The sequence below is a fragment of the Bacillus cereus genome, from assembly GCF_002561295.1.
Taxonomy (GTDB): Bacteria; Bacillota; Bacilli; order Bacillales; family Bacillaceae_G; genus Bacillus_A; species Bacillus_A cereus_S.
The window spans coordinates 233,562-291,232 of record NZ_NTUG01000005.1; the positions used below are offsets into that span (position 1 = coordinate 233,562).

Genomic DNA, 57,671 nt, shown 5'->3' on the forward strand with positions numbered 1-57,671 from the left:
GTAATGGATTTGTGTCCAGTTTATTTCTATTAACGTGCATTTCAATTTTTAATATATAGTATTACATATCCATTCGACAAATGCACATACTGACCCTGTAAGCTCTTCTAAAGTATTTATAGATAGAGATTTATTAAATAGAAAATAACCCGCCTCTGAACAGATAAGAGGCGGGTTATTTTACTTGTTCTTATTATTTTACAATGTGAATTGGCATTCCAAGAGCAACTTCTGCTGCTTCCATTGTGATTTCACCTAATGTTGGGTGAGCGTGGATTGTTTGAGCGATATCTTCTGCTGTCATTCCAGCTTCGATAGCTAAACCAATCTCAGAGATAATATCAGAAGCACCCGCACCTGCAACTTGTGCACCTACAAGAAGACCGTCTTCTTTACGTGTTACAAGTTGTAAGAAACCGTCTGTGCTGTTTAATGATAACGCACGACCGTTTGCAGCGAATGGGAACTTAGATACAGCTACTGTCATTCCTGCTTCTTCTGCTTGTTTCTTAGTATAACCAACAGATGCTAATTCTGGATCAGTGAAGCATACTGCAGGAATTCCGATGTAATCGATCGCTGATGCATGGCCACTAATTGCTTCAACAGCTACTTTACCTTCGTAAGAAGCTTTGTGAGCTAATGGTGGTCCAGGAACGATATCACCGATTGCATAGATGTTTGATACGTTTGTACGGCATTGCTCATCGATTTCGATGATGCCGCGGTCAGTCATTTTAACTCCAACTTGCTCAAGACCGATTTCTTGCGTGTTTGGACGACGACCTACAGTTACTAGTACATAATCAGCTTCCACAGTTTGTACTTCGCCTTTAACTTCGAAGCTAACTGTTACGCCGTTTTCTGTTTCTTCAACGCCTTTAGCCATAGCTTTTGTATGGATGTTTACGTTGCCTTTTTTCTGAAGAGCACGTTTAACAACAGAGCTCATTGCTTTTTCGAAACCAGCTAAGATTTCATCGCCAGCTTCTACTACAGTAACTTCTGTACCGAAGTTAGCGTATGCAGTTCCTAATTCCATACCGATATAACCGCCGCCGATTACAACAAGTTTTTTAGGAATTTCAGGTAAGCTTAATGCACCTGTAGAGTTGATAACGCGTTTAGAGTATTTGAATCCAGGAATTTCGATTGGTGTAGAACCAGTTGCAAGAACAGCATTTTTAAACGTATAAGTTTGTGCTGCATCTTCAGTCATTACACGTAATGTGTTAGCATCTACGAAGTAAGCTTCACCGCGAATGATTTCAACTTTGTTACCTTTAAGAAGGCCTTCAACACCGCCAGTTAATTTCTTAACTACGCCGTTTTTCCATTCTTGAACTTTTGTAAAGTCAACTTTTACGTTCTCTGCAGTGATACCCATGTCATCAGAATGCATTGCATTCTCATAACGATGACCTGCATTGATTAACGCTTTTGAAGGAATACATCCAACGTTTAAGCATACGCCACCAAGGTTAGCTTTTTCAATAATTGCTACCTTTTGACCTAATTGTGCTGCACGAATTGCCGCAACGTATCCACCAGGACCTGCACCAACAACGACTGTATCTAATTCAATTGGGAAATCTCCTACTACCATTGTTATTACGCCTCCATTACTAATAATTGTGGGTCATTCAATAGACGTTTAATTTGGTTTAATGCTTTTTGAGCAGTTGCGCCGTCAATTAAACGATGGTCAAAGCTTAGAGATAATGCTAATACTGGAGCTGCAACGATCTCACCATTTTTCACAACTGGCTTCTCAGCGATACGGCCGATACCAAGAATTGCTACTTCTGGGTGATTGATAACTGGAGTGAACCATTGTCCACCTGCAGAACCAATGTTTGTGATTGTGCAAGAAGCACCTTTCATTTCTGCTGGAGCTAGACGACCGTCACGTGCTTTACCAGCAAGCTCATTAATCTCGTTAGAAATTGTGAAGATAGATTTACGATCTGTATCTTTAACAACTGGTACTAATAGACCTTTGTCTGTATCAGCTGCGATACCGATGTTGAAGTAATGTTTATGAACGATTTCAGAAGATGCATCATCTAAAGCCGTATTCAACATTGGGAATTCACGTAATGCAGATGTTAAAGCTTTTACAACGTATGGAAGGTAAGTTAATTTAATACCTTTGTCAGCTGCAACTGCTTTGAACTTCTTACGGTGAGCAACAAGTTCTGTTACATCTACTTCGTCCATTAATGTTACGTGAGGAGCTGTATGCTTAGAGTTAACCATTGCTTTCGCAATAGCTTTACGGATACCACTCATTTTCTCACGAGTTTCTGGGTATTCACCAGCTGGAATTGGTTGTGCTTTTGGTGCTTCTTCTTTCGCTGCTGCTGGAGTAGCTTCTACTGCTGCTGGAGCCTCAGTTGCTACTACTGCTTGTCCGCCATTTGCAAATGCATCGATATCAGCTTTTACAACGCGGCCATTTTTACCAGAGCCAGCTACTTTATGAATGTCTACACCTTTTTCACGAGCGTATTTACGTACAGATGGCATAGCGATTACGCGCTCATTTACCACTTCTTCAGTTGCTGCTGGAGTTGCTGCCGCTGCTGGAGCTTCTTCTTTCACTTCTTCAGCTTTTGGAGCATCGTCATGGTCGTCACCTTTAAATTTAAGGTTTTCGTATCCAGGAGCATCAAACTTAATTAAAGTATCTCCTACTACTGCAACTGTACCTTCTTCTACAAGTACTTCAAGTACTTTACCTTTAACAGGTGAAGGGATTTCTACAACTGCTTTATCATTTTGTACTTCAAGAAGTACATCGTCTTCGTTTACTTCATCGCCTGGTTTAATAAACCATTTAACGATTTCACCTTCGTGGATACCTTCGCCGATATCTGGTAGTTTAAATTCAAATGCCACGGAATTCAGCCCCCTGATTCATATCATTATTATGGAATAAGCACAAAAGAAATCAGCATGTGCTGATTTCTTTTGCACATGAAAAACTAAAATTAGAAGTTCATTACTTTGTTAACAGCTTCAACAATATCTTTATGGTTTGGTAACCATACGCTCTCAGCTTGAGAGAATGGGAATACTGTATCAGCAGCTGCAACACGTACAACTGGAGCTTCTAAGTTTAAGATTGCACGGTCATTAATTTCCGCTACAACGTTAGCTGCAATACCAGCTTGTTTTTGAGCTTCTTGAACTACAACTACGCGGCCTGTTTTTTCAACAGAAGCGATGATTGTTTCGATATCTAATGGTTGAACTGTACGTAAGTCAACAACCTCTAAAGAGATACCTTCTTTTTCAAGTTCTTCAGCAGCTTTTAATGCAGCATGAACCATAGCACCATAAGCGATAACAGATACATCTGTACCTTCACGTTTGATATCAGCTTTACCTAAATCAATTGTGTATTCGCCTTCTGGTACATCTTGACGGAATGAACGGTACAATTTCATATGCTCTAAGTAGATAACTGGATCGTTGTCACGAATCGCAGAGATTAAAAGACCTTTTGCGTCGTATGGAGTAGATGGAATAACTACTTTTAGACCAGGTTGTTGAGCCACTAATCCTTCTAAGCTATCAGCATGTAGTTCAGGAGTATGAACGCCACCACCGAATGGAGAACGAACTGTTACTGGAGCAGTCCAACGTCCACCAGAACGATAACGCATACGAGCTAATTGACCAGAAATTGAATCCATTACTTCATAAACGAAACCGAAGAATTGGATTTCTGGAACTGGACGGAATCCTTCAAGTGCAAGTCCAACTGCAAGTCCACCAATACCAGACTCTGCAAGTGGAGTATCCATTACACGGTCTTCACCGAATTCAGCTTGTAAACCTTCAGTAGCACGGAATACTCCGCCGTTTACACCAACGTCTTCACCAAATACAAGTACGTTGGGATCATTTTTCATTTCAACACGTAAAGCATCAGTGATTGCTTGAATCATTGTCATTTGAGCCATGGCTTACTTCGACTCCTTTTCTTTATAAATTTCATATTGTTCAGCTAAGTTGTAAGGCATTTTTTCGTACATGATTTCCATTAAATCAGTTACTTTTTGTTTTGGAGCTTGGTCAGCCTTAGCAATTGCTTGTTTGATATCTTCTTTTGCTTCTTCGATTACTTTCTCTTCTACTTCTTGAGACCATAGGCCTTTGTTTTCTAAGAATGCACGGAAGCGTACGATTGGATCTTTTTGTTCCCATTCGTTTTCGATATCTTTTGTACGGTAACGAGTTGGGTCATCACCAGCCATTGTATGTGGACCATAACGGAATGTTAAAGTCTCGATTAAAGTAGGACCTTCACCGTTTACTGCGCGCTCACGAGCAAAAGCAGTTGCTGCGTATACAGCTAATGGATCCATACCGTCTACTTGAATTCCGTAAATACCTGCTGCTACTGCTTTTTGTGCTACAGTTTTAGCTGCAGATTGCTTTTCTACTGGAGTAGAGATTGCATAACGGTTGTTTTGAACAACGAAGATTGCTGGAGCTTTGAATGCACCCGCAAAGTTCATACCTTCGTAGAAGTCACCTTGAGAAGCACCACCGTCACCAGTGTAAGTAATTGCAACAGATTTTTTACCACGTAATTTCATACCTAACGCAACACCAGCAGTTTGGATGATTTGCGCACCGATGATGATTTGTGGAGCAAGTGCATTTACATTTTCAGGCATTTGGTTACCCATGAAGTGTCCACGAGAGAATAAGAATGCTTGGTATAATGGTAAACCATGCCATACTAATTGTGGAACGTCACGATATCCTGGTAAGATGAAGTCTTCTGCTTCAAGTGCGAAATGACTTGCTAATTGAGAAGCCTCTTGTCCTGCTGTTGGTGCGTAGAAACCTAAACGTCCTTGACGGTTTAAAGAAATAGAACGTTGATCTAGTACGCGAGTATACACCATACGGCGCATTAATTCTTTTAATTGATCATCAGTTAATTCAGGCATTGCTGCTTCATTCACAACTTCGCCTTTTTCATTTAAAATTTGTAATGTTTCAAATTGAGCTGCGATAGCTTTCATTTGCTCATCAACATTAAATAGGGTCTTTTTTGTTTTAGTACCCATTCCGTTCACCTCTTCCTCTCTTGAACCATATTCTGAAACGCTTTCACTAGCAATCGGCTAGAAAGAAAACGCAACCATGTAAACCGACAGGAAACCTTGCCGGTTGAGAATAATTTTGTGTACCTAACAATCTGTACTAATGTTTTTTCAGAAACATATTAATACAATCTTGATCACGTTTTTTAGTTTACAACTATTCTAATCACGATGTCAATTACTTTGGTTACGTTTTTTTTTATGACTAACATTGAGGTTTCCACTATACGTAGTTGTTTTCATTTTTACATCTGTATTAGTAAGCGATAACCTACTGTTATATTATTCCCTTTTCACCCCTCTTTTCATCATAGAATAATATGTAAACGATTCATTCTCCTTAGTTTTTCTCTCTTTGTAACAAAAATATGCAATCACTTCTTCCTTTTCTAGGAAAATGCCTACACACTCCCCATCACTTTTCCATACATTATAATAACCGCAGTATTAGCGGGAAATGATAAAGGAGGTCATCTCATGTACGGATACACATATTGCTATCCAACTTGTTCATATCCTTCCTATGGCTATGGAGGTTCTTGCGGAGGATCCGGACGCGGCTTTGCCTTAATCGTTGTATTGTTTATCCTTTTAATTATCGTTGGTGCTGCTTGCATTCGTTAATGTAAAACAAAACAACTATTGAAAGAAATAGGCGGCTCTGCCGCCTTTTCTTTTTCAATCCTTTAATAAGAAGGATTGATTAAAGCTCCCATACATATACACGATTTTCTTTACCATGACTTTTTCGATGTCCTTTGGTAGACTAAAGGAGAAAGGAGAGATCACATATGCTTACAATGAACGATGTAATTCGTGAAGGAAATCCCATTCTAAGAGCAGTAGCAGAAGAAGTACCTCTGCCAGCAAGTGAAGCGGATTTACGTACTCTTAAAGAAATGATTCAATTTGTAATAAACAGTCAAAACCCTGAAATGGTTGAAAAATATAACTTACGTCCAGGAATCGGGATTGCAGCGCCACAAATTGGTATTTCAAAAAGAATGATTGCTGTTCATGTTACGGACGCAAATGAGACACTATATAGTTATGCTTTATTCAACCCCAAAATTATTAGTCACTCCGTTGAACGTACATATTTATCAGGAGGCGAAGGTTGTCTATCGGTAGATCGTGAAGTACCTGGCTACGTGCCGCGTTATACACGAATTACAGTTAAAGCAACTACTATCGATGGTGAAGAGGTAAAATTACGTTTAAAAGGCTTACCAGCGATTGTATTTCAACATGAAATTGATCATTTAAACGGCGTCATGTTCTATGACCACATTAATCAAGAAAATCCTTTCGCATCCCCTGATGATGCAAAACCATTCGAAAGATAAAAAAGCAGAAGCTACGGCTTCTGCTTTTTTATCTGAAATGGTTCTCATGATCTTTTTTACAATAAACGCGCCCACTGTAACCCGTGAAGAATTCCATCTTCACTCACATCTTTCGTCACATAATTAGCAAGTGTTTTCAAATCTTCATGGCCATTTCCCATTACAATCCCCGTTCCGACTGCTTCAATCATTTCTAAATCATTTAATCCATCCCCAAAAGCATAGACTTGTTCGCGCTTAAATCCTAATTTCTCAATAAATTTTTCAATCCCCTTCGCTTTTGAACCACCATTAGGGATAATATCCATAGAATACGCATGCCAACGAATAAAATGAAAATCTGGATAATCATGAATAAACTTTTCTTCCTCGCCCACTTGGCAGAAAAGAAGTGTTTGATAAATATCACGATTTTCATAAAAGCTTGGCTCATATAAAGGATGCTCAAATTGCAGACTCCCAAAACTTTCTTTCACATAATCATGATATTCCACTGTCGCTTTCATATCCTCATGATCTAAATAAACGAGCGGATACCCCTCTTGCTCCGCAAATGTTGTAAATGTATGTAATGTATTAGGTTGTAGTGGATTTTTAAATATAACCTCATCTTCGAATACAACATATTGGCCATTAAAACTAACATAATTATGAATATTAAGCTCATTACGAATATCTTCAAACATGAAAGGTGCACGCCCTGTCGCAATTGCCACATGTACTCCTTTTTCCTGCAACATACGTACAGCTTCCCTTGTAGAGTGCGGAATTTTTTTATCATGGTCTAGTAATGTTCCATCAATATCAAAAAAGACGATTTTATCATTCATTTTCAAAATCCTTTCTAGCCTATCTCTGTTCCTATCTTGACTATTTCTTTTCAAATCCTAAAAAAAAGTATAACATATTAAACATCTGTGAAGAAAGCGTTCACTTCCTAACCTTATTCGTACAATATGCATATACTATCAAAAGAATATTGCTATTTGTTTCAATGCATTTTCTTTTCTAATCTATCTCATACTATATTCATAACTGAGGAAACACTGTCTGTGAGAGAAAGAGCGTAACACAAGATTACGCCTGCGTCAGCCAATAGAATTACTGAACACCTGGCAGCAAAAGCCCCTCACTTATCTTCTATGATTCCCTGTATATAGAGATAGAGTTCCTACTACACGAACCAAAAATAGATGTGCATATTTGAAATAAAGAAAGGAAGGAGTAATCATGCTAAAGAAGCTGAAGAAAAAGCTAAAACGGTATTTAAACGATTTAGTCTGTAAAAAGACTCCAGCTTAAATCGTGCCCATTTCGGGCTTTTTCTTCATTCTCATTCGAAAAAACATGAAAATCATTACTATTTGCTTTATAATAGGTAACAGATAATGCAAAACATAGACAAGGAGAGGTTTTACCAATGATTTTTAAAGTATTCTATCAAGAAAAAATGACTGAGGTTCCAGTACGTGAAAATACAAAAGTTCTATATTTAGAAGCTGAGTCCGAGAAAGATGTTCGTACAAAATTACAAAAGTTCGCATATAATATTGAGTTTGTCCAATCTGTTACTGGCGCTCATCTTGAATACGAAAAGCAAAATGCTGATTTAACACTAACGGAGATCGTATAATTTATGAAATTCCTAAAAAATGATCAGGCAGCTGTTTTCGCGCTTGGCGGACTTGGTGAAATCGGCAAAAATACATATGCTGTTCAATTTCAAGATGAAATTATTATAATTGATGCTGGAATTAAGTTTCCAGAAGACGAACTTCTCGGAATCGACTATGTGATTCCTGATTACACTTATTTTGTACGAAACGAAGATAAAATTAAGGGTTTATTCATTACACATGGTCATGAGGATCATATTGGTGGTATCCCTTATCTATTACGTCAAGTGAACATCCCAATTTATGGCGGGAAATTAGCCATTGCTTTAATTAAAAACAAATTAGAAGAGCACGGATTACTTCGAAAAGCGAAACTTTACGAAATTCAAGAAGACGATGTGATCAAATTTAAAAAAACATCGGTATCGTTCTTCCGCACAACACACAGTATCCCGGATTCATACGGTGTTGTAGTGAAAACACCACAAGGACAAATTGTTCATACGGGAGACTTTAAATTTGACTTCACACCAGTAGGTGAACCAGCAGACTTAACAAAAATGGCTGAAATCGGTAAAGATGGTGTGCTTTGCCTCCTATCTGATAGTACGAATAGTGAAGTGCCTAATTTTACGATGTCTGAACGCCGCGTTGGCGATAGTATTCAAGACATTTTCCGCAAAGTAGAAGGTCGTATTATCTTTGCAACCTTTGCATCAAATATCCATCGCTTGCAACAGGTTGTTGAAGCTGCTGTTGAAAATAATCGTAAAGTAGCTGTATTTGGCCGAAGCATGGAAGCGGCAATTGAAATTGGTCATGATCTTGGTTATATTCGTTGTCCAAAAGACACATTTATTGAAGCATCACAAATCAATCGACTTCCAGCTAACAAAGTCGTTATTTTATGCACAGGTAGTCAAGGTGAACCAATGGCAGCACTTTCTCGTATTGCAAATGGTACACACCGTCAAATTCAAATTATTCCTGGTGATACTGTTGTCTTTTCTTCTTCGCCAATCCCAGGGAATACAGTTAGCGTAAGTCGTACAATTAATATGTTGTACCGTGCTGGTGCTGATGTTATTCATGGTAAGCTTTCAAACATCCACACAAGTGGACATGGTGGACAAGAAGAACAAAAGTTAATGCTACGTCTTATTAAACCTAAGTACTTTATGCCAATTCACGGTGAATTCCGTATGCAACGTATGCATATGAAATTAGCAAATGATTGTGGTATTCCGGAAGAAAATTGCTTCATTATGGATAATGGTGATGTACTTGCCTTACGTTCTGATGAGGCGAATGTTGCTGGGAAAATACCATCTGGTTCTGTTTATATTGATGGAAACGGTATTGGTGATATTGGTAATATCGTACTTCGTGACCGCCGTATTCTTTCTGAAGAAGGACTTGTTATCGTAGTTGTTAGCATTGATATGAAAGAATTCAAAGTTGCAGCAGGACCTGATATTATCTCTCGTGGGTTCGTTTATATGCGTGAGAGTAGCGATTTAATCAATGATGCTCAAACGTTAATTACAACGCACCTGGAAAAAGTAATGGAGCGAAAAACAACACAATGGTCTGAAATTAAAAATGAAATTACAGATACATTAGCACCATTCTTATATGAAAAAACAAAACGTCGTCCAATGATTTTACCAATCATTATGGAAATATAAGAAAAAGGACAATGCCTTCCGAGCATTGTCCTTTTCTATTTTATTCTATCTTAAATAATGTTTAAATCGATCCACTTCATCATCATGACCAATTACAATTAAAATATCTCCCGCCTGGATATTTTCTGTAGCACGAGGAGAAACGATAACTTCCTTCCCACGCTTAATTGCAACAATGTTCAATCCAAACTTCGCACGAATGTCCAGTTCAATTAAAGAGTGCCCATCAATCTTTTTATTGGCAATAATCTCTACAATACTATGCTCATCTGAAAGCTCTAAGTAGTCTAACACATTACTTGAAGCGATATTGTTCGCAATTCGTTTTCCCATATCCCTCTCTGGATGAACAATATGGTCAGCTCCAATCTTACTTAGCACTTTTTCATGATAATCATTTTGCGCCTTCACAGTAATATTTTTCACGCCTAATTCCTTTAAAATAAGCGTCGTTAAAATACTTGCATTTAAATTGTCTCCAATTGCAACAACAACATGGTCAAAGTTGCGAATGCCGAGACTTTTTAACACCATCTCATCTGTTGAATCTGCAATTACAGCGTGTGAAGCAATATTTGCAAATTCATTAATCTTATCTTCATCTAAATCAATAGCCATTACTTCCATACCTAATTGAGCCAATTCACGACAAATACTGCCTCCGAAACGTCCAAGTCCAATGACAGCAAATTCTTTTTCTTTCTCACTCACATGAATTCCTCCAATAATCAAGTCCTACTTATTTTTATTGTAGCATACTTTGTATTCGCCACAAAGACTAGTAATCAACGCATATTTATTTTTGCTTTTGTATGTAGAAATACTGCTGTAAGTAAAATGCAATAATGCAAATTAACATTCCAAATACAAAAATATTTCCAAACGAACTAAACGTTTGAAACACAAATAATAATGTTTCTTGACCAAAAAAAGCAAATAAGAGCTGTATAAAAGCAAATAAGAGTGCCCATTTATAATGCTGTTGATGAAATAAATAATGAGTTGCCCCTAAAAACGCACAAAATGAAATAACAAAAATCCACCATGTTTCTAAAAACGCTTTCCACCCTGTAAAGTTATATCCATTTACAACAAGTGCAATGATTCCAATGACTAGCATTGTAGGGACGCTCCAAAATAACGCTCGATTTCGAAAGAATTGGCGACCGTGAGAATCTCCTTTTTCATTTGCACAATATGTTAAAAATACTGTACTTATATACAAGACAGAAAAGATTGTTAATACGATAATTAACCAAAAATGCAATTGGTTATATTCATGTTCAATATTCGTAACAATAGCTGCTAACATGCTTGGAATCAGCATACCAGTCCATCCGTCGATTTTTCTTTCATTCCAAAACACAGTATTACCTATTCGAATACCTAAAAGCATGAAAATAATGACGCCAATTACAAATAGCGTTGTCTTGTTTGCAACTAAGCTTGTTGAAAAAGCAATTAAACCAATAAATAAAAAAAGTACAAATCCATTCATAATCTCTATTACTGGTGATAAGTAACCTTTCACCCATTTATATGTTTCTTTATATTCCTGTTTATTCGTTAAACGATATGCATAAAAGCTTATCCCGAAATAAACCGCCGCAATAATTACATATGCATATAAAAAGAAACATAAGATTGCACTACCAATCTGCACCTAATTCCCCACCCTTTTTCTATATATCACATTGATTTTACACATTTTTCATATGAAAAGTAAACCAAAACATACTGTTCCATTGATTATACTTTCTCAAATGAAAAAGAACAGGTTTAATCCCTGTTCCCTTTCCAACTTATATATTGCTTTAAAAAGGCAATGGTCTTTTCGAGCGCTTCTTCTTTCGGCTGTAATTTCGCATGATGTAGGCCATATTCAGATTCGACACCAAGCCAAAACATAAACCCTGGAATTTCACGAAGCATATATCCGAAATCTTCTCCTGTCATTGCCTCTGTACATGTAATAACATTCATATCAGTCTGTTCTGATGCAAATTCCATAAACTCTCGCGTTAACGCCCCGTGATTATATACTTGATGATACATGGCTCCGTAATCAATAACCGCTGCACATTGAAACGCTGCTTCAATCCCTGCAACAATTGCTTCAATTCTACTTTTCACTCGTTTCATTGATTCGACAGATAACGTTCGAATTGTTCCTTCTAAGCGAGATTTTTCTGCAATAATGTTTTGAACTGTACCGCCTGTGATTTTACCAATTGTAATAACTGCACTATCAAGTGGATTTACATTACGACTAACAACCGATTGTAACTGTGTAACAAGGTGACTTGCCGCAACAATCATATCATTTGCAGTATGTGGATACGCTGCATGTCCCCCTTTTCCTTTTAAATCGATGTATAGTTCTGATGTATTTGCAAATAGCAACCCTTCTTTTGTTGCGATTGTTCCTACTGGATACTCAGGTGCGATATGAAGACCAAGAATCATATCCGGTTTCCATTCTTTTAACTCTTCACTTTCTAACATAGGAAGGGCTCCACCTGGGCCCTCTTCAGCTGGTTGGAATAGAAACACAAGATCATCGTCTATTCTTTCATTTACAATAGCTGTTAGAAGCCCCAAACCAATTGTAGTATGAAAATCATGACCACATGCATGCATCATTCCTTCATGAACAGAAGAAAATTCATATCCTGTTTCCTCTGGAATTAGCAGACCATCAATATCTGCACGATAACCAATTGTTTTTTCTGGTTTCTTTCCCTTTACTTTAACGATCACACCTGTTTTCCACGTTTTCACTTCAAGATATTCACTAGGAAGGGTACCAATATAATTTAAAATATATTGTTGTGTTTTCCACTCTTGAAATCCTAATTCAGGAATTTTATGTAAATCCCTACGAATTTGTATAAATTTACTGACTGTCATGTCTCCACCACCATTTATAAAAAGCGTAAGAGCTTATTTGCCCTTACGCTTTCGTTCTTTATTTTTCTGGGTTTAATTGACGAAGTTCTTGTTTAATTTCTGTTTTTGCTTTTGTCTTCTCGTCAATTTCTTTAATAACACGCGCTGGTGTACCTGCAACTACTGTATATGGTGGTACATCTTCTGTTACAATCGCACCTGCTGCAACTACTGCACCTTTACCAACTGTTACACCTTCTAATACAACTACGTTTGCACCAATTACAACATCATCTTCAACAATAACTGGTTTTGCAGAAGGTGGCTCAATAACACCTGCAAGTACAGCACCAGCACCAACGTGACAGTTTTTACCTACTGTAGCACGTCCACCAAGCACTGCATTCATATCGATCATTGAACCTTCACCGATTACCGCACCGATATTAATTGTTGCATTCATCATAATAACTGCATTATCGCCAATTTCAACATGATCACGAATAATTGCACCTGGCTCGATACGAGCTTTAATGCCTTTTAAATCAAGCATTGGAATTGCAGAATTACGACGATCATTTTCGACAACGTAGTCTACAACATTCTTTTTATTTTCTTCAAGAACTGCCTTAATTTCAGACCATTCTCCAAATAAAACACCAGTTTTCTTATTTACAAAAGCTTGCACAGTTTCAGGGAATGTTACTTCTTTTAAATCCCCTTTTATGTATACCTTTACAGGAGTTTTCTTCTCACTTTTTTGAATAAACGAAATAATTTCGTTTGCATCCATCATTTTCATGCTTGTTGCCTCCTAAATCCATTTATAATGTTACTCTACCAAACGACAGAGCTACTAGCAAGACAATAATCTTATTTTTCCATTTGAATTTCTTCTATAATATCCAAAAATGCCTGTACTTGTTTCAATTGCCTTGCAGAATCACTCGTCAATAACCATGTTTCTCGTGTCAACTGAACAGGCGTTTTATACGTCTTTTCTCTTACTTCTTTTAAAACAGTAGATGGCAGCAATGCATAACCAATTCCATTTAAAACAAGTTGCTTACATGTCTCAATTTGATCAACTACAATTGTTCGTTTCGGGGGATTAGAAAATAAACCATACCACCAATTCTGAATTTGTCCATAATATGTCGAATCACTTTTAAATTGAATAAAGGGCCTATTTGTATCCTTCAACATTGAAATGTCTTTAATTTCCGTGTCAACTAAATATAACTCATCTTCAAACAATTGCTCTTTATGCCCTTTATATTCTTGTTTTCCACGTAATATAGCTACATGAACATCTCCTTCATAAAAATGCTTCTGTACTTCACTACTCCATCCTGTAAAAAGAGAAATCTTAACAAATGGGTATTTTTGCACAAATCTTTTTAAAACAGGTGGTAACCAATATTGCCCAATGACAGACGCAACAGCTATCTTTAATGTTCCGTATGTTTCTGTACGATAAACAGCTAGTTCGCTTTTAATTGCCTCTTCTCTTTGCAACATATCCTTTGCATAATTGGCAACTTTTTCCCCTTCTGGTGTAATTGTCAAACCTTTTTGAGAACGAATAAAAAATTTCATTCCCCATTGTTTTTCCATTGATTGTAAGCGTTGACTAAGTGCAGGCTGTGAAACAAATAAACGCTCTGCCGCTTTTCTCATATTGGATTCTTGTGCTAAAACAACCATCATTTGAAAATCATCAATTTGCAACTTTCTCCCTCTTTCCTTATGTTACATGTAACCATCTAACTTCAATATATACGCTGCACCATTCTCTAACATACGATATTTAATTTTTATTTTCGAGAAGCTTGGACGAATTGTTTTGTATCTAAGCTTACTTTTTTATACCAATTTATATAAAGTGAAACTTTAATCAACAGAAATTTTTTATGTTCTCACCCATTGCTATTTCTTACAAATCGGACTTTTAATAGCCGTCTCCTACCTGTCTTTCTCATTTTCCTCTTATTCTTGAGGTAGGAAGAGCTAACTGCAAATAGTAGAATAAAACGAAAAAAGATGCATGATAAAAAAGCGACTTCTCTTTTTATTCGAAGTCGCTTACCCTTCTTTATCGATTATACTGTCTTACTTTTTTATTCAGCAATTTTAAAATAGCACGTCTTGTTAAAATCCCTTCAAAATATCCATCACTGTTTACAGCACAAATAAACGGATGATCAATTGTCATTTCTAATGCTTTAGCAAATGAATCCTCAAGCTCAAGATGCGGAATATCTTTTTTCATTACATTCTCAACTTTCATATCCTCAAGTTTTTCAAATTCAATGCGCTCTAACCCTAAAATACCGTCCAAAATCATCGCGGTACTGATTAATCCATGCAATTTATACATAGGGTCTAAAACAGGAATCGCAGAATAACCCGATTTAACAAGAACGAGTAAAGCGTGTTCTAGGCTATTTCCGATTTGAACATGTGCGACTTTTTCTGATGAAATCATTAAATCTTTAACAAGAACTTGTTGAAATTCATCTTTCGGAATACTAATCATATTATATCCCCCACTTTTTCTCCCTTTTTCCTACTAAATAGACTACATACTAACCTTACTATTCAAAATTCTCCATATCCACAGCTACAATTTTCACTTTATTTCCTAATTCTATTCATATCTTATGATAGCGTTTTCATATTATTATTTTGTCCTTAGTTTATTCCAGCAAAAATAATGATACACAGTTCATTTTACCATAGAACACAAAAAAAAGACTACCTTTCTGGTAGCGCTTAGTATCCTTCATTTTTCAAGCGATTAAATAGCCTTGTAATGCTTCTGTATTGAGAAATATCAGCTTTTTTCAAACCACTTTCAATATCTGTAAGCTCAACAGCTAAAATTTCACTAGCATAGTTTTGACGAAATAAAATATCTAACAATAAATTTTTTTCTTCTTTTGTTAAAGTAGCTTGCTTCTGCATATACCCCTCTCCTTACGCTCTTTTCTTATTATTTATTATATAAAATATTTGCTTAGTTTAATAGATGAAAAATTCAGTTTTTTATTTTGTATAACGATTTGCATAACTAAAAGCTGCGTAAGCATCCGGTTTGATTTTTGCAGTTAGCCCCATCGCCTTTACCTTCGTTGTCATATCTGAAATAAATTCTTTTGTTAATCCATCCTGTCCTATATCTAAGTGAATTTCCATTACAAATCCAGCTCCTTCATGAGCATATGGATGTAATAACTCCCATATACACCTTATATGTTCCGGTGTAAACAAACAGGCAACTTCTTGGCTAAACTGTGTTTCTAAATATATTTTGTCACGTAAAGTAGGGGGATTTTTATGTACGGCCTTATGATTCAAACATCCCCATGCTCCCTTTCCAACACGATGAATGTGCACCGCTGTAATAAAGCGGGTACCTTTTTGATGTGCTTGTGAATCTGTTCCTATAGAGAGTCGATATAAATTGCGTGGATCTCTTTCAATAAAATTGCAAATGCGTGAGAAAACTGTGTCAAAATCCATATCTCTCTCCGATACATTATAAAATCGATACTCACCGCCCACATAGTCACGTCCCTTCGATTAGACAGACTTTTTCATTCTCATTGTATGGGACAAAAGAGCAAAATATGACTTTATTATCCTTTACTCGTTTCTATATTTCGAATAGAGTACTTACATGCTGGACAGATATAAATTACATTCTGATTAGACTGAGCCGTTAGTACATGGTCTAGTTCAAATGACATATGACATTTTGGACAAACAACAATTGGTAATCGCTCCATATTCCACATTCCTTTCCAACTTTTAATACCAGTGTAGGAAGAATAAAAAAAACTTATACATATAAAGTGAAACTTTAATCAGTGGGGTTTTCTTCATCCCCCACTGATTATCAGCCNNTCAAAATCGTAGGACGCCCGCGCTCTAGGCGGAGAGACGCTTTTTGCCTCGTCCGAGGGAGCGAAACGGCTGGAGATTTTAGCCGCTAGAGCTGGACATCGTTTCTCTCTGAATCTTGAGATGGGGTCTTACTGCCCGTGAAGCTTCCCATCACCAATCGGAATTTTACAGACATTTTATGCAGGATAAAACGATTCAATATTACCAAAAAAGGTACCGCTTCTCGCGGTACCTTTTTTGTATGTATCAAGAAATAATATCGTAAATCTCAATTGCAACCATATCAATGTTATCGAATTGATATACTTGTGGCTTTTCGCCTTGTTGATACACTTCTAACTCATACATTTCACTTTTATCAAAAAATTTCACGCTACATTTACGTTCACCGTTCACTTCAAAATAGCGTTGTGCTACTTCACCGCTTTCAGCTTGTTCTTGTAGACTAACAAGTCGAGTTAAAATTCCTTGGAGTAGAGACATGAAATCTCCCCTTTCTCTAATCTGCCTACCAATAGGTTTTACAGCTATACTCATTCTATCCGTCATAACAGAAAAAATGTTCCACACTCTAGGATAAAGCTTCTTGGCAAGAAACTCAACTAAAATTTGTCGAAAAAAGAAGGAAAAAGCAGAAAGAAAATCTTTATCTTCCTTTATTGCGGTTTTTAAAGCTGCAGAATATAATAAAAAGCAGAAAAAGAGGAGGAATTACAATGAAAAAAATTGAGGTTTATACACAACCAGATTGTCCACCATGTACAATTGTAAAAGAATTTTTAAAGCACAATAACATAACGTACGAAGAATTCGATATCAAAAAGGATGCTTCTGCTCGCAATCGTCTTATGTATGACTATAACTCATACTCAACTCCAACCGTTGTCATTGATGGAGAGGTTGTCTCTGGTTTTCAAATTGAAAGATTACAACAATTACTAAATCTAGAACAGGAATAGGCATTGAGCTACCTATTCCTGTTCTTTCAATTCCTGTAATTTTTGCATTTCTGTCAAAAGTTGCTGACTCTCATGATAACCAGCCAGTTTCCATTTTCCTTCTTCTTTCTGCAGTGTAAGAATTTGATACTGTTCTTTTTTCATCCGTTCGTATACGTATAAAAGTCTATGTTCTTCATCATATGCCAATTTCGTTTGAGAAGTAAAAGAAAAAGGAGATTCGTTTGTAGGAAGTAAATATTCACCACTTCGTTTATCACCATTGCTGTTTTCATCCGTAAAAACTTGAAGGAAGTTATTTGTAAAATAAGGTGACAACGCATCATACATTTTATCCATCGATAACTGCTTGCCACGAATTGAAAATTGTGCCTCATATCCCTTTTGAATCGTTGTGAATACCTCTTTTCGATCTACTTTTATTTCTTCTTTACCAAGAACTGTTGTAACACTATACCCAACTAGAAAGGCAACACATAGAAATAGAACAAACCAAATTCCATACTTTCTCATTCTTTCACCTTCCTTTAACAGAGCTTGTCTTTGTAGTATTCATTGTAACAATGATTATGCACAGAAAGGGATGGTTTCGTTCGTAAAATCTTTACAATGATAGACAGCATTTTCACCATCTTTTTCACTATTACCAATTTATGATAAAAACAAACAAAAAAATGCACGAATTGCTTCGTGCATTAAAATAAAACATCTTCTTCATATAAAAATTCATAAGACAAATCAATAAATAAAAAATGTTCATCATCAATTGGAAAGGAAAATGTTCGTACCATCTCTCCTGTTTCTATATCTGCATATAAATCAGAGAGTCTAGCTTTATTTTCAAATCTCATTTTCATTATATTTTCTAAGAAATATGGGCGCCAGCTCCAATTTTTCATATAATACTCTGGCATAACAATCCATTCACCATCTTTTTTCATAATGTTTCCCGATTGCTGAAAGCCATCTTCATTGCAAATAAAGATCCGAAAACTATAATGCGATACATGTTGACTAAAATGTAATAGCCAATCATTCATATGTTCATTCTTTTTCTGTTTAGGTAAAACATTCCCAATTTGTTCACGTAACGTTTCCGTCAATTGATAAATTTTTTGTAGTTTTTTCTTTTCATGCTGAATAAATTGATGACATTCATTTCCAAGGCGTTCTTTTAAAATATTTGCTTCTATAAAGTCTGGCAAACACTCTTTCAAATAATTCCCTTGATAATATCTTCCACCATTTTTCCACGCGTATTGTAACTGGTAAAACGCGTCAATTTCCTCATATAATAATGTCGCACCAATTCGTCTCGCGAGTAGCGACAAGGAATATAAAATATCTTGATAAGATTGTAAAAGTGCAGTTTGTCTTAAATTGGTTAAATCTACCTTTAAAATGTCAGGTGCCAATACACTAATCCGTTCTAGGTTACTTGTACCCGTTCCTACTTTATTAATTGAAATTTGAATACCATATGTACGGTAATACATAAGTAAATGATTAAATTGTTCTATATCTTCCTTACACTCGTGCTCTGTTATTTCTAAGACGATACGCCCTAAGTTCAATCCTTTTTTTTCATACATTAACAGTAAATGAAGTAAACTTTCATCTTCATCATTCATTAATATGCTTGCATTACGATGTATAAACAATAAAAAATTTTGATTTGTTTCCAAATAGCGTTCTAATGCTTTTTCTACTATGACGTTATCCGCCTCTAGTTGGAATTCACCTGGAATGGAGTCATCATGAAAAAAAGAAGAAAGACTTTGTATCCCTTCTTCCGTCTCAATACGTCCTACTACCTCATATCCAATTACTGTATGTTCATCAGCGCTAAAAATAGCTTGATAATAAGGAAGGACTTTATCCAAATTACTCATTACATCTAATGCATCTACCAAAATGCTTCCCTCCCTTTACTTTTCAAAATTATAACATGATATGTATAGAAAAATAATAAAAATCCCTTCAGTTTTCCTGAAGGGATTAGAGGGGTAAAATGCTAAGGGGAATTAGCAATTCTACTATGAAGAAAAAAGAGGTCTTAAATATACCTTATATAAAACCTATTGTAAATACTTTTCTTTCATATGTCACAAATTCGTCACATTTTACCTTTGGATTCCCAAGGGATAATCCCTTGTTTCACGTTATACAATTCCTTTTTTAAAACGGGTACTGATGTAAATGCTGTCCACCATCCATTGTCATACATGTCCCATTTATGTATGCCGCCTCATCAGAGCATAGATAAAAAGCTAAGCCTGCTATTTCTTCTGGTGTACCAAGTCGGCCAAGTGGAACACTTTGCAATGTACGTTTGGCTGCCTCTTCTGAAATCCACAATTTATCAGCCCCACCTGTTCGTTCGATTGGTCCCGGAGCAATCGCATTGACCCTAATACCATATTTACGCCCCCACTCAACAGCAAGCGTTTTTGTCATCGCCAACACACCAGCTTTCGCCGAGGCAGAATGAATAACACCAGGCCCTGCATCCCATGCGTACGTTGCTACCATATTAATGATATTCCCTTTGATCCCCTTTTCAATCCAGTATTTCCCTACTGCTTGGCTACAATAAAAAGTCCCATTCAACACAATATTAATAACCGCATTCCACCCATTAATCGATAAATCTTCAGCATGACAAAGAAAATTTCCTGCGGCATTATTCACTAAAATATCAATACGGCCAAACTCTTCATCAACATATTCGATCATACGCTTTATATCTTCTATATTTCGAACGTCCATTTGTACTGTTAATACTTGTCCTGAAAATTGTTCAATCTCTTTTTTCGCCTCATCCAGCTTTTCTTGTGTACGTCCTGTAATAACAACACGTGCTCCTTCTCTTGCAAAGCGAGCAGCCATTCCTTTTCCCATTCCACTTGAACCACCTGTTATAATCGCTACTTTTTCTTTCAAAATTTCCCCTCCCCCAAAATGAATACACATTCATTTTACCATTTTATTTTACGAAAATCTTTATATTTTTAAACTTTTCTGATATCTTTAGGTAAAGAATTTTCTTTCAATACTATTTTTTAACATTTCATACTGTAACCCATGGCAAGAAATAAACGGAAAGGAGAGTCAAGTGACCTATAATGAATGGTCTATATACCATATAAACTGAGACTTGAATCAATGGAGGTCTTACTGCCCATTCATACGGGATAAACTTCCTTGTTCAGGCTATAGGTTCGCTCATATTCCTATGAAACAAATAACGAGAAGAAACTTTATAAAAACAGGAATACGCACTTGCCTCTATACTTGTGTTACAACTGGTCTCGGCTATTACTATGCAAAATATATAGAGCCGAATTTTCTTTCTTTAACACATCACACACTTCGTTCTTCACTTATTCCAAAAAACTTTCATGGTATGAAAATCATCCAATTTAGTGATTTACATTTAGGTTACTATTTCTCTCTTCAACACTTGTCTACAATCGTTTCAAAAATAAATAAGACTGCGCCTGATATTGTCCTCTTCACCGGTGATTTAATCGATGACTATCAAACATATAGTGAAACTCCTTTTGTTTCTGCAATTTTACGAAACATTCGTGCACCCTTTGGTAAATTTGCAATCTACGGAAACCATGATCACGGTGGGTATGGGACTGAATATTACAAGCAAATTATGAATGATGCAGGCTTTGAAGTATTGCAAAATACCGAGAAACGTATTCGTTTATTAGATAATAGCGAAATTTCTATTTTTGGAATCGATGATATTCTTCTTGGTAAGCCAAAAATTAGCAGCACATTACAACATGTGCAGAAAGAGCTGTATACAATTGTACTCGTACACGAACCCGATATAGCATCTGAAATTGCTAACTTCCCTGTAAATCTCCAACTTTCCGGGCATAGTCATGGTGGACAAGTACAACTCCCCTTTTTAGGAGCAATCGTTACTCCAGCATTAGCAAAGCGTTACATCGAGGGATTTTATCATATTGAAGAATTACTTCTTTATGTAAATCGCGGCCTAGGAAGAACGCGCGTTCCATTTCGTTTTCTATCCCGACCTGAAATTACAGTATTTACCCTTCAGCACTTATAATCTATAATTGCCTATTTTCTTATATATCCTTTCTTGTACTCGCTCATCCATGCTTTTTCACCATATGATAGCAATGAGTCCAATAAAGGAGGTTTTTACATGTACCCATACCCTCAGCCCTATCTAGTTCGGTCAGGACCTATTGGCCCAGTAAGTGACTCACGCTTCTTACCATTTTTCGGTGTTCCATTCTTAGCAGGACTTGCTGGTGGCTTAATTGGCGGCGCATTAGCATTTGGCCCTAGACCCCCTTACTATCCTCCGTACCCACCACCATATCCACCAACGCCGTTTCCTTGTTACGGAGGTCCGTGCCAACAACCATATTATTATTAATATACACAAAGACTATGAAAAAAAGCCTCTTCTAAATGAAGGGGCTTTTTTCGTCGTATTCTCATAATCTTAAATGTAAACTTTTACCTACTCACAAGTTATTAAACTTAAATATATAAATCCAAATTAACAACGAACATCAAACCATTCTTTTTAGATGAGAGAAAGCATCCGTTACTCTGCACCCGTATCTTGATAAGCCATTTTAAATAATTTCACTTGGCTATCAATCTCATGTGAACCATTATTTATTACATAATAATATTCACCATCTTTATTTTGTTCACGTGTTTTTACATTATCCGCTAAAATAAGTTGTAAGATTGCTTTTATTCTTGCCTTCATTTCAAACCCTAAAATCGGAAATGAAATTTCTACCCGCTTTTCCATGTTCCTTGTCATCCAATCAGCTGAAGATAGGTAGACCTTTTCGTCCCCATTATGATGAAAATAATAAATACGGCTATGTTCTAAATAACGCCCAACAAGGCTAATTACACGAATATTTTCACTTACATTTTGAATACCAGGTCGCAAGCAGCACGTTCCTCTAACAATCAGCTCGATTCTCACTCCAGCTTGTGATGCCTCATATAGTTTTTGAATTAACGGTTTATCTGTTAACGAGTTCATCTTTGCTACAATATGTCCATTTCCATATTGTTTATGATAACGAATCTCTTCATCAATCAACTCCATAAATTGATGACGTATATCAAACGGCGCTACTGACAAATGATGAAAATGCGGTTTTGTTGTATACCCACTCAAGTAATTAAAGAAATTTGTCGCATCTACTCCAAAATCTTTTCGGGATGTAATATAGCCAAAATCTGTATATAATTTTGCTGTCGCATCATTATAATTTCCAGTCCCTAAATGTACAAACCTTTCGATTTTTCCGTGTTTTCTTCTTACAACCAAAGTAATTTTACTATGTGTTTTCAAATGACTTACACCATAAATAACGTGGCAACCAGCTTGTTCAAGTTCCTTTGCCCAATGGACATTATTTTCTTCATCAAAACGAGCTTTTAATTCAACAAGTACAGTTACTTGTTTTCCTTTCTCAGCTGCTGTCTTTAATGCCTGAATAATCGAAGAATCCCCGCTTACACGATATAGCGTTTGTTTGATCGCTAACACATTCGGGTCATCTGCTGCATCACGCACAAAATCAATAACTGGTTGAAAAGATTCAAACGGATGATGTAATAGAATATCATGCTCGATCGCTTTTTCAAACACATCTTCTTCATCATCTAAATCTTGAGGTGGCTGTGGGATAAGAGCTGGATAAACAAGATGTTCATATAAAGGTGCTAATTTTTTGTATAAGGAGAATAGGCATGTTAAATCTAATGGCCCATCCATCATATATACATCTTCATCTTTCACTTCTAACACTTCATATAATAAGGCTAACACTCTTTCATCGACATGCTCTTTACCAATTTCTAAACGAACTGCTGCTCCCCACTTACGTTTTTTCAACTCTTTTTCAATTACTTTTAATAAATCACGCGCACCTTCTTCGTGAATTGTTAAATCTGCATTACGTGTAATTCGAAAACGAGTAACAGGGGATACTTTATATCCTGTAAATAATTTATGAGTAAAACTACTAATTACATCTTCTAATAAAATGAATTTATGTTTTTGATCTTCACTCGGTAAAAAAATAAAACGTTCAAGCAAAGATGGTACTTGTACAATTCCAAGCTTTGTCCGATTCTCTTCTTCTGTTTGCTTTTCATCATACAAAATAGTAGCTAAGTTTAAGCTTTTATTTAACAACATAGGAAACGGACGATATGCATCGATTGCCACAGGCGTTAACACTGGGAAAATTTGCTCGTCAAAATACTCTTCAATAAATTCACGTTGTTCTTTCGTTAAATCTTGAAATGTTAACGGCTCGATCCCTTCCATTTCAAGCGCTGGTAACACCGTATTTTTAAATGTATTATACTGAACTGTCATCAACTCATGAGCTTTCATTGCAATTTTATTTAGCTGTTGTTTTGGTGTTAAGCCAGCTTTATTTTCAGGTTGATTAAAGCCAGCCTTTACTTGATCTTTTATTCCAGCGACACGTACCATAAAAAACTCATCCAAATTTGAACTAAAAATACTAATAAACTTTAACCTTTCCAAAAGTGGATTACTTTCGTCTTGCGCCTCTTGCAACACACGTTCATTAAAAGCAAGCCAACTTAATTCACGGTTATTATAGTAAGCAGTATCGTTTAAATTCACAGAATTCTCCTTCATCAATTCCATTTCCCTTCACACTTCCCTTTGAAACTTTTTCAATATAATTTAGTTACATTTATTGTAGCAAATTCCAAATTATTTAAGTGTAAATTTTTTGTAAAGACGTCCGTACAACTTAACGTTTCTCCTCAAAAACCAATTGAATGTTCACCTTCAACACTTTTTCAAGCTGTTTTTTTTGCTTTTCAGCCTGTACTTTTTCTGCTAAAGCCGATTGTTCACATACAATATGCAAGACAAGGCCCTCTTTATTTTTTTTCACTTCAATCGTTTCAATCAATGCTCTTTGCCTTACATTTAAAGCAGCAGAAAATTGTAAAATCGCTCCTAACAAACGAATCTTTTTTTGTTCATTTTTATCAAACCACCCTTCAAATGGTTCCAAATGCTGCTTAAATAACATTTTTGACTTATAAGATGCGATAAGTGCAAGCCTAATACGCTCTTTATGCATCATTCCATCAATTGTTTTATTCGCCAACAAATAAAATGTATGTAGACGACTTGCTTCTGCATCTATGTATTTCCCAATATTAAATACCTTTGCAGCTTGATAAAAGATGCACCAATCTTTTTCTGAAAGAGAAATAACTTCAGCCGCTTCAAGCTGCCTACAAATTAGCGTTCCTTGCTTAATAAGTTGGACAACAAATTTCATATCCATTTCATATTCATAAGACAACAAGTGTAAACTCTCTTCTATCACATTTGGATAATAAGAAACACCTAAATTTTTTGTAAGTTCCTCGTAGAAAACACCTTCCCGTAATCCTTTCCTGCTTAATATAAAAGATGGAGCCTGTATTATATTTGTTAACATATAAAATACTTCTACTGCTGGAATAATTGTATCCGCCCGATCTTTTGCTAATCCATCTAATTTTTGTAATTCTGCAAAAGGTAGATTTTCTAATTCCTCGTTTACATTCTTTATATCTGCTTCCTTCATTTTATATAAATGTAAGCCTGCTATTGGATAAGAAATTATATTTTGATGAATCTTCACCATATTCCGAGCACTTCCACCTATTGCAATAAGAGGTAGCCTTTTTTCCTTTAACCACGGTAACGTTTCAAATTGATACCATAAATATCTTCTTAATTCCTCTAGTTCCTCTACAGTTGGTGTCTCATGATGAATAAATTGTTGTTTTAAAGAAAGCGCTCCAAAAGGAAAGCTATAATATTCTACAATTTCTCGATCTCGAAAATATGTAATCTCCGTACTTCCTCCACCGATATCGACCGTAATCCCTTCAGTAAAAGAAGTCGAATTCATCACAGCTAAATAACCATAGCGTGCTTCTTCATATTCAGATAAAACTCTAAGTACAAAATCAGTTTTTCCTTCTACAAATTTTTTTATCTCTTCTTGGTTTTTTGCTTGTCTAATCGTTGCTGTCGCAACACATAGCACATTATGTAATCCGTGAAACCGTGTGCTTTCTTGAAATTGAAGTAATGTTTGCAAAAGTGTATTCATTCCTTCTTCTATTAGCATGCCATCTATTAAATAATTTCTTAGCCGTGCCACAACTTTTGTATTTTCAATTTCTTTGTAGAAACCCCCATTTTGTTTTTCATAAATCACCAATCGCATTGTATTTGATCCAATATCAATAATGGCATATTGCTGTTTCAATATATCTTTCACACTTCTCACTCTTTCATTATCAATTTTCTAGAAAACGTTCCTATCACTATTATACAAAATAGTTGTTTTTTGTAACAATATTGCTTTAATATTGAAAATATATACAATCATTTTTTACATATAATAAAAACTACTTTTATTTATGCTATAATATTGAAAAACTAGAAAGGGGTCCCACTATGAAACCTTCACAACCACAGTCTCATTCACACAAACAACATTCTATTAATCGATTGGCTCAATCTATTTTCATTGTGAACCGGCATGCCAAGGCTGCTACAAACCCTAAATATTTATATTGGCTGAAAAAGATCGCTTTGGAACGGTTGATTAATGAAAAGAAAGCAATAAAAGAAGGGTTACATTTCTCTAGAAATCCACGTTTTAGTCAGCAACAATCAGATGTTCTCGTTCGATTAGGTGACTACTTTTTTCATATCCCTCCTACAAAAGATGATTTCAGTAACCTTCCGCATCTCGGTAACCTTGAATCTTCCTATAGAAACCCAAAAACCACTCTTTCTTTAGCAATAGCAAAAAAAACTCTCCAAGATTACATTGGACCTGAAGCACTAAAACAAGAAAAAAAATTAAACGAACCGATTCCTTGGTATCGCCGTACGTACACAAAAAAATAAAGCAGGTTTGGCCATAACGGCCAACCTGCTTTATTTTTTATCTTCTTTTATTTTAATGTTTGCTTGTTTATAAAATGCCACTTTTTCTGTATTATATGATTTTGTATATTCATTAAACTTATCTTTTTCAGCATCAATAGCTTTATAAGATTCGTTCACCGCTTTTACTTTATCACTAATATCTTTTAATTTTGCGTCTTTCTCTTGAAGCATTGTAAATAATTCTTTTTCTAACTTCAAAGATTTACTATAGTTATCATACATCTTCTTAAAAGACTCATGTCGTTTTTCATATGTATTTTTCACTTTATCTGCTTGTTCTTTTAGCTTACCATTTTCGATTTTTTTTACATATTTATCGACTGATTTTACTTCTTCTTGCGCTTTATTCAATGCTTCTTTTTCTTTATCAATCCCTTTCCCGCGTTCTGCTGTATTTTTCATTGCTTGATCTAACTTTTCTTTCACAGCTTGATTATTATCTTTTCCTTCTTGTACAATTTGACTATATAATGTTTGACCTTCTTTTTCTAATGTCTCTAATTTTTTCGCTTCCTCAAACATTGTTTTTTCTTGCTTCGCAGCATTTTCAAATGCTACATATAATTCCTCTTCTGGTTTTGGTCCAAAACAACCAGCTAATAATGTCATAGATAAAACTGTTATAATTGCTATTTTATTATATTTCAACTTCTTTTCCCCCTACAATCTTTTCATGTCCATTTTACACAGTGTAAACACTTACTTGCAACAATTTACAAATATTATTTTTATTTCCACAAAAGGAAAAGTGCAGGAATTGTTTCCCTACACTTTTAAATGAAAAACCATTGTGCAAAAATGCATTGACACATCCATCACAATTATATGATGTTTAAATCTATTTTTAAAGACTTTTATTACAAAAATCTGCTTTTTTGTAACAAAACAGAAAAAAATGTTACGAAAACTAATTTTTATACAACTATATGTTTCTATAACAATTATATTTTCCTACAAAACAAAAAAATGGACGTTCTTATTGTCCATTTCTCCTTACAACTTGTATTCATCTTCTTTTTCATTTCATATATATAGTATATATCCTTAACAGAAAGGAGAAAAAAATGCTACAAAAATCAAATATATCAGACATCATTCGTTTTTTAGCTGGATTTCTCTTATCATTAAAACTATTATTTGAATCGTTCGGGCTGTCTTTTATTACAAATGACCAAATTGATGCAATCATAAATGTTGCTTCTTTCTTATTCATTTTATACTTCGGATATAAAAATAACTATGTAGGAAAAAAAGGCTTGGAACAAAAAGAATTACTAAAGAAACATAATCTTCATTAAAAAAGGAACCCATGTCCGGGTTCCTTTTTATTGTATCAAAATCACTTCTTTTGTTTGTAGTGGTCCATATAATCGACCGTTTTGTTGGAACGTGTATGTAGCACGTAATGAAATACTAGACGGAATTTGTATACGTGTTGCTTTCACCTGACAGATTAATTGTGCCTTTTCACCCGATCGTAATTCATCAATACGCCATCTTACAAGTTGAAATAAAAACTCTCCTGTTCCTTTATTTGCGTGTAATGTATTAGGAATATATGCAAAATGATCTCGAATCATATGACTAACAATTATATGAGAAACTTCTTCATTCCCTATATTTTCAACTTCTAATTGAATAAAAAGAATTTCATGTACACCATAAACAACTTTTTCTGAAAAATCCTTCTCTTTTTGACTGCGAATTTGTAATGTTACTTCTAAATTCGGATTAGATTGTTTGTTCGTAACTGCTTTAGAACTACCTTCCATCCATATAACAGGCTGTAAAGACAAAGGGAACCATTCTTTATCTAAACTTATCTCCCACATTTTCACAATAACAATTCACCTCATTCCAGATGTTATGATCTGTACAAATTTGTTCTGCTCTCTTCCATAATAAAACACCCTTCTTCACTTCGTTCCCTTCAAAACATCTTCCTATTTTCTCTCAATAAAAATATACGTTTTCAACATTGTTATCTTTCTTCTTTATCTTATTCGACAACCCAATAAAAAAACCATTTTAAATAGCCGTGCACCATACCACTCATTAATTTCCTTTTGTTTCTTCCAATATAAAACCCACACCAATCAGACTTTTACGAGCAGTGGATCTTCCTTCCATCGTATTTCAAGGTGAAAGTATCACTGTCCGTTCATGTAAAATAGAGTAAAAAGATTTACCTTTTAGTCAAATTTGACTATAATAAAAGAAATCGTGAAATCGTAGTCGTTACATAAAGACATACTAAAACAAGGACTACTAATAGGGTTTTCCTAACGAGCAATGAATCTTATATAAAGGAGGGGTATGTTTGCAAGAACAAACATCTCAAAACAAAGTAAGTAAAACAAAATTTGTCGTCGCCGGATTATTACTCGGTATTCTAATGGCAGCGATGGATAATACAATCGTTGCCACCGCTATGGCGACAATTGTTGGAGACCTAGGGGGATTCGATAAATTTGTTTGGGTCACATCAGCTTATATGGTAGCAACAATGGCCGGTATGCCGATTTTCGGAAAACTTTCGGATATGTATGGTCGTAAACGTTTTTACATCGGTGGATTACTTCTTTTCTTACTCGGTTCTATCCTTTGCGGTACAGCAACAAGCATTGAACAGCTAAGTATTTACAGAGCAATCCAGGGAATTGGTGGCGGTGCCCTTATGCCAATTGCCTTCACAATCATGTATGATATATTCCCGCCAGAAAAACGCGGAAAAATGACTGGATTATTTGGAGCAGTTTTTGGAACATCAAGTGTGTTTGGCCCTTTATTAGGTGCTTATATTACAGATTATATAAGTTGGCACTGGGTCTTTTATATCAATATTCCATTAGGACTTATTTCTTTCATCTTCATTTCAAAGTACTACAAAGAATCTCTACAATATAAAAAACAAAAAATCGATTGGGCTGGTGCTGTTACACTTGTAATAAGCATTGTTTGCTTAATGTTTGCACTAGAACTTGGCGGTAAAGAATATGCATGGAATTCTAATATGATTCTTGGGTTATTTACTACATTTGCTATTATGCTTCTTATCTTCTTTTTCGTAGAAAGACGTGCAATAGAGCCAATTATTTCTTTCCATTTATTTAAAAAGCGTTTATTTGCAGCCAGTCAAGGTGTTGCCTTTTTCTATGGAGCCGCTTTTATTATTTGCACAGTCTATATTCCAATTTTTATCCAAGGTGTCCTTGGTGGTTCGGCATCCAATGCTGGACTAATTTTAACACCGATGATGGTTGGTTCTGTAATCGGAAGCCAAACTGGTGGACAACTCGCTTCTCGAACGAGTTACCGTAACATTATGATTGTGTCTGGCATTTTCTTTGTACTTGGTATCTATTTACTTAGCACTTTAACAATGGACACACCGCGTACACTTGTAACACTCTTTATGATTCTCGCCGGGCTTGGAGTTGGCTTCTCTTTTTCTGTTTTAAGTATGTCTTCCATTCACAATTTAGATATGAGAGACCGAGGTTCTGCCACATCTACAAACTCATTCTTCCGTTCTCTTGGCATGACTCTCGGTGTAACAATTTTCGGGACTATTCAAAACCATATCTTCACTGATAAATTAAAAACTGTTTTCCCTCCAGAGTTAGCAAAAATGGCACCAAAAAGCGGGGATACAAGCTTTTTATTATCACCAAATGCCACTGAAAACATCCCACCACAAATATTGGATGGGATTAAACAAGCACTAGCAACATCAATTGCCGATACATTTTTCTGGGCACTTATTCCAGCTACCCTAAGTATCATCTGCATTACAATGATGGGTAAAGAGCGTCTCTTAACCGGAATAACAAAAAAACAGAAACAAGTAAGTTAATATACAAAAAAATGAAACGGTATATCTCTTTATGTAAAGCGATATACCGTTTATAATATGTATAAAGTTTATATTACAGGAGTTGAGACAGCGTGAGTATGAAACTAGTCATTCTCGGCTTACTACTCGAAGGAGACAAACATCCATATGAAGTGCAACATACAATGAAAGAGCGTCAAATGGATTGTTATATTAAATATGCAAAAGGCTCCCTCTACTACGCGTTTGAACAATTAGAAAAACAAGGAGCAATTGCGGTTACAAGCGTAGTACGAGATACAAATCGACCAGATAAGACTATTTTCCATATAACTGAAACGGGAAGAAAACTTTTCCATTCGCTGCTTTTAAAGCAATTCGAGGCAAAAAACCAAATTTATAAACCAATCTATTCAGCACTATCCTTTGCTCATTTCGGTGATGAAAAAACGATTCTTCCAATTTTAGAGAAAAAGAGAGATGACACGATTCAATATTTACATACGATGCAATCCATATACGAGCATAGCAAGGAAAATGTTTCTCGTGCACAGCTTTATATTTTAAAAAGTGTTATTGAACACATTACTGTTGAATTACGTTGGCTAAATGAACTTCACAAAGATGCAAGTGCCGGTTGTCTTTCTAAAATTGGCACAGATACGTAATAAACTTAACCATCGCTTATCATCTTCCCAATTGCTTATAAGAACCTTTATTCATTAGGTTCTTATAAGCAATTTTTTATAAAGTGAAACTTTAACCAGTAAGAGGGCGCTTCATCCTCGCTAGCTATTATTCCCCGTTTTCCCTTTGAATCTTGATATAGATGCCTTACTGCCCGCGAATAGCGAGATAAATCAACACTCTAATCACCTAATTTTATTAAAATAATAAAAATTAAAAATTTACAAATATTCTTATTTCAAAACAGTAGACAAAATTTAAAAAATTGTGTTAAAATTTGTTTCAATATCATATTCGCTTGTTAAATTCCTTTCATAAAGGAAAATAGGTACCCGAAATTTTTTATTTCGTGTTTAAAAGGGAAGCTTGGTGAAATTCCAACGCGGTCCCGCCACTGTAAGTGCAGAGACTTCTTTTCTATACCACTGTGAAAAACGGGAAGGTGAAAGAAATCGTATAAAGCATAAGCCAGGAGACCTGCCTATTTTAACAACACTGATAGACTCACGGATGATGATTAGGTGTTATGAACGAGGAGAAAGGTCTATTTTTTGTACCTTTATACTTTTCGTTACACGCATTTCCGAGTAAACGGAAATGCTTACTTTCAATTAGGGAGGAATTTTAAATGGCAATTCAAACAAGTAATTTAGGGTATCCACGTATTGGATTACACCGCGAATGGAAAAAAACGTTAGAAGCTTTTTGGTCAAATAAGATTGATGAGCAACAATTTTCAGCAACAATGAAAGAGCTTCGGCTTCAACATGTGAAAGTTCAACAAGAAAAAGGAATCGATTTAATTCCAATTGGCGACTTTACATACTACGATCATGTACTGGATACGGCCTATATGCTTGGCTTCATTCCGTCACGCTTTTCAGAATTTTCTTCTTATCTTGATGTATATTTCGCAATGGCACGTGGCTCCAAAGATCACGTTGCTTCCGAAATGACAAAATGGTTCAATACAAACTATCATTATATTGTTCCTGAATATGAAGAAGGATTAGAGATTTCTCTAAAAGACAACCGACCACTTCGCTTATATGAGGAAGCAAAACAAGAATTAGGCATCGATGGAAAACCAGTTATATTAGGACCTTATACATTCCTAAAATTAGCAAAAGGTTATAAACAAGAGCAATTTACAACTATTTTAAACCAACTAGTTGCACCATATGTACAACTATTAACTGAATTACATGAAGCAGGCGCACGCTTCGTACAAATTGATGAGCCGATTTTTGCATCTTTAACAAAGGCAGAAATTGCAGAAGCTAAAGCTCTTTATGAAACAATTCGTAAAGAAGTGCCACATGCATCTCTTATTCTACAAACTTATTTTGATAGTGTAGAAGAAAACTATGAAGAAATTATTACATTCCCTGTATCCGGCATTGGATTGGACTTTGTTCACGGTAAGGAAGGTAATGTAAAAGCTGTTTTAGAGCATGGTTTCCCAAATGACAAAATCTTAGCTGTCGGTTGTATAGATGGCCGTAACATTTGGAGAGCCGATCTTGATGAGGTTCTCTCTTTATTCAACACATTAAAAGACCATGTGGCACCAAAAGATTGGATTATTCAACCTTCTTGTAGTTTACTGCACACTCCAATTGACAAAACAGAAGAAACACATTTATCAAAAGAACTATTTGATGCTCTTGCATTTGCAAATCAAAAATTAGAAGAACTTACGCTAATTAAACGTTCCCTTTCTGAAGGACTAGAAAGTGTTAGTACGGAATTAGCTACTTACCGCACTGCTCATGAAGCAATACGTTCTTCAGCCGCTCGTAATCGTGAAGATGTGAAAGTAGCACGCGCAACTCTTAAAGAAGAAGACTTTTCTCGTCCTCTTCCATTTGAACAGCGCTATGCATTGCAACAAGAAGCATTACAATTACCACTACTTCCAACAACAACAATCGGTAGCTTCCCACAAACTACTGAAGTGCGTCAAACACGTAAACAATGGCGAAGCGGTGATATTACAAACGAACAATATGAACAATTTATCAAAAATGAAACCGAGAAATGGATTCGTCATCAAGAAAATATTGGTCTTGATGTACTTGTGCATGGTGAATTTGAAAGAACTGATATGGTGGAATATTTCGGTGAACGACTTGCTGGATTCTCTTTCACTAAGAACGGTTGGGTACAATCGTACGGCTCTCGTTGTGTAAAACCACCTGTAATTTACGGTGATGTTGCCTTTATTAACGGAATGACAATTAAGGAAACTGCATATGCACAAAGCCTTACAGATAAAGTTGTAAAAGGTATGCTAACAGGTCCTGTAACAATTCTAAATTGGTCATTCGTTCGAAATGATATTTCACGAAAAGAAGTTTCATATCAAATTGCATTGGCACTTCGCCATGAAATTGAATTACTTGAATCTTCTGGTATCCGTGTTATTCAAGTCGACGAACCAGCACTTCGCGAAGGGATGCCGCTAAAAGAGAAAGATTGGGACGCATATATTACATGGGCTGTTCAATCATTCCTTCTAGCAACTTCTTCTGTAGCGAATGAAACACAAATTCATACACATATGTGTTACAGTAACTTTGAGGATATCGTAGATGCAATTCGCGCATTAGATGCCGATGTTATTTCTATCGAAACATCAAGAAGTCATGGTGAATTTATTCATACATTAGAGCATACAACATATGAAAAAGGAATCGGTTTAGGAGTTTATGATATTCATAGCCCTCGTGTTCCAAGTAAAGATGAGATGTATACAATTGTAGAACAATCCTTAAAAGTATGTGATCCAAAATACTTCTGGATTAATCCAGACTGCGGTTTAAAAACAAGAAGAACAGAAGAAGTTTTACCTGCTTTAGAGCATATGGTTCAAGCTGCTAAAGAGGCTCGCTCTCTTCTAACAACAAACGCATAATGAAAAAATAGGGTGCCCTTTAGGGCATCCTATTTTTTTCAACTAGCTTTCCTCTCAAATTAAGCAGACACTATCATGTGAAAATGATAAAAAAACAAGCTACGTTCATCATTAATAACAAACTAGTACAAATAAAGTGAAACTTTAANNCACCAATTGGGCTTTTACGGGCAGTTGATCCCTCACCTACCTTCCTCGTTTCTCTCTGAATCTTGAGGTGGGGGTTTTACTGCCCGTTAATGCGGGATAAAAATTAAACTAAAATCCAAAAAAAGCCACATCGCAGTGACTTTTTCATTCTTTCTTTTCAAAAAACAGTTCGTATCGGACTCTATAAAGCTCATCATCTGTCGGTTCTTCAAGCGGGATCGCTTGCATCACTAACATATATTCACCTTGCGGAATAGAAATATGTAATTTACTTGAAAGAATGCTACTTATAAAAACACCCTCATTACCTACAGTAAAAGGTGCTGATATCGTTCTCATTATCTCTTCTTTCTCAACGTGTTTTCCTACAGATACTTCGATTTCACACGTATAATCAGATATTGCCTCAAAAATAATTACACCTTCTGCTTCAGCATAACCTCTCTCAAAATCTTCATTCGTCCAGTCTACATAAGGCTGTTCTCCATCATAATTCATCACAATCAATTGCGAATAGGAAATTGTTAATTCCATACATATCATCCCCTTCAATCACTGATTAGAATAGCGTACTACTACTTCACTATAAACTTCACGCGCGTACCGTCTGGATACTTATCTAGTTTATTCCCAACCCACGAACCGGCACCTCTATTATCGGCTGGACTAATATATTCAATATGTGCACCTTTCCCGCCCTCTTTACACATTGCCATTGGCCATTCATCACGATCATACCCTTTTTTAGATGGATATGGAGCTAATGACAATTTTCTTCTATCAGCTGCACCACTTCGATCAATCGTGCACACTTTCGAATGTCCTTCTTTCATCGCAGTTGTAATATGTTTTCCTGTTTCAGGATAGCGTTCTTTTGGAAATTCTAGAACTTGATCATATGTAACTTCTTTCTGGTTCTTTGGTTCCTCTGGTATAAACGCTTCATAAACAGCAACCAAAATAGAAAGAATCGCAATAATCGAAATGATAATGCCTTTTAATTGTTTCATATATGTACCTCCGTTTTTAAGCCAATTTCTTTTCCTTGGCTATTATAACAAACTTTCTCGATACATGTTTTCAGACATTATTTTATCCCTACCTCTTCTTTACGCCAAAAACATTCATTTTTATGCAACTTTTCGCTAATCATGTAGAAAACTTCTAGACTTCCGACATTCTTTTTCAAAGGAAGTCCAAATAAAGAAATGGAATTTGTATATACGATACTTTTTGGGGAGGAAATGTTATGGAGGCGACATATAAAACGAAGGATGTTACAAATAAAACAGGAATCCCGAAACATATAGTTCGAAAATACAGTCAAATTTTAGAAGAAAGTGGTTATATAATCGCTAAAACCGCTGATGCTCGTATATATAAAATGGATGATATGAAGCTTTTAAAATCAATTCACGAACGAGCAGCCACACTACAAGAAGATATTACAGAAACAATCTCTATTATTTTAAAAGAAAAAGAGAATCCACCTGTGCCGATGATAAAGAAAAATCAAGAAGTTCAACCGAAAGAAGAAGGTCGAAACTTCGAAGAATTTATGCTAAAACTTGAGATGCTCGCACAATTAAACGAAGCAATTATTCATCAAAACTCAACCTTAATTACACAAAATCGCTTAAAAGATGAAAAACTAGATGAATTAATGCAACAAGTCTACGTAAAAGAAGGAACACAGGAAGAAATGCTACAAAAACTTATTGATCATGCCGCTCAAACAGATGCCCTACAAAAAGAAAAAATGGACTTATTAATGAATCATATGTATAAGCGTGAATCCAAGCAAGAAGAAAAAATGAATAAACTTGTCAATCAAGTTTATTCGAAAGATAGCAATCGAGATGCGCAACTTATGCAAGTTATTCGTGAAATTCAAGAGACAAAACGACTAGTCGCCGCCTCAAAAGAGCAAAGTTTATTTCAGTCATTTAAAAATTTATTTGTTCGAGTCAAACCAGAAAAAACAAATGAATAAATTAAAATCTTCATCGCTAGCTTCCATTACTCAATGGTAGCAGTTTTACAGACCTTTCACTTTCACGTATATAAAATTTAACTTTTGACATATAAGCCGCTCACCTGAAGAAGAAACAGTGATTGCTACTTGTTGTCTCTTTCTGTTTTGCTTCGCACGGGGCAGGAAAAGGATCTGACCGCTTCTATGCATGGCTGGATCCTCTCTCTACTAAAAAGAAAGGGAGTATGTCGGTTTTTTAATTTGCATTTGAGTTTTCACATATAAATCATGGCTATGAGGAAAAAGAGGACCTATTCTTATTCTACTTTGCACGGGGCAGAAAAGGATCTGACCGCTTCTATGCATGGCTGAATCCTCTCTCTACTAAAAAAGGAGGTTATGTCGGTTTTTTAACTTTTATTCCTTATTTCTAACTGCTGGTAATGTAATAATCGCTTCTGTTCCTTTTCCACTCTCACTTTTATATTCCAGCGTACCATTATGTGCTTGTAAAATACTAAAAGTAACCATAAGCCCTAGACCTGTTCCTTTTTCCTTTAATGAATAATAAGGTTGTCCAAGCCTAGCTAACTGTTCTTTCGTCATTCCAACACCGCTATCTTTTACCCGCACTATAATAGCATGATCTTTTTGAATAGCAGTTACTTTTAAATACCCTTTGTTTCCTTGAATTGCTTCAATTCCATTTTTAACGATATTCATAATTGCTTGCTTTAACTTTGTCTTATCACCGATTGTGTAAAGATTCTCAGAAATTTCAACTTGTAAATAAACACCTTGCATAGCTGCAAAAGAAGACATTAAAGTCGTCATTTCTATGAGCTGCGCTGATAAGCATATATGTTCTTTTTTTTCAATTTGCGGTCTAGCTAAATTTAAGTAATCTGAAATAATTTGTTCAGCTCTATCAAGCTCAGCTAGCACAAGACGCATATAATCTTTATTCTTCATATCTTCTGTACTTTCTAATAGCTGAATAAAACCACGAACAACTGTAAGAGGATTTCGGACTTCATGCGCTACACTCGCCGCTAGCTCACTTACAATGTTCAGCTTTTCAGATTTTTGCATTTCTGTACGCAACAACGCATTTTCATTTAAATACTCTGTTAAATACACTTGAAATACCATCGTCATAACCATAATAAGAGAAGCAAATATGTATCCACTATATAAATGTGACATAATTGGTATAAAGCCTACTCTTAATAAAATCCCAAACATACTACAAGCTAAAACGACAAAAACATACAAAGATGAAATAATAAGAGCTAAAATAAGTTTTTTTCCTCTTGGAAATACAAACCACTTTTTGGATAACAATAAAGGAATAATCGCAAGACATAAAACTTCTATGATCCGAAACCACTGTAAACCATTCAAAAACCATTCGTATATAACAAAGATAGCAGCCGGGATAACCCCTGCAATCCCTCCATACAAAAAGGCACTAATAATTGGAATCGGATGAAAATTATAACCACAAACATCACCAAAGCAAATCGAGTATGTCATAGAAAGAACGAGCGTGATGCTAGATAAAAACATAATAAAATAGCGATTGGGCTTTGGAAGCATATCTTGATAGCGATTTAGGCGAATCGCTTCATATAAAAACAGTGGCAAAATAATGATAGCAACTTGGATCATTAAGTCACGGATTAGCTCCATACCCTTCCATCCTCTACATGTATTTTGATATGATTATATCATTTTATAGTCACTTTTGTTTTAAAATTTAGATTTTTCTTAACATATTTGTAAATCATTTGTGAATAAACGTTAAGAAATGTTACAACTTTCCGAAATGATTGTAAACCCTGTACCAAATTATCACAATGCAGGATACAATGAATACGGATTACAAATAAAATATAAAACGGTCCAGTAAACGGACAAATATAACAACATACAGCATATAATCCATACTATCTATGTTTACAAATAAGTGACCATTATTTTAGTAGGAGGAAGATAATTATGGCAGGAACTACGCTTGTTTTAAAAGAGGAAAATTTGGTTGTTCTCGAGAATGTGGATAAATCAGTATACGAAGAATTACAAGACAAAACTGGTGAAGAACATTGCACATGCGCTGTGAATGAATCTGTTATGTATCTTGGAAAAGTATCTTCAGTAATGTGGAATGAAGATGAAATAGATTGGGAATACGGTTATTAAAAAAGTCGCTTTAAGCGGCTTTTTTTTTCGCTACAAAGCGAAAATATTAAAAATATGATAAAATGAAATTAATTTTCAAGCGGAAGAAAGGGAGACAAGATGGAACAATTCATTAATCCTAGAGTAAAAGATATTCAAATTTCTGGTATCCGCCAATTTTCTAATATGATTCAAAACTATGATAACCTCATTTCTTTAACAATTGGACAACCAGACTTTCCAACACCTTCTTTAGTAAAAGAAGCTGCGAAACGAGCAATTACCGAAAACTACACGAGCTATACACATAACTCTGGCCTATTAGAATTACGAAAGGCTGCTTGTCATTTTCTAAAGGAGAATTATAATTTACACTATTCACCTGAAAACGAAACCATCGTTACAATCGGCGCTAGTGAAGCGATTGATGTTACGCTCCGTACTATATTAGAACCTGGTACAGAAGTTATTTTGCCAGCCCCTATTTATCCAGGATATGAGCCTATTATTAGACTATGCGGCGCAACACCTGTGTTTGTAGATGTTCGTGAAACTGGATTTCGCTTAACGGCAGCAGCAATTCAAAATGCAATTACAGATCGAACAAGATGCATCGTTTTACCTTATCCTTCTAATCCGACCGGTGTTACACTGTCGAAAGAAGAATTAACAGAGATTGCATACGTTTTAAAAGATAAAAACATTTTCGTTCTTTCTGATGAAATCTATAGTGAGCTTGTATATGAAGAACAACACACGTCCATCGCTCATTTCCCAGAGATGCGTGATAAAACCATCGTCATTAACGGTTTATCAAAATCGCATTCAATGACAGGCTGGCGCATTGGCTTTTTATTTGCTCCAAGCTATTTAGCACAGCATATTTTGAAAGTGCATCAATATAACGTGACATGCGCAACTTCAATCGCACAATACGCTGCCATCGAAGCATTAACAGCAGCAAAAGATGCACCACGAATGATGCGTCATCAATATAAAAAACGCCGTGATTATGTATACAACAGACTCCTTCAAATGGGCTTAACTGTTGAAAAACCTACTGGAGCCTTTTATTTATTCCCATACGTTGGCAACCTTGCCTCTTCATCATTTGATTTTGCCATTGACCTTGTTAAAGAAGCTGGACTCGCTGTCGTTCCTGGAACAGCATTTTCAGAGTACGGCGAAGGCTATATCCGCCTTTCATACGCCTATAGTATGGAGACATTAAAAGAGGGCTGCGATCGTTTAGAAAATTTCTTAAAACAAAAAGCTAAGAGATAACACTCTTAGCTTTTTACTCATAATGATCACAAGTTTGGCGCTTTAGTAATTTATGCGGAATAATAATACATTTCGAAGTAGACTCAGAATTTTCCACCTTATCAACTAAAGCTTTTGCAGCCTCATATCCTAATTGATAAATATTCACATCGACCGTTGTAAGCGGTGGGCTCGCAATTTCAGATAATAAAGCGTTGTTAAAGCTCACGATTGAAACGTCTTTCGGTACGATAATCCCTTTTTTAGCAAGCGCACTTAATACCCCGAGACCGATTAAATCATCTGTTGCCATAATTGCTGTTGGCGGTATTTCAAGTCCCATTAACTCTTCTACAGCCTGCTGACCACTCTCTCTTGAGAAATCAAAATGTAGAATATATTCATTTGGTAACATAATATCAGCTAGTTTTAAAGCATCACTCATTCCAGCTAAACGATCTTTTGTAACAAGTAAATCAGAGCCACCACCAATAAACGCGATTTGTTTATGTCCAAGTGAAATTAAGTACTCTGCTACTTCTCTTGCAGCTGTATAGTTATCATTATCTACATATGTAATTTCTTCTTTTCTTTCATAAGGCTTTCCGATTAAAACAAATGGGAAATTTTGCTTATTCAAATATTGAATAATACGATCATTTTCACGTGAATAAAGAAGAATGATTCCACCGATTTGACGTCCCTGTACCATCTTTACAACACCATTAAAAATCTCTTCCTCTGTTTCCCCAGTTGATATATATAGCGCGTAACCTTCGACATGTGCAAACGAGCTAATGCCTCGAATTACTTCTGGGAAAAACGGATTTTGAAATGCCTTACTCGCAGAACTTGGCATTACAAGGCCAAGTGTTTTTGTCGTTTGATTCGCAAGATTTCTTGCATTTAGATTCGGATGATACCCTAACTCACTCATTACTTTACGGACACGGCGCTTTGTTTTTTCACTTATACTTGGATTATCAGCAATTACACGAGACACAGTAGACGGTGCAACATTTGCTTTTTTCGCTACATCTTTAATAGTAACTGTCATATCATCTCCTCCTCTCTCCTCATTTTTTAGCCAAATCATATCTATTTTATCCTGTGCAGGTAATAGGAGAAAAAGAAAGCCTTCATCGCTTTATGGCATTTTGAAAAAAATTATATTAATGTAAACAGGTATTCTCCCTCTCCATGTATTGTAAGGGATACACACTTATTTTCCTATACTATAATATACTATTTTTTTCACATTTTCTCCCTTACAATGTCATATGGTTTCAAATCCTCTAAAAAAAGAGAAATGGGACATAATGTCCCATTCTCAGCCCTTCGTACCTCCAGCCGTTAAGCCAGAAATAAAATATTTTTGCAGCGATAAGAATAAAATTGAAATTGGGATTGCAATCAATACAGACCCAGCTGCAAATGTTGTAAATTCATTACCAAACTTCTTAGCTACCATTTCATATAATCCAACCGCTAACGTATAGTTTTCCGGCGTCCGCAAAATGACACTCGCTAGAATAAAATCTGTAAACGGACCGATAAAAGTAAATAACGCTACAACGGCTACAATTGGTTTTGCAAGCGGCATAATAATTTGCCAAAAAATACGGAAGTGTCCTGCTCCATCCATACGAGCCGATTCATCCAATTCTTTTGGAATTGTATCAAAATACCCTTTCATAAGCCATGTATTCATCGGAATGGCTCCACCAACATAAATTAAAATTAATGCTAAGTGTGTATCGATTAATCCTGCTAGCTGCGCTAATACATAAAGCGCAATCAAAGCTGCAAAATTCGGGATCATTTGTAAAATTAAAAACGTTAATAACCCATTCTTTCTACCAACAAATCGATATCTTGAAAAAGCGTATGCAGTGAAACTAATGGATAGTACAGAGAAAATCATCGTCAAAACACTGATTTTCAATGTGTTTTTGTACCAAAGTAAATAATTACTTTGTGAAAGATCTAATAACTCTCGGTAATGATCTAACGTTGCATTTTTCGGAATAATACTCGATCCAGATAAGCTATCTCCTGGATTAAATGATGAACCAACAATCCATAATAATGGATAGAAAATAATGACACACATTATGAAAATTACGAAATAACTTAATGAAAGACGTAACATCTTTTGTCGTTTTATATTCATTTACATCATATCCTCTTCTTGGAATGATTTTGTTCTTTTAAATTGCCATAATGCAACTGAAATAACAATTAACGATAAAATCATCGTAAGTGCTGCTGCTTTTCCATATTGCGCTGATGTCATCGTTAATTTATATATCCAGGAAATTAAAATATCCGTTCCGCCTGCATTTTGCCCTGAAACAGCAGGCCCTCCACTATTAAATAAATAAATAATACTGAAGTTATTAAAGTTAAACGTATATTGCGTGATTAAAATTGGAGCTGTTGCATATAAAACAAGCGGCAATGTAATTTTACGAAATTGTTGCCAAGCCGTTGCCCCGTCTACAGTAGCAGCTTCATAAAGCTCTCCTGGAATCGATTGCAGTATACCTGTAGTCATCGCGAAGATAAACGGGAAACCAAGCCAAGTTTGAATCATAATTAAAGCAAACTTTGCCCAAAACGGATCTGTCATCCAAGCAATTTTTTCAATTCCAAATAAAGCTAATACTTGGTTATTAATTGCGCCAAACGATTCATTAAACATACCTGCAAATACAAGAATGGATACGAACGCTGGAACTGCCCAAGGTAAAATGAAAATCGTACGGATTACTGCTTTTCCTTTAATACCTGGCTGATTCACTAAAATTGCTAAGAAAATCCCAAGAGCTACTTGAAGTGTCGTAGCAACGAATGTCCAAATCACAGTCCAAGAGAATACACTTAAGAATGTATCTCTCCACATCGGTAATGTGAAAATATCAATAAAGTTTTTAAATCCAACCCAATCTACTAATTTTGCTGGTGGAGAATGGTATAAATCATAGTTTGTAAATCCAATTAAGATAACAAACAAGATTGGAAATACTACAACAAAGATTAGTAACAAGAATCCTGGTGAAACCATTAAATATGGAAAACCTTGATCTAATAAGTTACGGTACTGTTCTTTCACAGAATTTAACGGTATACCTATATCACGTTTTTTCCCATTTTGATACGCATCATATAAATTAAATGCGTATATTCCAATACCAAATACGATAACGATAAGTGCTAAAATTCCTTCTACTAATAAAAAGATAGAGTGATCACGAGGAACCTCTGTCCCAAGCGTGAAAATCCCCCATAGTCCCATATTTAACAAGTCCGCAAATGCTACAATAAATGAACCTGTTAATACAAGAAAGATAAGAGCTTTTACATATTGTTTATTGTACATTTGACCAATACCTGGAATGATTGACAACATTGCAGCTGTTTTACGATGCTTCGAACCATTCTCTGATTGCTTTGGCTCAATAGATGTTTGCATATTTCTTCCCCCTTTTTTTCTTCCCCTAGGAAGGAGGAGAATACGTATCTCTCTTTCATAAGAGAGATACGTATTCTGTCTTATTTTTGCTTACTATGGTTTGCTTCAATGTTTCCTTTAATTTGTTTTACTGCTTCATCAAGCGCGGATTGTGGTTTCTGTTTATTTGTTACAACTAATTGAAGTGCATCCCCAGCTGGCTTCCAAACCTCTTGCATTTCTGGGATATTTGGCATTGGAATACCGTTCTCAGATTGAGTTGCAACTGCTTTTGCAGCTTCATTCTCTTTAATAATCGGATCTTCCATCACTGATTTAACAGGCGGAATTTCTTTCGTTTTTTCAAAACGGATTTTCGCATTCTCTTCGTTCGTCACCCACTCAGTAAATTTCGTTGCTAAATCATTCTTTTTAGAAAAACTTGTTACATGCCATCCTTTTACACCAACAAAAGTTTTCATCGGCTGACCATTTGGTAGTTTCGGCATTGGTGCTACTCCGTAGTCAATACCTGCTTTTTCCATTGCTTGGAATGCCCATGGACCGTTCATAATCGATGCTGCTTTCCCTTCATTGAATAACCCATCTGCAGCTGCTCCACCAGATTCACCAATAATTCCTTTTGGCAGTAACTCTTCTTTATACCATTTTTGAATATATTCAGCGCCTTGTACTGCACCGCTATTATTTAATCCAATATCACTCGCATTCGGTTGTCCATCTTTTTCACCGAATACATAACCACCCATTCCAGCCATAAATGCATTAGCAAAATAGAAGTTATCTCCTAAAGCTAAAAATCCGTACTTTCCATCTTTCGTAAAGTCTTTTGAGAAATTAAAAAGTTCATCCATTGTTTCTGGTGCTTTTGGCATTAATTTTTTATTATAAATAAAGATTGGTGTTTCAATCGCTTTTGGTAAACCGTATACTTTTCCATTATAGGTTTGTGCCTTTATTGCTAAATCTGTAAACTTATTTTTCACCTCATCATCTACTTTCACCTCTGAAAGTAGACCTTCCGTTACCGCATTACCAATATGATCATGTGGCAATGTTACAACATCCGGCCCTGTACCAGCTGGACCATCGAGACGAAGTTTTTCTACTTGTTTCGTCATCTGAACTTCTACAACTTTAACTTTTACATTATATTTTTTTTCAAAGCTCTCCACTGCTGGTTCTAGCCCAACAGCCTTTTTCTCATCTTCCCAAACTAGAAGATCATAATCCTTCTTCTTTTCGCTAGCTTCCTTCTTACCTGAATCTTTCGGGCCACACGCTGATAACATCCCAATCGTTAAAGCTGAAACTGTTAATAATGATAATGCTTTCTTCTTCACTCTCAAAACCTCCCTAAATTATATATGTACTTTTTTACAAAATGAAAACGTTTGCACTTACTAGTTTAATAGAAGCGCAAACGATCTTCCAATCTATGAAAACGTTTGCGCTATTTGTCTATCATTATACATTCTTTTATTTGTTTTGCAAATATTTTCTTTCTATATTTCAAAAAAATGATGAAATGATTCTGTTTATCCATTGACTTTGCATAAAATGAATACTACCCTTATAAACAACATTACAGTTATCCTAGAAGCAATCGTTTGCAATAAGATATTGTTTGTAGAGATATTCAAGGGGGATTTTCTATATGTTTAAAGAATCAATATACCATAGACCTAAAGATAATTATGCATACGCTTACAATGAAAAAACACTCCACATTCGATTACGTACCAAAAAAAATGACGTGGATATCGTCTCACTCATTCATGGAGACCCTTATGAATGGCAAGATGGAAAATGGATCACAGCAAATATGCCAATGACAAAAAGCGGATCAACAGATTTATTTGACTATTGGTCTGTTTCAATCGAACCAAAATTTAAGCGCTTACGATATGGTTTTGAGCTAAAAAATCATACAGAAACAATCATTTATACAGAACGTGGCTATTTCCACGAAACACCTAATGATGATGTTGGCAACTTTTTTTGCTTCCCATTTACTCATGAACAAGATGTTTTTAAAGCACCTTCATGGATAAAAGATACAGTCTGGTATCAAATTTTCCCAGAACGATTTGCGAATGGAGACCCCGCATGCAATCCCGTACATACACTTCCGTGGGAAAGTACTGATCCTACAGCTACTAATTTTTTCGGTGGAGATTTTGCAGGAGTTATCGAACACCTCGATTACCTAGTAGAACTCGGTATTACTGGCATTTACTTTACACCTATCTTTAAGGCACACTCTAATCATAAGTACGACACGATTGATTATATGGAAATTGATCCACAGTTTGGAACAAAGGAAACGTTCCGAAAGCTTGTTAATATGTGCCACGAACGCGGTATAAAAATAATGTTAGATGCTGTTTTTAATCATAGCGGATACTTTTTTGATAAATTTCAAGATGTACTCGAAAAAGGCGACCAGTCATTATATAAAGAGTGGTTTCATATTCATAGCTTTCCGATCATAACAGAACCACTTCCAAATTATGATACTTTTGCCTTTACGCCATATATGCCAAAATTAAATACAGCACATCCCGATGTAAAGGAATATTTACTCGAAGTAGGACGTTACTGGGTGCGAGAGTTTCACATCGATGGCTGGCGACTGGACGTAGCAAATGAAGTTGATCATAGATTTTGGAGGGAATTCCGTAGGGAAATTAAAAATATTAACCCTGAAGTTTATATTTTAGGCGAGATTTGGCATGATGCTTTGCCATGGTTACAGGGCGATCAATTCGATGCCGTTATGAGCTACCCTGTTACAAATGCCCTCCATTCTTACTTTGCAAACGAAACAATCGGTGCGAGTGAATTTATGGAACAAATCGCAGCATCTCTTCATTCTTACTCCATGAACGTAAACGAAGCTGCTTTTCATCTATTAGACAGTCATGATACACCGAGAATTTTAACAACCTGTAATGGTAATAAAGATAAAATGAAATTACTATATATATTCCATCTCTCTTTCATCGGCTCTCCATGTATTTATTATGGTGATGAAATCGGCATGGACGGTGGAATGGATCCAGATTGCCGAAAATGTATGGTCTGGGATGAAAATAAGCAGGATAAAAGATTATTTAAGCACATCCAAACATTAATTTCATTACGGAAACAGTATAAAGCATTGGGTGGACACGGAACATTTCAATGTATTGAAGCAAACGATGAACAGGGCTACATTTCCTATACGAAAACATATGAAAAAGAAACAATTTTCATTGTTTTAAATCCAACAAACAATGAAATATCAACTCCTATACCATTTGATGTCTCTAGTAAAAAAATCGTCAACTTATATACAAATGAAGAATTTTCAGCCGAAGCAAACTCATTACAGGTTACACTTCCACCATATGGATTTACCATTTTAAAATGGTAAAGTTAAAAGCCTTGTGTCAGAAGCGACACAAGGCTTTTAATTATTTTAATTTATCCCGCTATTTGCGGACAGTAAGACTCCCACCTCAAAATTTGGTGAAAGCAAAGAAGTTACGTGGGAGATCAACTGTCCGTAAAAGCCCGATTGGTGAGGGCTGAAAATCAGTGGGGGATGAAGAAAACCCCCACTGATTAAAGTTTCACTTTATATACTCGCGTTTCATAAGGCTGCAGGGCAATACTTTCAATCACTTCATCTTGCACATTGTAATTGTGTATTAATAACTCTATATCTCCATACATTATTTCTTCTGGCAGTTCAAATACACTCTCATCACTAGTAAAGTTCGCGATAACAAGTAATTTCTCATCTCTCCATGTTCTTACATAAGCAAAAATAGAAGGATGTTCTTCTAAAATTAAGTCATATGTTCCATACACAATCATTTCATGCTTTTTACGAAGTTCAATCAACTTCTTATAGTAATAAAAAATTGATTCCTGATCTTGAAGTGCTTGCTCTACATTTATTTCTTTATAGTTAGGGTTTAAGCCTATCCACGGTTCACCAGCTGTAAATCCAGCATGCTCATTTGCATTCCACTGCATTGGTGTTCTAGCGTTATCTCGACCTTTTATATAAATCGATTGCATGACTTTTTCTTCATCTTCACCAAGCTCTATAACTTTTTCACGGTACATATTCAATGTTTCGATATCCCGGTACTCATCTATTGAATCAAAGTGAACGTTGGTCATTCCAATCTCTTCCCCTTGGTAAATATAAGGAGTCCCTTTCATCATATGAAGTACTGTGGCTAACATTTTCGCTGATTCTATGCGATATGTTGTATCATCGCCAAAACGAGAAACAACACGAGGCTGGTCATGGTTGTTCCAATATAAACTATTCCATCCTGTTTGTTCTAACGCTTTTTGCCATTTTGTTAAATTCTGCTTTAATGTAACGAGCGAGCATGGTTTTACATCCCATTTCCCTCCCTCTCCAGAATCTAAATCCATATGTTCAAACTGAAATACCATCTGTAATTCCTGACGATCTTCGGCAGTATACAACCTCGCTTCCTCAGTTGTTACACCAGGCATTTCGCCAACTGTCATAATATCATATTTAGATAATACTTTTTGATTCATTTCATGTAAGTACGTATGAATATTCGGGCCATTCATAAAATATTGATGTCCGGATACATAGCCTTCTTCTTTCGTCTCAACAGACGGTAATCCCTCTGTTTTAGAAATAAAGTTAATTACATCCATACGGAAACCATCTATACCTTTTTCAAGCCAAAACTCCATCATCTCATAAACATCTTTTCGCACTACTTCATTCTCCCAATTTAAATCAGGTTGTTTCTTAGAGAATAAGTGTAAATAATATTCATCTGTCGCTTCATCATACTGCCAAGCTGATCCACTAAAAGCCGCTCCCCAATTATTTGGCTCTTTTCCATCTTTCGCAGGACGCCAAATATAGTAATCTCGATATAGATTATCTTTTGACTTACGAGATTCAACAAACCAGTTATGTTCATCCGAAGTATGGTTCACAACTAAATCCATCATTAATTTCATATTACGTTTATGCATTTCACTTAATAGTTTGTCCCAATCTTCCATTGTCCCAAACTCATCCATAATCTTTCGATAATTACTAATATCGTATCCATTATCATCATTTGGAGATTCGTAGACTGGTGATAACCAAATCACATCAATCCCCAAGTTTTGTAAATAATCCAACTTTGAAATGATTCCCCTAAGATCACCAATTCCATCACTATTACTATCCATAAAACTACGTGGATAAATTTGATATACAACACTTTCTTTCCACCATTGTTTGTTCATCATGCTACCCCATTTCATTATTTAATTGCAAAATCAGGCGCAAACGTTTTCATTAGTGAATGATAACAGATTTTAATAGAAAATAAAATAGCACTTCTATTTTTTATCTTAATTTAGTTGATTCACATAGAGAATAGACTTTATTCATTAAATGTTTCACCTAATCTTTGAAAACGTTTTATTTTTTTATTTATTTTTTAAATACATTCGTTTATAATGAACTCAAAGAAAACGTTTGCATAATTTTTTCTAGGAGGAAAACTCATGGCAGAACTCAAATTAGAACATATTTATAAAATTTATGATAATAACGTAACAGCAGTAACAGACTTCAATTTACACATTCAAGATAAAGAATTTATCGTTTTCGTTGGTCCATCTGGATGCGGGAAATCGACAACATTACGAATGGTAGCTGGGCTCGAAGATATTTCAAAAGGAGAATTCTCTATTGATGGTAAAGTAATGAATGATGTTCCTCCGAAAGATCGTGATATCGCAATGGTCTTTCAAAACTATGCACTCTATCCACATATGAGCGTTTACGACAATATGGCATTTGGCTTAAAACTTCGGAAAATCCCAAAAGACGAAATTGATCGTCGTGTACAAGACGCAGCGCAAATATTAGGACTTACGGAATATTTAAATCGTAAACCAAAAGCATTATCCGGCGGACAACGTCAACGTGTTGCATTAGGTCGTGCGATTGTCCGTGACGCGAAAGTCTTCTTAATGGACGAGCCGTTATCCAATCTAGATGCAAAATTACGTGTAGCAATGCGCTCTGAAATTTCTAAACTACATCAACGACTTGGGACAACAACAATTTATGTAACACATGACCAAACGGAAGCAATGACAATGGCTTCACGTCTTGTCGTTATGAAAGATGGGAAAATTCAACAAATTGGTTCACCAAAAGAAGTATATGAAACACCAGAAAATGTTTTCGTTGGTGGATTTATTGGCTCTCCTGCCATGAACTTTTTCCACGGTACACTAACAGAAGATTGCTTTGTAATAGATAACAAAGTAAAAATTAAAGTATCTGAAGGAAAAATGAAATTACTACGTGATCAAGGCTATTTAAATCAAGAAATTATCTTAGGAATACGCCCAGAAGATATCCATGATGAACTTCTGTTTTTAGAAGCTTCACACGACACGACATTTACAACTAAAATTGAAGTTGCAGAATTACTAGGTGCAGAATCTATTTTATATATGAAACTTGGTAATCAAGATTTTGCAGCACGTGTTGATGCAAGACATACTTTTGCACATGGCGATCAAATTAAGCTTGCATTTGATATCAATAAAGCACATTTCTTTGATAAAAAAACCGAAAAGCGCATTCGCTAAAATCGTACTTTTCTTTATATCATGCAAATACAAAAAAACCGTCCATATATGTATTGTGGGCGGTTTTTTACTATTATACGAGGGTTTCTACTGCATGAAATGAGTTTTCTCTTGCATTAACAATACCAAAAATAGGTAAATCAGTTAACATTACTTCTTCTTGATGCTCCATAAAAGTTGATGTCAATTGCTTTATTTCAATCCAAACATCATTAATACAAAGTGCATTGGAATCGTTCTCTTGTTGACCTAAAAAAATAGAATCTATTTTATATAAGCCAGCATTATTAAAAAGTACATCAATACGATTATAAGCAGCAATCGCTACTTCAATGACATGTTGCCAATCACCTTGTTTCGCCATATCATGGGTAACAAAAAAAGCTTCTCCACCTGAATCTGCAATTTCTTCCACTGTTGCTTGGCCATTCTCTTCATTAATATCCGTCACAATTACTTTGGCACCTTGTCCTGCCAACAAAAGAGCTGTACTACGTCCAATACCGATGCCACCACCAGTTACAACGGCAACTTTTCCTGCAAGCTTCATCGTCATTACCCCTTCTGTAAGTCTTACCGTCATTCAGTATACTCCTTTCGCCTGTAGCTCTGCAAGCAGGAAAAGTCCGCACCACCTTTTGTAAGCGATTACTTATTTGTTTTCTCTTTTTTCTTATTATTATATTGATCAAAAGCTAGACCGATAAAAATAAGGATCCCCCAAAAAATCAAACTACTTCCTGCTATTTCGATCTCCCCCTTGTTATACAACATATTTTCTTTTATTATATCATTTTCTTAATTTTCAATCTAATTAAATTAGGACGCTTTACATATAAATACCCTCCGTTTTGAATAGCATATCGCCTTTCAAAACGGAGGGTATACAATATAACTCTTTATCATTCTATTATTCTTTAGACAAGACTCATCACTTTCGTTTTCACAATCAAATCATGAAAACCACAATTATCTTGACGGAACAACATCATATATACATTACAAATAGTGGGAATTCCTAGTAACATTATGTTCGGTAATAACAATACAAAGAATCGTACTATTAGTGTCTGTATTGTTAACTTTTCACTTGCTAATGATATCAGTCTTGTCCTTGTTATTTTTTTACCGATAGTACAACCGTCCCATACGAACGGAACAAGAATAAAATATATAGCCATTAATATAAAAACAAGCGTAAAATCATATCGATAATCACCTAAGCTTATATTAAAACGATTGAAAATGGCTCCATAATTTCCAGTTACAATTGCTACAACCGCACCGTACATAACTGAGATGAAAAACATGTCAATAATGGAGGCACCTATGCGATTCATTGCCATAGCTGGACGATGCATCTTTAACTTCATTTTATGTCGACTCCTTTGTATCCTTCTTTGCCTGCTTCATCGTACCATTTCTAAAAACCATTGTAAATAACTCATATGTTGGCGTTTCTTTTCCTTTTCTTGTACAATATGTTTACAATAAGCATTTTAAGGAGGGACTCATATTGAAGCGATTGATGACCATAATTTCCATTATACTCTTGACTGGTTGCACGGTAAATTCTAATCATTCAGCTTACACCATCAATGATGAATATGAACTAATAAAAACTTCCGGAAATGCATTTGAGCTTTTTCCAAAACAAGACGCTGTGTATGCTACACAGTATGTCCCAGCTAAAATTGTAGAAATTGCTTGGGATGATCTATATATTATCGCAAAACAAATTGAAGATAAATCTAACCCAAATAACCCGGAATCTAGTATTACAAATAAACAAAACGAACAATATTGGATTATTGATATGAACAACAATCGTCGTTTTGGTCCCTATAATGAAAAGCAATTTCAAGAACAAAAGGAAGCATTCCGAATCTCTCAACAATTACAAAATATCGAAGTTTATTTAAGTAAGCAAAGCAAACAGTCAACAAATACCTAAATTCACCTGTCTATTTCAAAATCAAAGCTCTTTCAGTCCATCTGTCGATTATGATAACTGAGATGATCCCCTTTTATCGTGATAACAGTACCGCATTTTTTACAAATTTCAACCTCTGTGATTGTTTGTGCAAATGAAGTAAGATCATTTTTTGGATCCGGTGCTATCGTTGCTTTTTCTATCTCTTTACTACCACATTCATAACAGCTTTTTCCCATTTCTCTCTCCCCTTTGCACTTAATTCCGCTATTTGCGGACCAGAATACTCCTACCTCAAAATTCAGCAGAAGCGAGATAGCTAGGTGGGAGATACACTGTCCGTAAAAGCCCGATTAATAAAGACTTATCATCACTAGGGGGCGAATCCCCCATTAATTAAAGTTACACACTATAATACATTCGATTTGATTTGACAAATTCCCTGTTCATTTTCTACGTGTTTCACTTTATTATATAAAAAACATCTCACTTAGACAGTGAGATGTTAAACGTTTGTGGTTCTAAAACAGTTTCATTTGTATCACCCGTTGCAAGAACATCAGTTGTAAATGCGATTTGAGAAACTTCTTCTTCATCCCCAAGTATTAATCCAACTATCCCTTCTCTTATCTCGCCTGGTTTATACTCTTCTCTTGTCGCACTTTTTGTGCCTACAAACGTATCCTCGTCATATAAGAAGTTTTGTTTTGGGACATTAAAATGCTGCGTTTCATTAATTGTAACATTATTCAAAGAGAAAAATTGCATATCTTTATCTCCAATATTTTCTACCTTATATGTAATTTCCACATAACGTATTTTATCTTTAATATCTTTTCCACTTAATGAAGCATACAACTCAGCATCTTCTCGATTAACTTTATCCCCGAGTCTGTGCTGCACTTCTTCAGGAGTCAATGCTGTATATACTTTCAATGTATCTTTCGCCTCTTGGCTCATTTCTGATAATTCAATAACCTTTACATCTTGCATATGTATTTTCATTGGGGCTACTTCAAACGTTTGATTCACATGTTTTATTTGCTCTAATTTAAACGTTCCCCACCCTTTTTCTTTTACAGCCTGTCCAACTTTCTTTAATTCCTTCCCACCATATTCAGCCGTCTCTGGAATTACTTCTTTCTTCTTAGCTTCCTTTTTTTCTTCCTTCTGGAAGCAACCACTTAATATAATGAAAAAACTACATAAAATACAAATACTTTTCCATATCTTCATCTTCTTATTACTCCTAACACTCTCATTCATAATCCATTACATGATTCCCTTATTTGATCTACTATTGAAACAATGAATATACCACATATCATACTTGTAAGTCCGGATACTATTATACTCCCTATTAAACACTAACATCAAACCATTCTTTTTAGATGGGCGAGATCATCCAGCCATGCATAGAAGCGGTCAGTTCCTTTTTTCGCACCACGCTGTGTGAGAGCAAAAGGAGGAAATAAGTGGATAGCTGCTCTTATTTTCATAACCGCAGCTAATATGTCCAAAAATCAAAATAAATTTATATAGAATATAATCTATCATAACGATATCGGTTCTTTCTATGCAATACTTATTTTGACATTGGAATATCTATACTTTAAATGCTATAATCAAAATGTAATTTTTAGGAAATTGATGTATTGTAATTTTGCCACTCATACTTGTGTGTTTCCTTATTCTATTCTTTTTTCTATGGAAGCACTAAAAACATAGTTACATATATCCCAAGTATGATAGGCTTTATTGCCACAGTATTCATTTTCACTCTCAAAAACAATAAATATGGGCGGGAAGGATTAAATTTTGAAATTCTACAATTTATTATCCTCCTCGCCAGTTTCCTAACCCTTTTATTTGCAACTATATTAGAAACGAAATCATCAATGAATTGAGGTTTATATATTGAATGAACATACATCCTTTCTAAAAAGTGTCTCCTTACAAAAAGAACAGATCCCTAGCTTTTCCGAATATCCATATTGTTTACCTGCGATTCGAACATTACAATCACTCCATTTGCATCCTAATGTAACATTTCTTGTTGGAGAAAATGGTACTGGTAAATCCACATTATTAGAAGCAGTTGCTGTCGCTTTAGGATTTAACGCTGAAGGTGGTACAAAAAATTTCCGATTCACTACTTATGATTCACATTCTTCTTTGTACAAATATATTCGAATTACTAAAGGTCTCACTACCCCAAAAGATGGATTCTTTTTGCGTGCAGAATCATTTTATAATCTAGCTTCTTATATTGATGAAATTGACTCTGAACCATTAGGTGGAGGGAAAATTATCGATTCGTATGGTGGCATATCCCTGCATAACCAATCCCATGGTGAGTCATTTTTTTCTTTATTTATGAACCGCTTTTCAGGACAAGGTTTATATGTTTTAGACGAGCCTGAGGCTGCTTTATCTCCAATGAGGCAACTTTCTATGCTCATTCGGATGCATGAATTAGTAGAACAGGGATCACAATTCATTATCGCAACGCATTCTCCTATTTTGATGGCATATCCAGAGTCCAATATATACTCTTTAACACAAGAAGGAATCTATGAATCAAATCTAGAAGAGACCGAACATTATCAAACAACGAAACTCTTTTTTGAAAATCGTGATCGATTATTTCATCACTTATTTCAATCATGAATTTCCAATTCATAAAAAAAGAAGCAGCGATTGCTGCTTCTTTTTACAACGCTTCTACAAATAACGCTACTCCAATGCCACCACCGACACAAAGAGATGCGATACCTTTTTCTAAACCTCTTCTTCTTAATTCATGAATTAAACTTACTGTAATGCGTGCCCCTGTGCAACCAATTGGATGTCCAAGACCAACGCCACTTCCGTTTACATTTACTTTCTCACGGTTTAATCCAAGTTCTTTCTCAACCGCTAAATATTGGGCTGCAAAAGCTTCATTAATTTCTAATAAATCAGCATCCTCTAATGACCAATTTACTTTCTCTAATCCCTTACGAATTGCTGGTGCTGGACCGATTCCCATAATCTTTGGATCTACTCCAGCTACAGAATAGCCGACAATTCTAGCTAACGGTTGTAAACCTTTTTCTTTAGCCTTTTCTTCACTCATTAATACTAAAACCGCACTTCCATCATTAAGACCAGATGCATTCCCTGCAGTTACGGATCCACCTTTACGGAATGCTGGCTTGAGTCCAGCCAATTTCTCAGCTGTAATATCTGCACGCGGGTGTTCATCCTTTGAAAATACTATTTCTTTTCTACGTTCTTTTATTGTAATAGGAACAATTTGCTCATCAAAATAACCTGATTCAATTGCTTGGAGCGCTAATTGATGGCTACGCAGCGCAACTTCATCTTGTTCCTCTCTTGTAATTTCATATTGTTCAACTAAATTTTCAGCTGTTTCTCCCATCATAATATGATGGATTGGATCTTCTAAAACTTCCCACACCGTATCACGAATTTCTCCATGTTGAAGACGCTGTCCCCATCGGTGCTGTTTTAATGCATAAGGGCTTGAGCTCATCGCTTCTACTCCACCTGCAATAACAACATCACTTACACCTAGCTGAATTTGCATTGCTGCTGACATAATCGCTTGCATACCTGAAGAACATTGACGCTGGATTGTATAACCTGTAACTGTTTCCGGGAATCCTGCTGCTAATGCAGCTGTTCGCGCTGTATTTGCTTCGTCTGTTCTTTGAATACAGTGTCCTAAAATGACTTCATCCACTTCATGAGGGTCTACTCCACCTCTTTTTACAGCTTCTTGAAGTACAGGAACAGCTAATTCTACTGGCGTTACATTTTTTAACGCTCCTCCAAAAGTTCCAATCGGCGAACGAACTGCAGCTGTAATGACAACATTATGCATCTTGCACTTGCCCCTCTCTTATGTACCCTAGTAAGTTTTTGGATGGAATAGCATAAGATGTATATCTGTATTTATCATACTACAAACATACTAAAAAATCAAAATATTTAATATAATAAAAATAGAAGGAATTCACCTTCTATTCTGTTAATGCATATAGAAATTTCCGCAAGATTTTCTCTGTTGTTTTATTTAAATTCGGTAACTTTTCAACAGGAAAATACTTGAGATCCAACCCTTCCTCATCAAGTTCTATTTCTCCACTCACGTGATACGCTTGATACAGATGGATTACATTATAAATTTCATCCCCATTTGGATAGCGATAATATACATCTTGGCCAGAAAGAACCCCAAGAAACTGCAACGTCTTCGCTTCTAATCCCGTTTCTTCAAAAAGCTCTCGCCGAGCCGTTTCTTCTGTTGTTTCCCCTAATTCCATTGCACCACCTGGTACACCCCAATCATATGTATCCGAACGGTATTGAAGTAATACCTCTTGTTTTTCATTTAAAATAATTACTGCTGATCCTACAAGAATTAACGGCCTTGTACCGACTGATTTTCGTAACTCCTCAATATACCCCATTATAACTCTCTCCTTTCCTCACCCTTCCTTATCATAGCAAAATTCTTTCTTTTTTGTGCGCCGAAAAAAAATATTCCTACTAACAAAAAAGGGAGCAAATGCTCCCTTTTCCATACTTTTATTTTCGAAAGCTTTCATATTTAACTGCTTCAAATGCCTTTTCAATCTCGTCGTTTCGATAATGAACATATGTAAAACGCCCTAATTCTACTAATCGAGCAATTTCCTGTAGTGCTTTTTGCTTTTCATATGTCTCTTCGATTGTTACGTGTACATAAAATTTTATAAGTGGATGTTCATATAAAGCTTCTCCAGATTCCACATACACTCTCTCTACCCCTTGAACCACTCTTACATAACTTGCAAACTGATAAACAGCTTCCCGATCTGATACAATTTTTAATGTGTACATACATTCTCCCCCCTTTTCTTTTACTATATCAGAATGAACCACATATAATGTAATTAAACTATGAATATTTTCTGACTCCTTCTATTCATTCTAATATTCATATTAACCATTCACTTGTGCCTTCTCAGTTAAAAACAGAACGATTCGTAAAAGCAAATTATAATCAGTCCCATCAAAATACACCTAATTATAAGAAGTCTATCCATACACACCCGTACCCTTTCACATAGTATATGAATAAACTATTTTCCATTTGAGGTGTTTCTAATGGATCCGTATGTAAATATATGTATTTGCATTGCCCCAGGCTCCAATATTACAAACGATCGCATCGCCAAAGACTTAGCAGTTGCTGAATCAATATGGCACCCCATTTCATTTCAAATTAAAGATGTCATTACCCTAAATGAATCATTTACATTCCATGATGGTGAGATTAGCTATATGGATTCTGTCCATAACCAACCTAAAGTTTCTTCCTTTTTTAACACCTGTTCATCCGAAGTTCCCGATTGCGATATTTATATTTGTTATATCGGAAGTAATTATTTTAAAGAACAATCGGTGATTGCATGTGCCTATTCATTTGCTATAAACCAAATCCTTACAGGTTATATTATTCTTACTAACGCTGCTTCTCCTATGAAAAACATATATACACTCGCCCATGAAATCGGTCATATTTTATTTACAAGGCGTATCGGAGGAAAACTTACACATGCCGATCCTCACTCACTAACTGGATCTGAACACCATCCTTCCCCAACAAATCTCATGTATCCAATTGTCCCTCGCCCAGATCAAGTACACATTGAGTCGTTATTAACTAAAGAACAGCGAGCATTATCTTTACAGAGTTCTTTATTAAATAAAAAAAAACAGTAGCTACGGACGCTACTGTTTCAAATCATTCATTCTGGCTGTAAGGATTGTATTGTATCATGGAACAAATTGTCTTCTACCTTTTTTCAACTACTAATTTATCCGCACAGCCTTTTTCTATTCTATCAAAAACACTCTATTATCAATCCCATTTCGTTACTCAATCTATATATTCGAAGTATCCGTTCTTTTCAAATCTATTTTCATCAATATAATTAAACTTCCATATAGAAAGAGCGGTTCCAGTGCTCCGAAA

The 57,671-nt window shown here is 35.5% G+C and carries 59 protein-coding genes and 1 riboswitch (1 of these 60 only partly in view); of the genes, 20 read left to right on the top strand and 39 right to left on the bottom strand.

Annotated elements, in window-relative coordinates; all coding sequences use genetic code 11:
• Positions 1 to 193: 193 nt before the first annotated feature.
• The 4 genes from lpdA to pdhA all read right to left on the bottom strand — a co-directional run bounded on the left by lpdA (position 194) and on the right by pdhA (position 5,090).
• Entirely contained in the window at positions 194 to 1,606 is a 1,413-nt protein-coding gene (gene lpdA / locus CN373_RS04625; protein WP_000260102.1) for a dihydrolipoyl dehydrogenase, read from the bottom strand.
• Positions 1,607 to 1,611: 5 nt separating this feature from the next.
• Positions 1,612 to 2,901, bottom strand: a complete 1,290-nt coding sequence (gene pdhC / locus CN373_RS04630; protein ID WP_000863425.1) for a pyruvate dehydrogenase complex dihydrolipoyllysine-residue acetyltransferase — start codon at positions 2,899 to 2,901, stop codon at positions 1,612 to 1,614.
• 92 nt (positions 2,902 to 2,993) lie between these two features.
• Positions 2,994 to 3,971, bottom strand: a complete 978-nt coding sequence (pdhB, locus tag CN373_RS04635) for a pyruvate dehydrogenase complex E1 component subunit beta (protein ID WP_000068166.1) — start codon at positions 3,969 to 3,971, stop codon at positions 2,994 to 2,996.
• Between the two features lie 3 nt (positions 3,972 to 3,974).
• Complete coding sequence (gene pdhA, locus CN373_RS04640) at positions 3,975 to 5,090, bottom strand: pyruvate dehydrogenase E1 component subunit alpha (protein WP_000536894.1); 1,116 nt, start codon at positions 5,088 to 5,090, stop codon at positions 3,975 to 3,977.
• 513 nt (positions 5,091 to 5,603) lie between these two features.
• Between pdhA and CN373_RS04645 the strand changes: the two genes are divergently transcribed.
• Positions 5,604 to 5,750 (top strand): YjcZ family sporulation protein, encoded by a 147-nt coding sequence (locus tag CN373_RS04645; RefSeq protein WP_000274566.1) that lies wholly within the window; start codon positions 5,604 to 5,606, stop codon positions 5,748 to 5,750.
• A gap of 167 nt (positions 5,751 to 5,917) precedes the next feature.
• A complete protein-coding gene (gene def, locus CN373_RS04650; RefSeq protein ID WP_098358890.1) occupies positions 5,918 to 6,472 on the top strand; it encodes a peptide deformylase in 555 nt (184 codons plus the stop codon).
• Between the two features lie 56 nt (positions 6,473 to 6,528).
• On the opposite strand, the gene CN373_RS04655 is transcribed toward def, so the two are convergent.
• Complete coding sequence (locus CN373_RS04655; RefSeq protein WP_000998261.1) at positions 6,529 to 7,302, bottom strand: Cof-type HAD-IIB family hydrolase; 774 nt, start codon at positions 7,300 to 7,302, stop codon at positions 6,529 to 6,531.
• A 590-nt stretch (positions 7,303 to 7,892) separates the two neighbouring features.
• Here CN373_RS04655 and CN373_RS04665 point away from each other — a divergent pair.
• Positions 7,893 to 8,105, top strand: a complete 213-nt coding sequence (locus CN373_RS04665) for a DNA-dependent RNA polymerase subunit epsilon (protein WP_000576440.1) — start codon at positions 7,893 to 7,895, stop codon at positions 8,103 to 8,105.
• A gap of 3 nt (positions 8,106 to 8,108) precedes the next feature.
• Positions 8,109 to 9,776, top strand: coding sequence for a ribonuclease J1 (rnjA, locus tag CN373_RS04670; protein WP_000670365.1), 1,668 nt, complete (start codon positions 8,109 to 8,111; stop codon positions 9,774 to 9,776).
• 45 nt (positions 9,777 to 9,821) lie between these two features.
• Here the strand turns inward: rnjA and CN373_RS04675 are convergent, their stop codons facing one another.
• The 10 genes from CN373_RS04675 to CN373_RS04720 form a co-directional block, all read right to left on the bottom strand.
• On the bottom strand, positions 9,822 to 10,487 hold the full coding sequence (locus tag CN373_RS04675; RefSeq protein ID WP_001290440.1) for a potassium channel family protein: 666 nt from the start codon (positions 10,485 to 10,487) through the stop codon (positions 9,822 to 9,824).
• A gap of 85 nt (positions 10,488 to 10,572) precedes the next feature.
• Positions 10,573 to 11,439, bottom strand: a complete 867-nt coding sequence (locus CN373_RS04680) for a hypothetical protein (protein ID WP_001165485.1) — start codon at positions 11,437 to 11,439, stop codon at positions 10,573 to 10,575.
• Positions 11,440 to 11,555: 116 nt separating this feature from the next.
• The gene (locus tag CN373_RS04685) at positions 11,556 to 12,686 is read right to left on the bottom strand and encodes an N-acetyldiaminopimelate deacetylase (protein ID WP_000218660.1); all 1,131 of its coding nucleotides are present in this window, start codon (positions 12,684 to 12,686) and stop codon (positions 11,556 to 11,558) included.
• A gap of 58 nt (positions 12,687 to 12,744) precedes the next feature.
• The gene (dapD, locus tag CN373_RS04690; RefSeq protein ID WP_000783254.1) at positions 12,745 to 13,467 is read right to left on the bottom strand and encodes a 2,3,4,5-tetrahydropyridine-2,6-dicarboxylate N-acetyltransferase; all 723 of its coding nucleotides are present in this window, start codon (positions 13,465 to 13,467) and stop codon (positions 12,745 to 12,747) included.
• 71 nt (positions 13,468 to 13,538) lie between these two features.
• Positions 13,539 to 14,396, bottom strand: a complete 858-nt coding sequence (locus tag CN373_RS04695) for a LysR family transcriptional regulator (RefSeq protein WP_001165235.1) — start codon at positions 14,394 to 14,396, stop codon at positions 13,539 to 13,541.
• A 364-nt stretch (positions 14,397 to 14,760) separates the two neighbouring features.
• On the bottom strand, positions 14,761 to 15,204 hold the full coding sequence (cbpB, locus tag CN373_RS04700; RefSeq protein ID WP_000623583.1) for a cyclic-di-AMP-binding protein CbpB: 444 nt from the start codon (positions 15,202 to 15,204) through the stop codon (positions 14,761 to 14,763).
• A gap of 236 nt (positions 15,205 to 15,440) precedes the next feature.
• Positions 15,441 to 15,632: an antirepressor AbbA gene (abbA, locus tag CN373_RS04705; protein WP_001171637.1), complete on the bottom strand. Its 192-nt coding sequence runs from the start codon at positions 15,630 to 15,632 to the stop codon at positions 15,441 to 15,443.
• A gap of 81 nt (positions 15,633 to 15,713) precedes the next feature.
• The gene (locus CN373_RS04710) at positions 15,714 to 16,190 is read right to left on the bottom strand and encodes a ribonuclease H-like YkuK family protein (protein ID WP_425290441.1); all 477 of its coding nucleotides are present in this window, start codon (positions 16,188 to 16,190) and stop codon (positions 15,714 to 15,716) included.
• A gap of 116 nt (positions 16,191 to 16,306) precedes the next feature.
• Positions 16,307 to 16,456: a hypothetical protein gene (locus tag CN373_RS25470; protein WP_033664223.1), complete on the bottom strand. Its 150-nt coding sequence runs from the start codon at positions 16,454 to 16,456 to the stop codon at positions 16,307 to 16,309.
• 364 nt (positions 16,457 to 16,820) lie between these two features.
• A complete protein-coding gene (locus CN373_RS04720; protein ID WP_000055151.1) occupies positions 16,821 to 17,057 on the bottom strand; it encodes a YkuJ family protein in 237 nt (78 codons plus the stop codon).
• Positions 17,058 to 17,290: 233 nt separating this feature from the next.
• On the opposite strand from CN373_RS04720, the gene CN373_RS04725 reads away from it, so the two are divergent.
• The gene (locus CN373_RS04725) at positions 17,291 to 17,533 is read left to right on the top strand and encodes a glutaredoxin family protein (RefSeq protein WP_000717869.1); all 243 of its coding nucleotides are present in this window, start codon (positions 17,291 to 17,293) and stop codon (positions 17,531 to 17,533) included.
• A gap of 12 nt (positions 17,534 to 17,545) precedes the next feature.
• Here CN373_RS04725 and CN373_RS04730 read toward each other — a convergent pair whose 3' ends face one another.
• The 3 genes from CN373_RS04730 to fadH all read right to left on the bottom strand — a co-directional run bounded on the left by CN373_RS04730 (position 17,546) and on the right by fadH (position 20,476).
• The gene (locus CN373_RS04730; RefSeq protein ID WP_001233797.1) at positions 17,546 to 18,046 is read right to left on the bottom strand and encodes a DUF3993 domain-containing protein; all 501 of its coding nucleotides are present in this window, start codon (positions 18,044 to 18,046) and stop codon (positions 17,546 to 17,548) included.
• Between the two features lie 182 nt (positions 18,047 to 18,228).
• Positions 18,229 to 19,446 carry an EAL domain-containing protein gene (locus CN373_RS04735; protein WP_000227268.1) on the bottom strand — a complete coding sequence of 406 codons (1,218 nt, stop codon included), beginning with the start codon at positions 19,444 to 19,446 and terminating at the stop codon, positions 18,229 to 18,231.
• Positions 19,447 to 19,711: 265 nt separating this feature from the next.
• Entirely contained in the window at positions 19,712 to 20,476 is a 765-nt protein-coding gene (fadH, locus tag CN373_RS04740; RefSeq protein WP_000660861.1) for a 2,4-dienoyl-CoA reductase, read from the bottom strand.
• A gap of 292 nt (positions 20,477 to 20,768) precedes the next feature.
• Between fadH and CN373_RS04745 the strand changes: the two genes are divergently transcribed.
• Both CN373_RS04745 and CN373_RS04750 read left to right on the top strand, forming a co-directional pair.
• Positions 20,769 to 21,626: a metallophosphoesterase gene (locus CN373_RS04745; RefSeq protein WP_000810022.1), complete on the top strand. Its 858-nt coding sequence runs from the start codon at positions 20,769 to 20,771 to the stop codon at positions 21,624 to 21,626.
• 99 nt (positions 21,627 to 21,725) lie between these two features.
• The gene (locus CN373_RS04750) at positions 21,726 to 21,962 is read left to right on the top strand and encodes a hypothetical protein (RefSeq protein WP_000283723.1); all 237 of its coding nucleotides are present in this window, start codon (positions 21,726 to 21,728) and stop codon (positions 21,960 to 21,962) included.
• Between the two features lie 174 nt (positions 21,963 to 22,136).
• Here the strand turns inward: CN373_RS04750 and CN373_RS04755 are convergent, their stop codons facing one another.
• Both CN373_RS04755 and CN373_RS04760 read right to left on the bottom strand, forming a co-directional pair.
• Entirely contained in the window at positions 22,137 to 24,245 is a 2,109-nt protein-coding gene (locus CN373_RS04755; protein WP_000422305.1) for an RNA degradosome polyphosphate kinase, read from the bottom strand.
• A 109-nt stretch (positions 24,246 to 24,354) separates the two neighbouring features.
• Positions 24,355 to 25,893: a Ppx/GppA family phosphatase gene (locus CN373_RS04760; RefSeq protein WP_000651759.1), complete on the bottom strand. Its 1,539-nt coding sequence runs from the start codon at positions 25,891 to 25,893 to the stop codon at positions 24,355 to 24,357.
• 179 nt (positions 25,894 to 26,072) lie between these two features.
• Here CN373_RS04760 and CN373_RS04765 point away from each other — a divergent pair, with 179 nt between their 5' ends.
• Positions 26,073 to 26,531, top strand: coding sequence for a YkyB family protein (locus CN373_RS04765; protein WP_000804852.1), 459 nt, complete (start codon positions 26,073 to 26,075; stop codon positions 26,529 to 26,531).
• Positions 26,532 to 26,561: 30 nt separating this feature from the next.
• Here CN373_RS04765 and CN373_RS04770 read toward each other — a convergent pair whose 3' ends face one another.
• The gene (locus tag CN373_RS04770; RefSeq protein ID WP_098358959.1) at positions 26,562 to 27,182 is read right to left on the bottom strand and encodes a YkyA family protein; all 621 of its coding nucleotides are present in this window, start codon (positions 27,180 to 27,182) and stop codon (positions 26,562 to 26,564) included.
• Positions 27,183 to 27,637: 455 nt separating this feature from the next.
• Between CN373_RS04770 and CN373_RS04775 the strand changes: the two genes are divergently transcribed.
• Positions 27,638 to 27,871: a phage holin gene (locus CN373_RS04775; RefSeq protein ID WP_000939638.1), complete on the top strand. Its 234-nt coding sequence runs from the start codon at positions 27,638 to 27,640 to the stop codon at positions 27,869 to 27,871.
• A 27-nt stretch (positions 27,872 to 27,898) separates the two neighbouring features.
• On the opposite strand, the gene CN373_RS04780 is transcribed toward CN373_RS04775, so the two are convergent.
• Entirely contained in the window at positions 27,899 to 28,411 is a 513-nt protein-coding gene (locus CN373_RS04780; RefSeq protein ID WP_000784853.1) for a hypothetical protein, read from the bottom strand.
• Positions 28,412 to 28,893: 482 nt separating this feature from the next.
• Here CN373_RS04780 and CN373_RS04785 point away from each other — a divergent pair, with 482 nt between their 5' ends.
• The 3 genes from CN373_RS04785 to metE all read left to right on the top strand — a co-directional run bounded on the left by CN373_RS04785 (position 28,894) and on the right by metE (position 34,012).
• Complete coding sequence (locus tag CN373_RS04785) at positions 28,894 to 30,429, top strand: MDR family MFS transporter (protein WP_001157824.1); 1,536 nt, start codon at positions 28,894 to 28,896, stop codon at positions 30,427 to 30,429.
• Between the two features lie 92 nt (positions 30,430 to 30,521).
• Complete coding sequence (locus tag CN373_RS04790) at positions 30,522 to 31,076, top strand: PadR family transcriptional regulator (protein WP_000062083.1); 555 nt, start codon at positions 30,522 to 30,524, stop codon at positions 31,074 to 31,076.
• A 328-nt stretch (positions 31,077 to 31,404) separates the two neighbouring features.
• Positions 31,405 to 31,594, top strand: a riboswitch (cobalamin riboswitch).
• 129 nt (positions 31,595 to 31,723) lie between these two features.
• The gene (gene metE, locus CN373_RS04795; protein ID WP_001007586.1) at positions 31,724 to 34,012 is read left to right on the top strand and encodes a 5-methyltetrahydropteroyltriglutamate--homocysteine S-methyltransferase; all 2,289 of its coding nucleotides are present in this window, start codon (positions 31,724 to 31,726) and stop codon (positions 34,010 to 34,012) included.
• A 294-nt stretch (positions 34,013 to 34,306) separates the two neighbouring features.
• Here metE and comJ read toward each other — a convergent pair whose 3' ends face one another.
• Both comJ and nucA read right to left on the bottom strand, forming a co-directional pair.
• Complete coding sequence (comJ, locus tag CN373_RS04800; protein ID WP_000424010.1) at positions 34,307 to 34,696, bottom strand: competence protein ComJ; 390 nt, start codon at positions 34,694 to 34,696, stop codon at positions 34,307 to 34,309.
• Positions 34,697 to 34,737: 41 nt separating this feature from the next.
• Positions 34,738 to 35,172: a DNA-entry nuclease gene (gene nucA, locus CN373_RS04805; protein WP_000811490.1), complete on the bottom strand. Its 435-nt coding sequence runs from the start codon at positions 35,170 to 35,172 to the stop codon at positions 34,738 to 34,740.
• Positions 35,173 to 35,411: 239 nt separating this feature from the next.
• Here nucA and CN373_RS04810 point away from each other — a divergent pair, with 239 nt between their 5' ends.
• Positions 35,412 to 36,155, top strand: a complete 744-nt coding sequence (locus tag CN373_RS04810; protein ID WP_000388457.1) for a DUF3967 domain-containing protein — start codon at positions 35,412 to 35,414, stop codon at positions 36,153 to 36,155.
• A 399-nt stretch (positions 36,156 to 36,554) separates the two neighbouring features.
• Here the strand turns inward: CN373_RS04810 and CN373_RS04815 are convergent, their stop codons facing one another.
• On the bottom strand, positions 36,555 to 37,829 hold the full coding sequence (locus CN373_RS04815; RefSeq protein ID WP_000420397.1) for a sensor histidine kinase: 1,275 nt from the start codon (positions 37,827 to 37,829) through the stop codon (positions 36,555 to 36,557).
• A 309-nt stretch (positions 37,830 to 38,138) separates the two neighbouring features.
• On the opposite strand from CN373_RS04815, the gene CN373_RS04820 reads away from it, so the two are divergent.
• Entirely contained in the window at positions 38,139 to 38,339 is a 201-nt protein-coding gene (locus tag CN373_RS04820) for a hypothetical protein (RefSeq protein WP_000929274.1), read from the top strand.
• 99 nt (positions 38,340 to 38,438) lie between these two features.
• Positions 38,439 to 39,602, top strand: a complete 1,164-nt coding sequence (locus CN373_RS04825; protein ID WP_000434597.1) for an aminotransferase A — start codon at positions 38,439 to 38,441, stop codon at positions 39,600 to 39,602.
• 13 nt (positions 39,603 to 39,615) lie between these two features.
• Here the strand turns inward: CN373_RS04825 and malR are convergent, their stop codons facing one another.
• The 4 genes from malR to CN373_RS04845 form a co-directional block, all read right to left on the bottom strand.
• A complete protein-coding gene (gene malR, locus CN373_RS04830; protein WP_000219028.1) occupies positions 39,616 to 40,638 on the bottom strand; it encodes a maltose operon transcriptional repressor MalR in 1,023 nt (340 codons plus the stop codon).
• A 273-nt stretch (positions 40,639 to 40,911) separates the two neighbouring features.
• Positions 40,912 to 41,754 (bottom strand): maltosaccharide ABC transporter permease MalD, encoded by an 843-nt coding sequence (gene malD, locus CN373_RS04835; RefSeq protein ID WP_001022593.1) that lies wholly within the window; start codon positions 41,752 to 41,754, stop codon positions 40,912 to 40,914.
• Positions 41,755 to 43,056, bottom strand: a complete 1,302-nt coding sequence (locus tag CN373_RS04840) for a carbohydrate ABC transporter permease (RefSeq protein ID WP_001194959.1) — start codon at positions 43,054 to 43,056, stop codon at positions 41,755 to 41,757.
• Between the two features lie 80 nt (positions 43,057 to 43,136).
• Positions 43,137 to 44,348, bottom strand: a complete 1,212-nt coding sequence (locus CN373_RS04845) for an extracellular solute-binding protein (protein WP_098358960.1) — start codon at positions 44,346 to 44,348, stop codon at positions 43,137 to 43,139.
• 365 nt (positions 44,349 to 44,713) lie between these two features.
• Here CN373_RS04845 and CN373_RS04850 point away from each other — a divergent pair, with 365 nt between their 5' ends.
• On the top strand, positions 44,714 to 46,474 hold the full coding sequence (locus tag CN373_RS04850; protein WP_098358891.1) for an alpha-glycosidase: 1,761 nt from the start codon (positions 44,714 to 44,716) through the stop codon (positions 46,472 to 46,474).
• A 191-nt stretch (positions 46,475 to 46,665) separates the two neighbouring features.
• Here CN373_RS04850 and CN373_RS04855 read toward each other — a convergent pair whose 3' ends face one another.
• Positions 46,666 to 48,363 (bottom strand): glycoside hydrolase family 13 protein, encoded by a 1,698-nt coding sequence (locus tag CN373_RS04855; RefSeq protein ID WP_002057604.1) that lies wholly within the window; start codon positions 48,361 to 48,363, stop codon positions 46,666 to 46,668.
• A 246-nt stretch (positions 48,364 to 48,609) separates the two neighbouring features.
• On the opposite strand from CN373_RS04855, the gene CN373_RS04860 reads away from it, so the two are divergent.
• Positions 48,610 to 49,710, top strand: coding sequence for an ABC transporter ATP-binding protein (locus CN373_RS04860; RefSeq protein WP_000818920.1), 1,101 nt, complete (start codon positions 48,610 to 48,612; stop codon positions 49,708 to 49,710).
• Positions 49,711 to 49,783: 73 nt separating this feature from the next.
• On the opposite strand, the gene CN373_RS04865 is transcribed toward CN373_RS04860, so the two are convergent.
• The 3 genes from CN373_RS04865 to CN373_RS04875 all read right to left on the bottom strand — a co-directional run bounded on the left by CN373_RS04865 (position 49,784) and on the right by CN373_RS04875 (position 51,083).
• Positions 49,784 to 50,293: an SDR family NAD(P)-dependent oxidoreductase gene (locus tag CN373_RS04865; RefSeq protein ID WP_000218429.1), complete on the bottom strand. Its 510-nt coding sequence runs from the start codon at positions 50,291 to 50,293 to the stop codon at positions 49,784 to 49,786.
• A gap of 65 nt (positions 50,294 to 50,358) precedes the next feature.
• A complete protein-coding gene (locus CN373_RS26110) occupies positions 50,359 to 50,457 on the bottom strand; it encodes a flagellar motor protein (protein ID WP_079999746.1) in 99 nt (32 codons plus the stop codon).
• A gap of 170 nt (positions 50,458 to 50,627) precedes the next feature.
• The gene (locus CN373_RS04875; protein WP_000769099.1) at positions 50,628 to 51,083 is read right to left on the bottom strand and encodes an RDD family protein; all 456 of its coding nucleotides are present in this window, start codon (positions 51,081 to 51,083) and stop codon (positions 50,628 to 50,630) included.
• A gap of 143 nt (positions 51,084 to 51,226) precedes the next feature.
• Here CN373_RS04875 and CN373_RS04880 point away from each other — a divergent pair, with 143 nt between their 5' ends.
• Positions 51,227 to 51,664 carry a DUF3997 domain-containing protein gene (locus CN373_RS04880; RefSeq protein ID WP_000826289.1) on the top strand — a complete coding sequence of 146 codons (438 nt, stop codon included), beginning with the start codon at positions 51,227 to 51,229 and terminating at the stop codon, positions 51,662 to 51,664.
• Between the two features lie 32 nt (positions 51,665 to 51,696).
• Here CN373_RS04880 and CN373_RS04885 read toward each other — a convergent pair whose 3' ends face one another.
• Together CN373_RS04885 and CN373_RS04890 are read right to left on the bottom strand one after the other, a co-directional pair.
• Positions 51,697 to 51,882, bottom strand: coding sequence for a hypothetical protein (locus CN373_RS04885; protein ID WP_000520197.1), 186 nt, complete (start codon positions 51,880 to 51,882; stop codon positions 51,697 to 51,699).
• A 247-nt stretch (positions 51,883 to 52,129) separates the two neighbouring features.
• Positions 52,130 to 52,879 (bottom strand): hypothetical protein, encoded by a 750-nt coding sequence (locus CN373_RS04890; RefSeq protein WP_000708187.1) that lies wholly within the window; start codon positions 52,877 to 52,879, stop codon positions 52,130 to 52,132.
• Between the two features lie 681 nt (positions 52,880 to 53,560).
• Here CN373_RS04890 and CN373_RS04900 point away from each other — a divergent pair.
• Positions 53,561 to 54,313, top strand: a complete 753-nt coding sequence (locus tag CN373_RS04900) for an AAA family ATPase (RefSeq protein WP_001002143.1) — start codon at positions 53,561 to 53,563, stop codon at positions 54,311 to 54,313.
• 43 nt (positions 54,314 to 54,356) lie between these two features.
• Here CN373_RS04900 and CN373_RS04905 read toward each other — a convergent pair whose 3' ends face one another.
• The 3 genes from CN373_RS04905 to CN373_RS04915 all read right to left on the bottom strand — a co-directional run bounded on the left by CN373_RS04905 (position 54,357) and on the right by CN373_RS04915 (position 56,533).
• Complete coding sequence (locus CN373_RS04905) at positions 54,357 to 55,532, bottom strand: acetyl-CoA C-acetyltransferase (protein WP_000552064.1); 1,176 nt, start codon at positions 55,530 to 55,532, stop codon at positions 54,357 to 54,359.
• Positions 55,533 to 55,671: 139 nt separating this feature from the next.
• Complete coding sequence (locus CN373_RS04910; RefSeq protein ID WP_002057593.1) at positions 55,672 to 56,121, bottom strand: NUDIX hydrolase; 450 nt, start codon at positions 56,119 to 56,121, stop codon at positions 55,672 to 55,674.
• A 118-nt stretch (positions 56,122 to 56,239) separates the two neighbouring features.
• Positions 56,240 to 56,533, bottom strand: coding sequence for a DUF3928 family protein (locus CN373_RS04915; protein ID WP_098358893.1), 294 nt, complete (start codon positions 56,531 to 56,533; stop codon positions 56,240 to 56,242).
• Between the two features lie 267 nt (positions 56,534 to 56,800).
• On the opposite strand from CN373_RS04915, the gene CN373_RS04920 reads away from it, so the two are divergent.
• Complete coding sequence (locus CN373_RS04920) at positions 56,801 to 57,418, top strand: ImmA/IrrE family metallo-endopeptidase (protein ID WP_000371599.1); 618 nt, start codon at positions 56,801 to 56,803, stop codon at positions 57,416 to 57,418.
• 162 nt (positions 57,419 to 57,580) lie between these two features.
• Here the strand turns inward: CN373_RS04920 and CN373_RS04925 are convergent, their stop codons facing one another.
• Positions 57,581 to 57,671, bottom strand: partial view of a DUF1129 domain-containing protein gene (locus CN373_RS04925; RefSeq protein ID WP_098358894.1) — the end only. 671 nt of this gene lie beyond the right edge of the window; 91 of the gene's 762 nt are visible here — the last part of the coding sequence; its start codon lies beyond the right edge, outside the window; its stop codon occupies positions 57,581 to 57,583.

Coding starts and splice junctions, on each gene's coding strand:
- lpdA (WP_000260102.1), bottom strand. CDS start 1,606: ATGGTAGTAGGAGATTTCCCAATTGAATTAGATACAGTCGTTGTTGGT.
- pdhB (WP_000068166.1), bottom strand. CDS start 3,971: ATGGCTCAAATGACAATGATTCAAGCAATCACTGATGCTTTACGTGTT.
- pdhA (WP_000536894.1), bottom strand. CDS start 5,090: ATGGGTACTAAAACAAAAAAGACCCTATTTAATGTTGATGAGCAAATG.
- CN373_RS04645 (WP_000274566.1), top strand. CDS start 5,604: ATGTACGGATACACATATTGCTATCCAACTTGTTCATATCCTTCCTAT.
- def (WP_098358890.1), top strand. CDS start 5,918: ATGCTTACAATGAACGATGTAATTCGTGAAGGAAATCCCATTCTAAGA.
- CN373_RS04655 (WP_000998261.1), bottom strand. CDS start 7,302: ATGAATGATAAAATCGTCTTTTTTGATATTGATGGAACATTACTAGAC.
- CN373_RS04665 (WP_000576440.1), top strand. CDS start 7,893: ATGATTTTTAAAGTATTCTATCAAGAAAAAATGACTGAGGTTCCAGTA.
- rnjA (WP_000670365.1), top strand. CDS start 8,109: ATGAAATTCCTAAAAAATGATCAGGCAGCTGTTTTCGCGCTTGGCGGA.
- CN373_RS04685 (WP_000218660.1), bottom strand. CDS start 12,686: ATGACAGTCAGTAAATTTATACAAATTCGTAGGGATTTACATAAAATT.
- dapD (WP_000783254.1), bottom strand. CDS start 13,467: ATGAAAATGATGGATGCAAACGAAATTATTTCGTTTATTCAAAAAAGT.
- cbpB (WP_000623583.1), bottom strand. CDS start 15,204: ATGATTAGTATTCCGAAAGATGAATTTCAACAAGTTCTTGTTAAAGAT.
- abbA (WP_001171637.1), bottom strand. CDS start 15,632: ATGCAGAAGCAAGCTACTTTAACAAAAGAAGAAAAAAATTTATTGTTA.
- CN373_RS04710 (WP_425290441.1), bottom strand. CDS start 16,190: ATGGATTTTGACACAGTTTTCTCACGCATTTGCAATTTTATTGAAAGA.
- CN373_RS25470 (WP_033664223.1), bottom strand. CDS start 16,456: ATGGAGCGATTACCAATTGTTGTTTGTCCAAAATGTCATATGTCATTT.
- CN373_RS04720 (WP_000055151.1), bottom strand. CDS start 17,057: ATGTCTCTACTCCAAGGAATTTTAACTCGACTTGTTAGTCTACAAGAA.
- CN373_RS04725 (WP_000717869.1), top strand. CDS start 17,291: ATGAAAAAAATTGAGGTTTATACACAACCAGATTGTCCACCATGTACA.
- CN373_RS04730 (WP_001233797.1), bottom strand. CDS start 18,046: ATGAGAAAGTATGGAATTTGGTTTGTTCTATTTCTATGTGTTGCCTTT.
- CN373_RS04745 (WP_000810022.1), top strand. CDS start 20,769: ATGAAACAAATAACGAGAAGAAACTTTATAAAAACAGGAATACGCACT.
- CN373_RS04750 (WP_000283723.1), top strand. CDS start 21,726: ATGTACCCATACCCTCAGCCCTATCTAGTTCGGTCAGGACCTATTGGC.
- CN373_RS04755 (WP_000422305.1), bottom strand. CDS start 24,245: ATGGAATTGATGAAGGAGAATTCTGTGAATTTAAACGATACTGCTTAC.
- CN373_RS04765 (WP_000804852.1), top strand. CDS start 26,073: ATGAAACCTTCACAACCACAGTCTCATTCACACAAACAACATTCTATT.
- CN373_RS04770 (WP_098358959.1), bottom strand. CDS start 27,182: ATGACATTATTAGCTGGTTGTTTTGGACCAAAACCAGAAGAGGAATTA.
- CN373_RS04775 (WP_000939638.1), top strand. CDS start 27,638: ATGCTACAAAAATCAAATATATCAGACATCATTCGTTTTTTAGCTGGA.
- metE (WP_001007586.1), top strand. CDS start 31,724: ATGGCAATTCAAACAAGTAATTTAGGGTATCCACGTATTGGATTACAC.
- comJ (WP_000424010.1), bottom strand. CDS start 34,696: ATGGAATTAACAATTTCCTATTCGCAATTGATTGTGATGAATTATGAT.
- nucA (WP_000811490.1), bottom strand. CDS start 35,172: ATGAAACAATTAAAAGGCATTATCATTTCGATTATTGCGATTCTTTCT.
- CN373_RS04810 (WP_000388457.1), top strand. CDS start 35,412: ATGGAGGCGACATATAAAACGAAGGATGTTACAAATAAAACAGGAATC.
- CN373_RS04815 (WP_000420397.1), bottom strand. CDS start 37,829: ATGGAGCTAATCCGTGACTTAATGATCCAAGTTGCTATCATTATTTTG.
- CN373_RS04820 (WP_000929274.1), top strand. CDS start 38,139: ATGGCAGGAACTACGCTTGTTTTAAAAGAGGAAAATTTGGTTGTTCTC.
- CN373_RS04825 (WP_000434597.1), top strand. CDS start 38,439: ATGGAACAATTCATTAATCCTAGAGTAAAAGATATTCAAATTTCTGGT.
- malR (WP_000219028.1), bottom strand. CDS start 40,638: ATGACAGTTACTATTAAAGATGTAGCGAAAAAAGCAAATGTTGCACCG.
- malD (WP_001022593.1), bottom strand. CDS start 41,754: ATGAATATAAAACGACAAAAGATGTTACGTCTTTCATTAAGTTATTTC.
- CN373_RS04840 (WP_001194959.1), bottom strand. CDS start 43,056: ATGCAAACATCTATTGAGCCAAAGCAATCAGAGAATGGTTCGAAGCAT.
- CN373_RS04845 (WP_098358960.1), bottom strand. CDS start 44,348: ATGTTATCAGCGTGTGGCCCGAAAGATTCAGGTAAGAAGGAAGCTAGC.
- CN373_RS04850 (WP_098358891.1), top strand. CDS start 44,714: ATGTTTAAAGAATCAATATACCATAGACCTAAAGATAATTATGCATAC.
- CN373_RS04855 (WP_002057604.1), bottom strand. CDS start 48,363: ATGAAATGGGGTAGCATGATGAACAAACAATGGTGGAAAGAAAGTGTT.
- CN373_RS04860 (WP_000818920.1), top strand. CDS start 48,610: ATGGCAGAACTCAAATTAGAACATATTTATAAAATTTATGATAATAAC.
- CN373_RS04865 (WP_000218429.1), bottom strand. CDS start 50,293: ATGACGGTAAGACTTACAGAAGGGGTAATGACGATGAAGCTTGCAGGA.
- CN373_RS04875 (WP_000769099.1), bottom strand. CDS start 51,083: ATGAAGTTAAAGATGCATCGTCCAGCTATGGCAATGAATCGCATAGGT.
- CN373_RS04885 (WP_000520197.1), bottom strand. CDS start 51,882: ATGGGAAAAAGCTGTTATGAATGTGGTAGTAAAGAGATAGAAAAAGCA.
- CN373_RS04890 (WP_000708187.1), bottom strand. CDS start 52,879: ATGAAGATATGGAAAAGTATTTGTATTTTATGTAGTTTTTTCATTATA.
- CN373_RS04905 (WP_000552064.1), bottom strand. CDS start 55,532: ATGCATAATGTTGTCATTACAGCTGCAGTTCGTTCGCCGATTGGAACT.
- CN373_RS04910 (WP_002057593.1), bottom strand. CDS start 56,121: ATGGGGTATATTGAGGAGTTACGAAAATCAGTCGGTACAAGGCCGTTA.
- CN373_RS04915 (WP_098358893.1), bottom strand. CDS start 56,533: ATGTACACATTAAAAATTGTATCAGATCGGGAAGCTGTTTATCAGTTT.
- CN373_RS04920 (WP_000371599.1), top strand. CDS start 56,801: ATGGATCCGTATGTAAATATATGTATTTGCATTGCCCCAGGCTCCAAT.